The 55,737-nt window shown below is 70.5% G+C and carries 48 protein-coding genes, 7 pseudogenes and 1 riboswitch (1 of these 56 running past the window's edge); of the genes and pseudogenes, 26 read left to right on the top strand and 29 right to left on the bottom strand.

The features are described from left to right. From AQJ91_RS01025 to AQJ91_RS01015, 5 genes and pseudogenes are all read left to right on the top strand, one after another. Positions 1 to 395: pseudogene (locus AQJ91_RS01025) on the top strand (rhomboid family intramembrane serine protease) (it extends 392 nt beyond the left edge of the window). After that, entirely contained in the window at positions 392 to 673 is a 282-nt protein-coding gene (locus tag AQJ91_RS01020; RefSeq protein WP_067014752.1) for an Lrp/AsnC family transcriptional regulator, read from the top strand. Before AQJ91_RS01025 ends, AQJ91_RS01020 begins: the two are co-directional and overlap by 4 nt. A gap of 101 nt (positions 674 to 774) precedes the next feature. Continuing rightward, positions 775 to 1,047 (top strand): hypothetical protein, encoded by a 273-nt coding sequence (locus AQJ91_RS55075; protein WP_234381772.1) that lies wholly within the window; start codon positions 775 to 777, stop codon positions 1,045 to 1,047. Beyond that, positions 1,023 to 1,523, top strand: a pseudogene (locus AQJ91_RS48560) (two-component sensor histidine kinase); the annotation flags it as partial. The gene AQJ91_RS55075 and the pseudogene AQJ91_RS48560, both read left to right, overlap by 25 nt. After that, positions 1,522 to 2,394, top strand: a pseudogene (locus AQJ91_RS01015) (glycerate kinase family protein); the annotation flags it as partial. The pseudogenes AQJ91_RS48560 and AQJ91_RS01015, both read left to right, overlap by 2 nt. Here the strand turns inward: AQJ91_RS01015 and AQJ91_RS01010 are convergent. The 6 genes from AQJ91_RS01010 to ctaE all read right to left on the bottom strand — a co-directional run bounded on the left by AQJ91_RS01010 (position 2,349) and on the right by ctaE (position 9,455). Next, positions 2,349 to 3,716, bottom strand: coding sequence for an aminotransferase class V-fold PLP-dependent enzyme (locus tag AQJ91_RS01010; RefSeq protein ID WP_067014748.1), 1,368 nt, complete (start codon positions 3,714 to 3,716; stop codon positions 2,349 to 2,351). The pseudogene AQJ91_RS01015 and the gene AQJ91_RS01010 overlap by 46 nt on opposite strands. Positions 3,717 to 3,879: 163 nt before the next feature. Beyond that, positions 3,880 to 3,996, bottom strand: a riboswitch (SAM riboswitch). Positions 3,997 to 4,072: 76 nt separating this feature from the next. Next, positions 4,073 to 5,137, bottom strand: a complete 1,065-nt coding sequence (trpD, locus tag AQJ91_RS01005) for an anthranilate phosphoribosyltransferase (protein WP_067014744.1) — start codon at positions 5,135 to 5,137, stop codon at positions 4,073 to 4,075. A 139-nt stretch (positions 5,138 to 5,276) separates the two neighbouring features. Then, positions 5,277 to 6,914 carry a cytochrome bc1 complex cytochrome b subunit gene (gene qcrB / locus AQJ91_RS01000; protein ID WP_067014740.1) on the bottom strand — a complete coding sequence of 546 codons (1,638 nt, stop codon included), beginning with the start codon at positions 6,912 to 6,914 and terminating at the stop codon, positions 5,277 to 5,279. Further along, positions 6,911 to 7,963 (bottom strand): cytochrome bc1 complex Rieske iron-sulfur subunit, encoded by a 1,053-nt coding sequence (gene qcrA / locus AQJ91_RS00995; RefSeq protein WP_067014737.1) that lies wholly within the window; start codon positions 7,961 to 7,963, stop codon positions 6,911 to 6,913. The genes qcrB and qcrA overlap by 4 nt, the downstream gene beginning before the upstream one ends. Continuing rightward, positions 7,960 to 8,772 (bottom strand): cytochrome bc1 complex diheme cytochrome c subunit, encoded by an 813-nt coding sequence (qcrC, locus tag AQJ91_RS00990; protein WP_067014734.1) that lies wholly within the window; start codon positions 8,770 to 8,772, stop codon positions 7,960 to 7,962. The genes qcrA and qcrC overlap by 4 nt, the downstream gene beginning before the upstream one ends. A 62-nt stretch (positions 8,773 to 8,834) precedes the next feature. Then, on the bottom strand, positions 8,835 to 9,455 hold the full coding sequence (gene ctaE / locus AQJ91_RS00985; RefSeq protein ID WP_067014731.1) for an aa3-type cytochrome oxidase subunit III: 621 nt from the start codon (positions 9,453 to 9,455) through the stop codon (positions 8,835 to 8,837). A gap of 189 nt (positions 9,456 to 9,644) precedes the next feature. Here ctaE and AQJ91_RS00980 point away from each other — a divergent pair, with 189 nt between their 5' ends. Next, the gene (locus AQJ91_RS00980; RefSeq protein WP_067014728.1) at positions 9,645 to 10,046 is read left to right on the top strand and encodes a response regulator; all 402 of its coding nucleotides are present in this window, start codon (positions 9,645 to 9,647) and stop codon (positions 10,044 to 10,046) included. An 82-nt stretch (positions 10,047 to 10,128) separates the two neighbouring features. Here the strand turns inward: AQJ91_RS00980 and AQJ91_RS00975 are convergent, their stop codons facing one another. From AQJ91_RS00975 to ctaC, 4 genes are all read right to left on the bottom strand, one after another. Further along, entirely contained in the window at positions 10,129 to 11,391 is a 1,263-nt protein-coding gene (locus AQJ91_RS00975; protein WP_067014725.1) for a L,D-transpeptidase, read from the bottom strand. 131 nt (positions 11,392 to 11,522) lie between these two features. Further along, positions 11,523 to 11,921: a cytochrome c oxidase subunit 4 gene (locus AQJ91_RS00970; protein WP_067014722.1), complete on the bottom strand. Its 399-nt coding sequence runs from the start codon at positions 11,919 to 11,921 to the stop codon at positions 11,523 to 11,525. Further along, entirely contained in the window at positions 11,918 to 13,654 is a 1,737-nt protein-coding gene (gene ctaD / locus AQJ91_RS00965; RefSeq protein ID WP_067014719.1) for an aa3-type cytochrome oxidase subunit I, read from the bottom strand. The genes AQJ91_RS00970 and ctaD overlap by 4 nt, the downstream gene beginning before the upstream one ends. Continuing rightward, the gene (gene ctaC / locus AQJ91_RS00960; RefSeq protein WP_067014716.1) at positions 13,651 to 14,610 is read right to left on the bottom strand and encodes an aa3-type cytochrome oxidase subunit II; all 960 of its coding nucleotides are present in this window, start codon (positions 14,608 to 14,610) and stop codon (positions 13,651 to 13,653) included. The genes ctaD and ctaC overlap by 4 nt, the downstream gene beginning before the upstream one ends. A 327-nt stretch (positions 14,611 to 14,937) precedes the next feature. Here ctaC and AQJ91_RS00955 point away from each other — a divergent pair, with 327 nt between their 5' ends. Further along, the gene (locus tag AQJ91_RS00955) at positions 14,938 to 16,314 is read left to right on the top strand and encodes a cysteine desulfurase/sulfurtransferase TusA family protein (protein WP_079084608.1); all 1,377 of its coding nucleotides are present in this window, start codon (positions 14,938 to 14,940) and stop codon (positions 16,312 to 16,314) included. 36 nt (positions 16,315 to 16,350) lie between these two features. Here the strand turns inward: AQJ91_RS00955 and AQJ91_RS00950 are convergent, their stop codons facing one another. Further along, on the bottom strand, positions 16,351 to 17,325 hold the full coding sequence (locus tag AQJ91_RS00950) for a carbohydrate kinase family protein (protein ID WP_067014710.1): 975 nt from the start codon (positions 17,323 to 17,325) through the stop codon (positions 16,351 to 16,353). Between the two features lie 131 nt (positions 17,326 to 17,456). Here AQJ91_RS00950 and AQJ91_RS00945 point away from each other — a divergent pair, with 131 nt between their 5' ends. Then, complete coding sequence (locus tag AQJ91_RS00945) at positions 17,457 to 17,666, top strand: hypothetical protein (RefSeq protein ID WP_067014707.1); 210 nt, start codon at positions 17,457 to 17,459, stop codon at positions 17,664 to 17,666. Positions 17,667 to 17,834: 168 nt separating this feature from the next. Continuing rightward, positions 17,835 to 20,393, top strand: a complete 2,559-nt coding sequence (locus AQJ91_RS00940; protein ID WP_407696802.1) for a hypothetical protein — start codon at positions 17,835 to 17,837, stop codon at positions 20,391 to 20,393. Between the two features lie 102 nt (positions 20,394 to 20,495). On the opposite strand, the gene AQJ91_RS00935 is transcribed toward AQJ91_RS00940, so the two are convergent. Then, complete coding sequence (locus AQJ91_RS00935; RefSeq protein WP_030582488.1) at positions 20,496 to 20,852, bottom strand: iron-sulfur cluster assembly accessory protein; 357 nt, start codon at positions 20,850 to 20,852, stop codon at positions 20,496 to 20,498. Positions 20,853 to 21,166: 314 nt separating this feature from the next. On the opposite strand from AQJ91_RS00935, the gene nadA reads away from it, so the two are divergent. Further along, the gene (gene nadA, locus AQJ91_RS00930; protein ID WP_067014704.1) at positions 21,167 to 22,363 is read left to right on the top strand and encodes a quinolinate synthase NadA; all 1,197 of its coding nucleotides are present in this window, start codon (positions 21,167 to 21,169) and stop codon (positions 22,361 to 22,363) included. A 73-nt stretch (positions 22,364 to 22,436) separates the two neighbouring features. On the opposite strand, the pseudogene AQJ91_RS48550 reads toward nadA, so the two are convergent. The 6 genes and pseudogenes from AQJ91_RS48550 to AQJ91_RS00900 all read right to left on the bottom strand — a co-directional run. Beyond that, positions 22,437 to 24,068: pseudogene (locus AQJ91_RS48550) on the bottom strand (efflux RND transporter permease subunit); the annotation flags it as partial. After that, positions 24,045 to 24,484, bottom strand: a pseudogene (locus AQJ91_RS58055) (efflux RND transporter permease subunit); the annotation flags it as partial. The pseudogenes AQJ91_RS48550 and AQJ91_RS58055, both read right to left, overlap by 24 nt. Before the next feature lie 78 nt (positions 24,485 to 24,562). Then, positions 24,563 to 25,246 (bottom strand): response regulator, encoded by a 684-nt coding sequence (locus AQJ91_RS00915; RefSeq protein WP_067014696.1) that lies wholly within the window; start codon positions 25,244 to 25,246, stop codon positions 24,563 to 24,565. A 145-nt stretch (positions 25,247 to 25,391) separates the two neighbouring features. Beyond that, on the bottom strand, positions 25,392 to 26,612 hold the full coding sequence (locus tag AQJ91_RS00910) for a sensor histidine kinase (protein ID WP_067014693.1): 1,221 nt from the start codon (positions 26,610 to 26,612) through the stop codon (positions 25,392 to 25,394). 178 nt (positions 26,613 to 26,790) lie between these two features. Then, the gene (pspAA, locus tag AQJ91_RS00905) at positions 26,791 to 27,069 is read right to left on the bottom strand and encodes a PspA-associated protein PspAA (protein WP_067016036.1); all 279 of its coding nucleotides are present in this window, start codon (positions 27,067 to 27,069) and stop codon (positions 26,791 to 26,793) included. Between the two features lie 44 nt (positions 27,070 to 27,113). Further along, positions 27,114 to 27,914 carry a PspA/IM30 family protein gene (locus AQJ91_RS00900; protein WP_267891152.1) on the bottom strand — a complete coding sequence of 267 codons (801 nt, stop codon included), beginning with the start codon at positions 27,912 to 27,914 and terminating at the stop codon, positions 27,114 to 27,116. A gap of 255 nt (positions 27,915 to 28,169) precedes the next feature. Here AQJ91_RS00900 and AQJ91_RS00895 point away from each other — a divergent pair, with 255 nt between their 5' ends. After that, the gene (locus AQJ91_RS00895) at positions 28,170 to 28,769 is read left to right on the top strand and encodes a DUF3043 domain-containing protein (RefSeq protein WP_067014690.1); all 600 of its coding nucleotides are present in this window, start codon (positions 28,170 to 28,172) and stop codon (positions 28,767 to 28,769) included. Between the two features lie 83 nt (positions 28,770 to 28,852). Further along, a complete protein-coding gene (locus tag AQJ91_RS00890; protein ID WP_067014687.1) occupies positions 28,853 to 29,554 on the top strand; it encodes a class I SAM-dependent methyltransferase in 702 nt (233 codons plus the stop codon). A gap of 151 nt (positions 29,555 to 29,705) precedes the next feature. On the opposite strand, the gene AQJ91_RS00885 is transcribed toward AQJ91_RS00890, so the two are convergent. Beyond that, the gene (locus tag AQJ91_RS00885) at positions 29,706 to 29,918 is read right to left on the bottom strand and encodes a hypothetical protein (protein WP_067014684.1); all 213 of its coding nucleotides are present in this window, start codon (positions 29,916 to 29,918) and stop codon (positions 29,706 to 29,708) included. Between the two features lie 162 nt (positions 29,919 to 30,080). Between AQJ91_RS00885 and AQJ91_RS00880 the strand changes: the two genes are divergently transcribed. Next, positions 30,081 to 31,283, top strand: a complete 1,203-nt coding sequence (locus AQJ91_RS00880; RefSeq protein WP_067014681.1) for a bifunctional adenosylcobinamide kinase/adenosylcobinamide-phosphate guanylyltransferase — start codon at positions 30,081 to 30,083, stop codon at positions 31,281 to 31,283. On the opposite strand, the gene AQJ91_RS00875 is transcribed toward AQJ91_RS00880, so the two are convergent. Beyond that, on the bottom strand, positions 31,272 to 32,339 hold the full coding sequence (locus AQJ91_RS00875) for a class I SAM-dependent methyltransferase (protein ID WP_067014678.1): 1,068 nt from the start codon (positions 32,337 to 32,339) through the stop codon (positions 31,272 to 31,274). The genes AQJ91_RS00880 and AQJ91_RS00875 overlap by 12 nt on opposite strands. A 168-nt stretch (positions 32,340 to 32,507) precedes the next feature. Here AQJ91_RS00875 and cobT point away from each other — a divergent pair, with 168 nt between their 5' ends. The 3 genes and pseudogenes from cobT to AQJ91_RS53320 all read left to right on the top strand — a co-directional run bounded on the left by cobT (position 32,508) and on the right by AQJ91_RS53320 (position 34,900). Beyond that, positions 32,508 to 33,623 carry a nicotinate-nucleotide--dimethylbenzimidazole phosphoribosyltransferase gene (gene cobT / locus AQJ91_RS00870; RefSeq protein ID WP_067014675.1) on the top strand — a complete coding sequence of 372 codons (1,116 nt, stop codon included), beginning with the start codon at positions 32,508 to 32,510 and terminating at the stop codon, positions 33,621 to 33,623. Positions 33,624 to 33,724: 101 nt separating this feature from the next. Beyond that, positions 33,725 to 34,165 (top strand): annotated as a pseudogene (locus AQJ91_RS48545) (phosphatidylglycerol lysyltransferase domain-containing protein); the annotation flags it as partial. Positions 34,166 to 34,189: 24 nt separating this feature from the next. Further along, complete coding sequence (locus AQJ91_RS53320) at positions 34,190 to 34,900, top strand: hypothetical protein (RefSeq protein WP_067014672.1); 711 nt, start codon at positions 34,190 to 34,192, stop codon at positions 34,898 to 34,900. Here AQJ91_RS53320 and AQJ91_RS00860 read toward each other — a convergent pair. After that, a complete protein-coding gene (locus AQJ91_RS00860; RefSeq protein WP_067014670.1) occupies positions 34,861 to 35,643 on the bottom strand; it encodes a hypothetical protein in 783 nt (260 codons plus the stop codon). The genes AQJ91_RS53320 and AQJ91_RS00860 overlap by 40 nt on opposite strands. Before the next feature lie 160 nt (positions 35,644 to 35,803). On the opposite strand from AQJ91_RS00860, the gene AQJ91_RS00855 reads away from it, so the two are divergent. Further along, positions 35,804 to 36,583, top strand: a complete 780-nt coding sequence (locus tag AQJ91_RS00855; protein ID WP_067014668.1) for an adenosylcobinamide-GDP ribazoletransferase — start codon at positions 35,804 to 35,806, stop codon at positions 36,581 to 36,583. On the opposite strand, the gene AQJ91_RS00850 is transcribed toward AQJ91_RS00855, so the two are convergent. Continuing rightward, positions 36,580 to 37,368 carry an endo alpha-1,4 polygalactosaminidase gene (locus AQJ91_RS00850; RefSeq protein ID WP_067014665.1) on the bottom strand — a complete coding sequence of 263 codons (789 nt, stop codon included), beginning with the start codon at positions 37,366 to 37,368 and terminating at the stop codon, positions 36,580 to 36,582. The genes AQJ91_RS00855 and AQJ91_RS00850 overlap by 4 nt on opposite strands. Positions 37,369 to 37,555: 187 nt before the next feature. Continuing rightward, a complete protein-coding gene (locus AQJ91_RS00845) occupies positions 37,556 to 38,545 on the bottom strand; it encodes a helix-turn-helix domain-containing protein (protein WP_079084606.1) in 990 nt (329 codons plus the stop codon). A 75-nt stretch (positions 38,546 to 38,620) separates the two neighbouring features. On the opposite strand from AQJ91_RS00845, the gene AQJ91_RS00840 reads away from it, so the two are divergent. After that, complete coding sequence (locus AQJ91_RS00840) at positions 38,621 to 38,830, top strand: hypothetical protein (RefSeq protein WP_067016027.1); 210 nt, start codon at positions 38,621 to 38,623, stop codon at positions 38,828 to 38,830. A 301-nt stretch (positions 38,831 to 39,131) separates the two neighbouring features. Here AQJ91_RS00840 and AQJ91_RS48535 read toward each other — a convergent pair whose 3' ends face one another. Continuing rightward, on the bottom strand, positions 39,132 to 40,931 hold the full coding sequence (locus tag AQJ91_RS48535) for an endo alpha-1,4 polygalactosaminidase (protein WP_079084605.1): 1,800 nt from the start codon (positions 40,929 to 40,931) through the stop codon (positions 39,132 to 39,134). A gap of 482 nt (positions 40,932 to 41,413) precedes the next feature. Between AQJ91_RS48535 and AQJ91_RS00830 the strand changes: the two genes are divergently transcribed. The 3 genes from AQJ91_RS00830 (at position 41,414) to sucB (ending at position 46,418) form a co-directional block, all read left to right on the top strand. Next, positions 41,414 to 42,949: a leucyl aminopeptidase gene (locus AQJ91_RS00830; protein WP_067014661.1), complete on the top strand. Its 1,536-nt coding sequence runs from the start codon at positions 41,414 to 41,416 to the stop codon at positions 42,947 to 42,949. Between the two features lie 240 nt (positions 42,950 to 43,189). Then, a complete protein-coding gene (lpdA, locus tag AQJ91_RS00825) occupies positions 43,190 to 44,578 on the top strand; it encodes a dihydrolipoyl dehydrogenase (RefSeq protein ID WP_067014658.1) in 1,389 nt (462 codons plus the stop codon). Between the two features lie 58 nt (positions 44,579 to 44,636). Beyond that, positions 44,637 to 46,418 (top strand): 2-oxoglutarate dehydrogenase, E2 component, dihydrolipoamide succinyltransferase, encoded by a 1,782-nt coding sequence (gene sucB / locus AQJ91_RS00820; protein ID WP_067014655.1) that lies wholly within the window; start codon positions 44,637 to 44,639, stop codon positions 46,416 to 46,418. 73 nt (positions 46,419 to 46,491) lie between these two features. Here sucB and AQJ91_RS00815 read toward each other — a convergent pair whose 3' ends face one another. Next, on the bottom strand, positions 46,492 to 47,166 hold the full coding sequence (locus AQJ91_RS00815; RefSeq protein ID WP_067014652.1) for a hypothetical protein: 675 nt from the start codon (positions 47,164 to 47,166) through the stop codon (positions 46,492 to 46,494). A gap of 242 nt (positions 47,167 to 47,408) precedes the next feature. Between AQJ91_RS00815 and AQJ91_RS00810 the strand changes: the two genes are divergently transcribed. After that, complete coding sequence (locus tag AQJ91_RS00810; protein ID WP_067014649.1) at positions 47,409 to 48,038, top strand: GntR family transcriptional regulator; 630 nt, start codon at positions 47,409 to 47,411, stop codon at positions 48,036 to 48,038. Positions 48,039 to 48,299: 261 nt separating this feature from the next. Then, positions 48,300 to 51,011, top strand: a complete 2,712-nt coding sequence (gene aceE, locus AQJ91_RS00805) for a pyruvate dehydrogenase (acetyl-transferring), homodimeric type (protein WP_067014645.1) — start codon at positions 48,300 to 48,302, stop codon at positions 51,009 to 51,011. 92 nt (positions 51,012 to 51,103) lie between these two features. On the opposite strand, the gene AQJ91_RS48530 is transcribed toward aceE, so the two are convergent. Together AQJ91_RS48530 and AQJ91_RS00800 are read right to left on the bottom strand one after the other, a co-directional pair. Then, positions 51,104 to 51,241, bottom strand: coding sequence for a methionine/alanine import family NSS transporter small subunit (locus tag AQJ91_RS48530; RefSeq protein ID WP_199847818.1), 138 nt, complete (start codon positions 51,239 to 51,241; stop codon positions 51,104 to 51,106). A 197-nt stretch (positions 51,242 to 51,438) separates the two neighbouring features. Continuing rightward, positions 51,439 to 51,585: pseudogene (locus tag AQJ91_RS00800) on the bottom strand (hypothetical protein); the annotation flags it as partial. Between the two features lie 65 nt (positions 51,586 to 51,650). Between AQJ91_RS00800 and AQJ91_RS00795 the strand changes: the two are divergent. Then, complete coding sequence (locus tag AQJ91_RS00795) at positions 51,651 to 52,637, top strand: helix-turn-helix transcriptional regulator (protein ID WP_067016024.1); 987 nt, start codon at positions 51,651 to 51,653, stop codon at positions 52,635 to 52,637. A 56-nt stretch (positions 52,638 to 52,693) separates the two neighbouring features. After that, positions 52,694 to 53,212 carry a DUF4240 domain-containing protein gene (locus AQJ91_RS00790; RefSeq protein WP_067014639.1) on the top strand — a complete coding sequence of 173 codons (519 nt, stop codon included), beginning with the start codon at positions 52,694 to 52,696 and terminating at the stop codon, positions 53,210 to 53,212. Positions 53,213 to 53,215: 3 nt separating this feature from the next. Here the strand turns inward: AQJ91_RS00790 and AQJ91_RS00785 are convergent, their stop codons facing one another. Beyond that, the gene (locus AQJ91_RS00785; RefSeq protein ID WP_067014636.1) at positions 53,216 to 53,458 is read right to left on the bottom strand and encodes a hypothetical protein; all 243 of its coding nucleotides are present in this window, start codon (positions 53,456 to 53,458) and stop codon (positions 53,216 to 53,218) included. 188 nt (positions 53,459 to 53,646) lie between these two features. Here AQJ91_RS00785 and AQJ91_RS00780 point away from each other — a divergent pair, with 188 nt between their 5' ends. Continuing rightward, positions 53,647 to 54,789, top strand: a complete 1,143-nt coding sequence (locus tag AQJ91_RS00780; protein WP_067014633.1) for a lipid II:glycine glycyltransferase FemX — start codon at positions 53,647 to 53,649, stop codon at positions 54,787 to 54,789. 16 nt (positions 54,790 to 54,805) lie between these two features. On the opposite strand, the gene AQJ91_RS00775 is transcribed toward AQJ91_RS00780, so the two are convergent. Further along, positions 54,806 to 55,543, bottom strand: coding sequence for a peptidoglycan recognition protein family protein (locus tag AQJ91_RS00775; protein WP_407696815.1), 738 nt, complete (start codon positions 55,541 to 55,543; stop codon positions 54,806 to 54,808). Between the last annotated feature and the right edge of the window lie 194 nt (positions 55,544 to 55,737).

The raw sequence follows: 55,737 nt of genomic DNA, 5'->3' as shown, positions 1-55,737 counted from the left end.
GGCCGCCAACGCGGACTCCACGCAGTCCCTGGTCGGCGCGTCCGGGGCGATCTCGGCCGTCCTGGGCGCGTTCCTGTACCTGTTCCCCCGGGCACGGGTGACAAGTCTGCTGCCGTTCCTCTTCTTCCTTCCGCTGCGCTTCCCGGCGTGGGTGGTGCTGCCGTTCTGGGTGGCCCTGCAGTGGGTGGCGGCGGGGCGGGCGAGCCAGGGGCCGGGGGTGGCGTATCTGGCCCATCTGGTGGGCTTCGGGCTCGGTCTCGGCTACGCCTGGGTGCGGTTCGGAGAAAAGGAAAGGCGCGTAGCGCGGCCCTGGAAGGGCGGTGGTGGGAGACGGGCGGGCGACTAGAGTGAAGGCCGCCCCAGCTCCGGCCTCCGAGGGAGAGAACCAGCCGTGATCACCGCGATCGTCCTGATCAAGACCAGCGTGGACCGGATTCCCGAGATCGCGGAACGGATCGCCGCGCTGGACAGCGTCAGCGAGGTCTTCTCCGTCACCGGCACCTACGACCTGATCGCCATCGTGCGGGTGAAGGAGCACGAGGACCTCGCCGAGGTCATCCCGGGCAGCATCAGCAAGATCCCCGGCGTGGAGGGGACGGACACGCACGTGGCGTTCCGGACGTACTCGCAGCACGACCTGGAGGCGGCGTTCGCGATCGGTCTTGACAGCTGAGCGCCCGGGTCCCTCCCCTGACGTCTTCGACGGCCTTTGATGAAGAGTTCTTCATCTCGGCCTCATCCTGACCGCCGGCTTCCGTTCGCAGGATGAGCCCCATGGTCTTCTCTCGCCGGATGGCGGCCCCGGCCGCCGTCGTGGTGATCCCGCGCGGAATCGCCGCGACCAGTTTCGCCCTCACCGACAGTCCGGGGCCGCCGACGGTTCCGCCGCGGGTGGAGCTGGACAACGGCTCGCCCACACCGGCACGGACGCCCACACCCACGCCCCCGTCCACCCGGCCCGGGGCCGACGCCCGGCGACGACAACTGACCCACCGCGGTGGCGGCTCTCCGCCCGGGGCCGCATCCTGCTCTGGCTGGTGTTCGTGATGGCGGTCGCGCTCGCCGCCCTCCTGGTCCGGCAGTACGCCGACCCGGACGAGGAGCTGATCGGCCTGGTGGGCCGGGCGGGGCAGGACCCGACGCACCTCCACCAGCGCCGCGACCTGCCCGCACCGCTGTTCCGGGACACCGACGCCCAGCGCCGCATCTTCGACTCGCCCGACTCCTCCGGCGTCCTGATGCGGGCGTCCGGCGAGATCCGCTGGGCCAAGGTCCCCGTCGCCCGGCCCGGCGCCGAGCCGGAGGCCGCGTTCGTGGTCGCCGTCCACCCCGCCCGCGAGCTGGAGCGGGTGGAGGTCGTCTTCCGCATCCTGCTCGCCATCTCCGGGGTCGCCCTGCTGCTGACCACCGGCATCGGCTGGGCGGTCGCCGGCCGGATCCTGATGACCGTACGGCTCACCGCGGCGGAGCTCACCGAGCACGACCTGACCCGGCGTATCCCGGTGCACGGCCACAACGACATCCCTCGTCCCGCCCACCCTGCACGATCCGGGCGCCACCACGACGTACGGCGTCGGCGAGCTGATCCGCGCCGCCCTCGACACCGGCGTACGGCGGATCCTGGCCGGCTGCGGCGACTCCGGTACGTCCGACGTGGGCGCCGGCGCGCTCCAGGCGCTCGGGATGCGGCTGCTGGACGCGGACAGCCGTGAACTCCCCTGGGGCGACCGCGAGTTGAGGCGCGTCAGCCGGATCGACGCGCGGGGCCTGGACCCGCGCCTGCGTGAGGTGGAGCTGCTCGTCTCCTGCATCCCGATCAACGTGCTGTGCGGGGTGCGCGGCGTGGCCCGCGCCTACGGACCGCAGAAGGGCGCGACGCCCGCGCAGGTCGAGGAGCTGTCGGCGGGCCTGGACAACTGGGCGCAGGTCCTCACCCGCGACCTGGCCGTCACCCGCACCGACCTGCGGTACGGCGACGGCACCGGCGCGTCCGGCGGTCTGGGCGCGGGCCTCGCCGCCCTCGGCGCCCGTTTCCTGCCCCGCTTCGACGCGCTGCTGGACTACCTCGACCTGGCCGTCACCGCCGAGGGCGCCCTGGACCACCAGACGCCCCGCGGGAAGGCGCCGGCCGAGGTGGCCCGCCGGGCCAAGCCGCACGGGCGCCCGGTGCTCGTGCTGGCGGGCACGCTCGGCGAGGGCGCGCACAAGGTGCCCGGCGTGGATGCCTTCAGCGGCATCCTGCCGGCCTCGATGGCGCTGGCCGAGGCGCTGGTGCGGGCGGGCGAACTGCTCACCGACGCCACCGGACGCGCCCTGCGGATGATCCAGCTGGGCGCCCGGCTACCGGCTCACGCGGAGGTGTCCGGCACGCAACGCCCGTCCTCCGTACGGTAGTTCCACCGGGCGCCGTCCGTGACGAGCTCCTTCACGGCGCTGACGAACCGCTCGACGTGCTCGTCCGGCGTACCCGCCCCGAAGCTCACCCGGATCGCGTTGAGGGACTTCTCGCCGGGCGCGGCCTCGGGGGCACCGCACTCGCCCTGCGTCTGCGGGTCGCTGCCCAGCAGGGTCCGCACCAGCGGGTGGGCGCAGAACAGACCGTCCCGCACCCCGATGCCGTACTCGGCGGAGAGCGCGGCGGCGAAGTGCGAGCTGTTCCAGCCGTCGACGACGAAGGAGATCACGCCGACGCGCGGGGCGTCGTCCCCGAAGAGCGACAGGACGCGCACCTCGGGCACCTCGGCGAGCCCGGCGCGCACGGTGTCGATGAGGTACCGCTCCCGGGCGACCAGGGTGTCGAAGCCGGCCTCGGTGAGCGCCTTGCAGGCGGAGGCGATGGAGTAGGCGCCGATGACGTTGGGCGACCCGGCCTCGTGCCGGGCGGCGCTGTCGTGCCACTCCACGTCCACTCCCCCGTCGGCACGCCGGCTGACCTTGCGGCTGGCGCCGCCGCCCGCGAGGTACGGCTCGGCCTCGGTCAGCCAGTCGGCACGGCCGGCCAGCACACCGGAGCCGAACGGGGCGTACAGCTTGTGCCCGGAGAAGGCGACCCAGTCGACGTCCAGGTCCTGGACGGACACCGGGTGGTGCGGGGCCAGCTGGGCGGCGTCCAGGACGATCCGGGCGCCGTGCGCGTGGGCGGCGGCGGCCAGCTCCCGTACGGGCCACAGCTCGCCGGTGACGTTCGAGGCGCCGGTGACGCACACCAGGGCCGGTCCGTGGGGGGCGCGGTCGGCGAGGGCGCGCTCCAGGGTCTCGACGGCCTGGCGCGGGGTGCGGGGGGCGTTGAGGTAGGTGACCTGGGCGTCGCGCCAGGGCAGCAGGGAGGCGTGGTGCTCGGTCTCGAAGACGAAAACCTGGCAGTCGGCGGGCAGTGCGGCGGCGAGCAGGTTGAGCGAGTCGGTGGTGGACCGCGTGAAGACCACCTGGTCGCCGTCCCGGCAGCCGAGGAACTCGGCGACCGTCCTGCGGGCGTTCTCGAACAGGTCGGTGGAGAGCTGCGAGAGGTACCCGGCACCGCGGTGGACGCTGCCGTAGTACGGCGCGTAGGCGGCGACGTCGTCCCACACGCGCTGCAGCGCCGGGGCGCTGGCGGCGTAGTCGAGCGCGGCGTAGGTGACCTCGCCGCCGGTGACGAGCGGGACGGTGACATCACGGCCGAGAACCGGCAGCGGGGCGCAGACGGACCGGTCGGCGGCAACGGTGGAGACAGACATGGCGAACTCCCGTGAGAGGCAGCTGAATCGACCACGCGAGCGGACATGGCTCAAGCGCGGAAGGAAAGTGAAAGGGGGATGCGGAGGCGGGGCTCTGCGGCCCTATCGCATTCGCTTGCTCACGGAAGGCTCCTCGACGACCAGGACCCCTGGCTTCTCGAGGGGTCCGCGCTTGCCGCAGACCTCGCTGCCCACGGCCTGGTCCTCACCCGGGGCACCCCGCCACGGACGGAGGGTTGCCGGACAGTCGGCCGGGGCCTCATGACTGTCACTCATGACCTGGTACAGGAACGTACGTGAAGTGATCGGAGTCCCGCAACCCGAGTCCGGATTGCGGGACATCCAGCCGCGGAAGGCTACGCGTTGCTGGCCGCCACCCAGCGGTCCAGCGTCCGCTTGGCCGCCCCCGAGTCGATCGACTCCGCGGCCTTCGCCATACCGGCGCCGATCCGGTCCACCAGCGGCCCGTCACCGGGTTCCAGGGCCACCAGGGCGGCCGCCGAGTTCAGCAGTACGGCGTCCCGTACGGGGCCCGTCTCACCGTTCAGCAGGCGCAGCGCCACGTCGGCGTTGTACGAGGCATCCGCGCCCCGCAGCGCCTCCACCGGCACCAGCTCGAGGCCGACGTCCCGCGGGTCGAAGGCCTCCTCGGTGACCTTGCCGTCGCGGACGATCCACACCCGTGAGGTGGCCGTGGTCGTCAGCTCGTCGAGACCGTCGTCGCCGCGGAACACCAGGGCGGACGAGCCGCGTTCGGCCAGGACGCCAGCCATGAGCCCGGCCATCCGGGTGTCGAAGCAGCCGATCGCCGAGGCGGTGACCCGGGCGGGGTTGGTCAGCGGGCCGAGGAGGTTGAACGAGGTCGGGATCCCCAGGTCCCGCCGGACCGCGCCGACGAATCGCATCGAGGGATGGAACTTGGCCGCGAAGCAGAAGGTGATCCCGGCCTGTTCCACCACGTGAGCCACCCGCTCGGGCGACAGGTCCAGGTTGATGCCGAGCTTCTCCAGGACGTCGGAGGATCCGCTCGCCGAGGACGCCGCCCGGTTGCCGTGCTTGACGACCTTCGCGCCGGTGCCCGCGATCACGATCGCGGACATCGTCGAGATGTTGACCGTCCGGGCCCGGTCGCCGCCGGTGCCGACGATGTCGACGGCCGGACCGGGGATGTGCAGGGGCTGCGCGTGCGCGTACATCGCCTCGACGAGGCCGTTGATCTCCTCGACGGTCTCGCCCTTGGCCCGCAGCGCCACCATGAAGCCCGCGATCTGGGCGTCCGTGGCCTCGCCGCTCATGAAGCGGTTCATGGCCCACGCCGTGTCGGCGGCGTTCAGGTCCTGTCCGCGGAGCAGGGTGCTCAGTACGTCGGGCCAGGTGCGGCCCGCCGCGGTGTCGCCTCCAGCGGGGGTCACAGCGCTCATAAGCCGCTCCTGGGTGCAGTCCCGTAGACCGGGACGTGAGTCTCAACGGGTCCACCCTATCCAGCCCCGGGCACGGCGAGGGGCCCCCGTCCGAAGACCGGACGGGGGCCCTTCAACCGTGGCGTGGCTGGCGCAGCGATCAGTGGTGGCCGTGGCCGCTCGTGATCTCCTTGTACTCCTCGACGGTCGGCTTCGGGATCTGGGCGTCCTCGTCGAAGTACGCCTTGCTGACCTTGGCGCGCAGCTTCTCGGAGCCCTTCACCTTGCGCTCGACACCGTTCTCGTCGACCGCCGGGCCGATCTCGACCGGCTTGTACTGCTCGTGCGCGGTGAGGGTGTGCAGCGCGTCCTGGCTGAGCGGCTCGTGCACCTCGATGAACTCACCGTGCGGCAGGCGCTTGATGATGCCGGTCTCACGACCGTGCAGCACCTTGTCCTTGTCGCGGCGCTGGAGGCCGAGGCAGATCCGCTTGGTGAGGATGAACGCGATGACCGGTCCGACGAAGAAGAAGATCCGGACGAACCAGGTGATGGCGTTGATCGACAGGTGCAGGTGGGTGGCCCACAGGTCGTTGCCACCGCCCACCAGCGTGATCATGTACATCGTGACCCAGGCGACACCCAGAGCCGTACGGGTCGGGGCGTTGCGGGGACGGTCCAGGATGTGGTGCTCACGCTTGTCACCGGTGACCCAGGACTCGATGAACGGGTACAAGGCCAGCGCGGCGAGCACCACGCCGAAGAGGACCAGCGGGATGAACACGCCCAGGACGAGCGTGTGACCCCAGATGTTGACCTCCCAGCCCGGGAAGAAGCGGATCAGGCCCTCGGCGAAGCCCATGTACCAGTCGGGCTGGGCGCCGGTGGACACCTGGTCCGGACGGTAGGGGCCGATGGCCCAGACCGGGTTGATCTGGGCGACCGCCGAGATCACCGCGATCACACCGAAGACCAGGAAGAAGAAGCCGCCGGCCTTGGCCATGTACACCGGCAGCAGCGGCATGCCGACGACGTTCTTGTTCGTCTTGCCGGGACCAGCGAACTGCGTGTGCTTGTGGAAGAACACCAGGATCAGGTGCGCCACCACGAGCCCGAGCATGATGCCCGGCAGCAGCAGGATGTGGATCGAGTAGAACCGGGCCACGAAGTCGTCGCCGGGGAACTCGCCGCCGAACAGGAACATCGAGATGTACGTGCCGACGATCGGCGTGGCCAGGATCGCGCCCTGGGTGAAGCGGACACCGGTGCCGGAGAGCAGGTCGTCCGGGAGCGAGTAACCGGTGAAGCCGGTGAACATGCCCAGGACGAACAGCAGGAAGCCGAACAGCCAGTTGATCTCACGCGGCTTGCGGAAGGCGCCCGTGAAGAAGACGCGCATCATGTGCACGAACATCGCCGCGAGGAAGATCAGCGCCGCCCAGTGGTGGATCTGCCGGATCAGCAGACCGCCGCGCACCTCGAAGCTGATGTCCAGCGTCGACTTGAAGGCCTCGCTCATCAGCTGGCCCTGCATGGGGACGTAACTGCCGTGGTACTCCACCTCGTTCATCGACGGGTGGAAGAACAGCGTCAGGTACACACCCGTGAGGATGATGATGATGAAGCTGTAGAGCGCGACCTCACCCAGCATGAACGACCAGTGGTCGGGGAAGATCTTGCGCATGTTGGCCTTGGCCAGGGTGTAGATCCCGAGCCGGCCGTCGGCCCAGTCGGCGATCTTCTCGCCGGCCGGTGCCTTCTCGCGCGAGCGCGAGGCGGAGTTGGTCGTAGTGCTCATCCGCGCTCCCAGAATGCAGGACCGACGGGCTCTTCGAAGTCGCCGAGCGCCTCGAGGTAGCCCTCGTCGTTCACGCCGATGCGCAGCTGCGGCAGGGCGTGGCCGGCCGGGCCGAAGATCACTCGGGCACCGTCGGAGAGGTCGAAGGTGGACTGGTGGCAGGGGCACAGCACATGGTGCGTCTGCTGCTCGTACAGCGAGATCGGGCAACCGACGTGGGTGCAGATCTTCGAGTACGCCACGATGCCCTCGTGCGACCACTCGAGCTCGCGCTTGTCCTTGATGTTGTCCGGCTGGATCCGGACGATCATCAGGGCGGCCTTGGCGATCTCGGTCTGGAACTCGTGGTCGTGCTCCTCCAGGCCCTCGGGCTTGGCGAAGGTGAGGGAGCCGACCGCGACGTCCGCCGGACGCAGCGGCTCGTTGGTGTTCATGTTGACGAGCAGCTTGCCCTTGGACCACAGGGTGTGGCGCAGCTTGGTGCCGGGCAGCGGGCCCAGGTCGCGCAGCAGCACGACGCCGGAGAGCGGGAACAGGGCCAGCGCGCCGAACATCGTGTTGCGGATCAGCTTGCGGCGGCCGAGCGCGGACTCCTTGGCGCCCTGCTTGAAGTCCGCGTGGACCTTCGCACGGACCTCGGGCTCCGCCTCGATCGGGTGCCGCTCGTCGGCGATCTCCTCGTCCGACATCAGGGTGCGGGCCCAGTGGACCGCGCCCGCGCCGATGCAGAACAGCGCCAGACCGAGGGTCAGCCCCAGCGCGAAGTTCAGCGCGTTGAGGTGCCCGATCGGGAAGACGAAGACCGACTTGTCGTGCGGGATCGTCACATACGAGGCGATGAAGCCGACGGTCGCCAGCATGGACACCGTGAACAGCAGGGCGACCGCGCGCTCGGACCGCTTGGCGGCCCGCTCGTCGATGTCCTGGATCCGGTGCTCGTGGGGCGGCAGACCCGGGTCGGCGAACGGGTGCTTCTCGTCCGCGACCGCTACCTGGGTGGTGTCCTGCGCAACGGGCAGGTTCTCTTCTGGAATGTCTTGGCTACTCATGACTTCTTGGCCTTTGCGGTCCGAGCGGCGACCCAGACGGCGACCGCGATCAGCGCGCCGAGTCCGAAGATCCAGGCGAACAGACCCTCACTGACCGGACCGAGTCCGCCCAGCTCGAGGCCGCCGGGGTTCACCGTCTCGTCCCCGTTGACCGCGTTCAGGTACGCGATGATGTCCTTCTTGTTCTGCTCCGACAGCGTGGTGTCGGGGAACGAGGGCATGTTCTGCGGGCCGGTCTGCATGGCCTCGTAGATGTGCTTCGGGTCGACGCTCTCGAGGTCCGGCGCGTACTTGCCGTGCGTCAGCGCGCCGCCCTTGCCGGTGAAGTTGTGGCACTGGGCGCAGTTGTTGCGGAACAGGTCGCCGCCCTTGGCGATGTCGGCGCCCTCGGGGCCGTACTGCGCCTCGGTCGGCACGGACGGACCGGCACCCAGCGAGGCGATGAAGGCCGCCAGCTGGTCGATCTCGGCCTGCGTGTAGACCTTCTTCTTCTTCGGCACCTGGGCGCCCTGGGAGGTCGCGGCCGGCATCCGGCCGGTGCCGACCTGGAAGTCGACGGCCGCGGCGCCCACGCCCACCAGGCTGGGACCGTCGGAGCTGCCCTGACCGCCGGTTCCGTGGCAGCTGGCGCAGCCGACGGCGTAGAGCTTCTTGCCCTCCTCGATGGTCAGGGACTGGGCGGTCTCATCGGCCTTGGCGTCGCGCGTGGGCACGAACGCGGCGTACACCATCCCCGTCGTCGCCAGCGCGAGGAGTAGGACGACGACCGCCGCCAGCGGATGGCGTCGTCGTGCGGAGAGCTTTTTCACGGATTACCCCGGTGTCAGGATCTTCTGCGTCGATGCTTCTGGATGCGTGTTGCGGGAACGCGCTACTTGATCATGTAGATCGTGGCGAAGAGGCCGATCCAGACGACATCGACGAAGTGCCAGTAGTAGGACACGACGATGGCGGCGGTCGCCTGCTCGTGCGTGAACCTCTTGGCCGCGTAGGTGCGGCCGAGGACCAGCAGGAAGGCGATGAGACCGCCCGTCACGTGCAGGCCGTGGAAACCGGTGGTCAGGTAGAAGGCCGAGCCGTACGGGTCGGAGGAGAGCGAGAGCCCGTCCTTCTTGACCAGCTCGGTGTACTCGTACACCTGACCGCCGATGAAGACCGCACCCATCACGAAGGTGACGATGAACCAGCCCCGGAGCTTCTTCACGTCACCGCGCTCGGCGGCGAAGACGCCGAGCTGGCAGGTGAGGGAGGAGAGCACCAGGATCGTGGTGTTGGTCGCCGAGAACGGGAAGTTCAGGGCATGCGCCATTTCCTTCCAGTGATCGGGTCCCGTCACTGATCGCAGGGTGAAGTACATCGCGAAGAGGGCCGCGAAGAACATCAGCTCGGAACTCAGCCAGATGATGGTTCCGACGCTGGTGAGGTTCGGCCGATTGACCGATGGGTGCGCGTGCCCGGTTTCTACTGTCGTTGCTGTCGCCACGACCGACATTATGTCGGTCGCTTATCCCGCCCTCACTCCGGGGGGTGCCGTTCGGAGTGTTCGCAGCTCGGGTACGGCCCGTATGGCCCATCGAAGTGGTGTCCGAACCGCTGTTGACGGGCTGTTCAAGGGAGTAGCATCCGCGGCATCGGGCTCTGCCCGTCTTGGGCCGTACGACGCTGACGTCACGGAGGAAGCATGCAGCCGACCGCCACGGTGCTGGTCTACAGCGACGACTCCAACACCCGCGAGCAGGTGCGGCTGGCCTCCGGCCGACGGCCGGCTCCCGATGCCCCGTTGGTCGAGTTCCTGGAGTGCGCCACTCCGGCCGCCGTTGTGAAGGAGCTGGACAAGGGCGGCATCGACGTCTGCGTGCTGGACGGGGAGGCCGCGCCCATGGGGGGCATGGGGATGTGCCGGCAGATCAAGGACGAGGTCTTCGCCTGTCCGCCGGTGCTGTTGCTGATCGGCCGGCCTCAGGACGCGTGGCTGGCTACGTGGAGCCGCGCTGATGCGGCTGTGACGCTGCCTGTGGAGCCTGTGGAGTTCGCGGCGGCGCTTGCTTCGCTGTTGCGGCAGAAGAGGGCTCTGAACGCCTAGGAGCTCGGTTCTGAGCGGTTGTGCGGCGGCTGCGGGCCCGTGGGGGGTGCTCGCGCAGTTCCCCGCGCCCCTTATGGGGCGCTCACACCGCCGTCGGGCGCAGTCTTGCCGCCTCCTCCGGGCGAGGGCCGTCCGGGGTTCCGCCGACCAGTGCGCTGCCCTTGCGCCACTTCTTCCAGGCGAGGTTCCAGTCGCCGAAGCCGTTGCCGAAGGGTTCCATGGTGTTGCCGTAGCTGTTGACGACCTCGACGATGTCGCCCTCGCGGACGTTGTCGAAGAACCACTCGGCGTTGCCGGTGCTCATGCCGGTGCAGCCGTGGCTGACGTTGGCGGAGCCCTGGGAGCCCACGGACCAGGGGGCGGCGTGGACGTACTCGCCGCTCCACGTGACGCGGGTGGCGTAGTAGACGGGCAGGTCGTAGGACTCCGGTGAGCCCTCGGCGATGCCTATGCTGGTGCCGCGCATGCGTACGAAGTACTCCTTGCCCAGGACCACCTTGACGCCGTTGCGGGTCTCGAAGCCGGGCTTGCCGGTGGTCACGGGGAAGGTCTTGATCTTCTCGTCGTTCTTGTACACCGTCATCGAGTGCGACGAGGCGTCCGTGACGGCGATGACGCGGTCGCCCGTGGTGATCTTCAGGGGGTTGACCTTGCCGCCCCAGAGCCGGTCGCTGATCCTGACGCCCTCCAGGTTGCTGCGGACCTGGATGGTGGCGTGGGCGGGCCAGTACTCCCTGGGGCGGTAGTGGAGTTCCTTGTCGTCGACCCAGTGCCAGGTGCCCTGGGCGGCGGGCGTGGAGTCGACCCTGAGGGCCCGCTCGACGATGGCCCGCTGTGCCTTGTTCTTGATGGGCTTGCTCAGCTCGGCGGTGATGGGCTGGCCGACGCCGTACTTGCCCGCCTTGGGGCCGAACTTCACGGTCAGGTGCTTCTTGCTGGTGGGCCTGCTGGTGTCGAAGGTGAGGACCTTGCGGCCGGGCGCCCCGTCCTCGTCCTCCGTGCTCACCCGCACCGTGTAGCGGGCGTCGGCGGCCAGCGGGGAGGTGCTGTGCCAGCGGCTGCCGTCGGCGGAGAGTTCACCCGTCACGTACCGTCCGGTGGCGTCCATGGCGGTGACGTCCGTGATACGTCCGTCGGAGCCCTCGGCTGTGACCTCCAGGGGCTTGTCGGGGTCGGCCTTCTTCCCGTCACCGGTGGGACCGTTGAAGGCTATCTGGTCCGCCGCGTCGTACGGCTCGGCGGACAACGGATGGCCGTCACTGCTGCAGGCGGTGACGCCCGCGCCGAGGGCGATCACCAGCAGCGTGCAGCTGACGACGGTGCTGGGGGGGCGTGAGTGGTTCATGACCTCACGCTAGGAAGGTCCGTCAACGGTGGCGCGCCGGGTGACTCGTACGAGGGACACAGATTGCGGCAAACGCAGGAGCCCGGACCCTCCTTACGGAGTGTCCGGGCTCCTGTGCGGCTCAGCTCGTGCTACTGGGTGCGGTTCTCACCGCGGTAGTACTCGAAGACCCAGCCCCAGACGCCGACCAGGAGCAGCGGCGCCGAGAAGTACATCAGCCACCAGCCGATCGCGATCGACAGGAAGGCCAGCGCGCCTCCGACGGCGAGCGACAGCGGCTGCCAGCTGTGCGGGCTGAAGAACCCGACCTCGCCGGCGTCGTCCGCCACGTCCGCGTTCTTGTTGTCCTGCGCACCCGCGTCGACCCGCCGGGCGGTGAAGCCCAGGTAGAAGCCGATCATGATGCTCAGGGCGAAGGAGAGGAAGAGAGCCGTGGTGCCGGCCGGCTCCTTCGACCACACGCCATAGACGATCGCCATACCGAGGAGGAAGACGCTCAGCCAGACGAACATGGTGCCCTGGGTCTTCACTTGCCGGCCTCCTTGCCACCAGCCAGAGCCTTCTCACCGTGAGGGGCGTTCTCGAGCTGGTCGAGCGCGGCGATCTCAGGGTGGTGCAGGTCGAACGCCGGGGATTCGCTGCGGATACGGGGCAGGGTGAGGAAGTTGTGCCGCGGCGGCGGGCACGATGTGGCCCACTCCAGCGAGCGGCCGTAGCCCCACGGGTCGTCGACCTCGATCTTCTTGCCGTACTTGGCCGTCTTCCAGACGTTGTACATGAACGGCAGGACCGACAGGCCGAGGACGAACGAGCTGATGGTCGAGATCGTGTTCAGGGCGGTGAAGCCGTCGGCCGCGAGGTAGTCCGCGTAACGGCGCGGCATGCCCTCGGCACCCAGCCAGTGCTGGACCAGGAAGGTGCCGTGGAAGCCGATGAACAGCGTCCAGAAGGTGATCTTGCCGAGGCGCTCGTCGAGCATCTTGCCGGTCATCTTCGGCCACCAGAAGTGGAACCCGGCGAACATCGCGAAGACGACGGTGCCGAACACGACGTAGTGGAAGTGCGCCACCACGAAGTACGAGTCCGAGACGTGGAAGTCCATCGGCGGCGAGGCCAGGATGACACCGGTCAGACCACCGAAGGTGAAGGTGATCAGGAAGCCGGTCACCCAGAGCATCGGCGTTTCGAAGGACAGACTGCCCTTCCACATCGTTCCGATCCAGTTGAAGAACTTCACGCCCGTTGGCACGGCGATGAGGAACGTCATGAAGGAGAAGAACGGCAACAGCACACCGCCGGTGACGTACATGTGGTGAGCCCACACCGTCACGGACAGACCCGCGATCGCGATGGTGGCCGCGATCAGACCCATGTAGCCGAACATCGGCTTACGGGCGAAGACCGGGATGATCTCACTGACGATGCCGAAGAACGGCAGCGCGATGATGTACACCTCTGGATGGCCGAAGAACCAGAACAGGTGCTGCCACAGCAACGCTCCGCCGTTGGCCGAGTCGAAGATGTGCGCCCCGAACTTGCGGTCCGCCTCCAGCGCGAACAGCGCGGCGGCCAGCACCGGGAAGGCGAGCAGGACCAGCACACCGGTCAGCAGCACGTTCCACACGAAGATCGGCATGCGGAACATGGTCATGCCCGGCGCGCGCATGCAGATGATCGTGGTGATGAAGTTGACCGAGCCGAGGATGGTGCCGAAGCCGGAGAAGGCCAGGCCCATGATCCACAGGTCGGCGCCGATGCCCGGCGAACGGACCGCGTCCGAGAGCGGGCTGTAGGCGAACCAGCCGAAGTCGGCGGCGCCGTCGGGGGTGAGGAAGCCGCCCACCGCGATCAGCGAGCCGAACAGGTACAGCCAGTAGGCGAACATGTTCAGCCGCGGGAACGCCACGTCGGGCGCGCCGATCTGCAGCGGCATGATCCAGTTCGCGAAACCGGCGAACAGCGGCGTCGCGAACATCAGCAGCATGATCGTGCCGTGCATCGTGAACGCCTGGTTGAACTGCTCGTTCGACATGAACTGCAGACCCGGCCGGGCCAGCTCGGCGCGCATGAACAGCGCCATCACGCCACCGATGCAGAAGAACGCGAACGACGTGACGAGGTACAGCGTCCCGATCGTCTTGTGGTCAGTGGTGGTGAGCCACTTGATCACGACGTTGCCGGGCTGCTTGCGCCTGACCGGCAGCTCGTTCTCGTACGAGTCCTCGGCTGCCGCGGCACCCTGGGGTTCGTTGAGGATGCTCACAGGTTGTTCGTCTCCCGGTTCTTCTCGTGGCTCGTCTGCGCGATGCCGGCGGGAACGTAACCGGTCTGCCCCTTCTTCACGAGTTCCTGGAGGTGCTCCTCGTAAAGCTCGGGGGAGACCACCTTCACGTTGAACAGCATCCGGGAGTGGTCGACGCCGCAGAGCTCGGCGCACTTGCCCAGGAAGGTGCCCTCCTGGTTCGGGGTCACCTCGAAGGCGTTGGTGTGGCCCGGAATGACGTCCTGCTTCATCAGGAACGGCACCACCCAGAAGGAGTGGATGACGTCACGAGAGGTCAGGACGAAGCGGACCGTCTTGCCCTTGGGCAGCCACAGGGTGGGGCCCGGGTTGCCCGTCTGCGGGTTCTCGCTGGCGGGCGTACCGGCGTCGTAGACACCGCCGGCGTTCGCCGGGAAGTCCTCCTTGAACCGGTCCGGAATCGCGGCCAGGTTCTTGTCGGTCTTCGCGTCACCGGTGGAACCGTCGACGTTCTCGACGTAGTTGAAGGCCCAGCTCCACTGGTAGCCCACCACGTTGACGGTGAGGTCGGGCTTCTCCTTGAGTTCGAGAAGCTTCGACTCGTCGCGGGCCGTGAAGTAGAAGAGCACCGAGACGATGATCAGCGGGACCACCGTGTACAGCGCCTCGATGGGCATGTTGTACCGGGTCTGCGGAGGGACCTCGACCTTGGTGCGGCTACGCCGGTGGAAGATCACACTCCACATGATCAGGCCCCACACCAGCACGCCGGTGGCCAGTGCGGCAGCCCAGGAGCCCTGCCAAAGGGAGAGGATCCGCGGAGCCTCTTCTGTGACCGGAGTGGGCATACCAAGGCGGGGAAAGTCCTTGTATGTGCAACCGGTCGCGGTCGCCAGGACCAGGCCCGCGGTCAGTGCCTGCAGCAGCTTCCGCCGCATCGGGCGCCGCGGCGAGCGGTCGGAGCCGTTGGGACTCACGTAGCGCCTTCCCGAGAGTCTCGCCCGCGCGGTCGGCTGCGGCCTTCTCGCTGGTCGGTCGCCGCCCTGCGTCGGGCAGGGGTTTGGATGTTTATGCGGACCAAACCCTAGCCGACGCCATTTGGGGTCGCGCGGGGAGGGTCCCCAACGCGCCGGGGGCTACTTCTGACGGTGGGTTTGGGGGTGCCCGGTAGCTCGGGGGTTCTGTATGTGGCGCGGGTGCGGGTGTGTTGTGGCTGATCGCGCCCACGCGGCGGAGCGGTATATCGGCACAGCCCCGCACCCCTGGTGGGGCGCTTCCCTTGCCGGACGTCTTAGCGTTGCTGTGTGTCCTACTTCGATGCTGCCTCCTCTGCTCCTCTCCATCCCGTTGCGCGGCAGGCTCTTGTCGCCTCCCTGGACGAGGGGTGGGCCGATCCCGCACGTCTGTACAGGGAGGGACGGCGGGCTCGGATGTTGCTGGATGCGGCGCGGGAGGCGGCCGCCGAGGCGGTGGGGTGCCGGGCGGACGAGCTTGTCTTCACCTCGTCGGGGACGCGGGCCGTGCACTCCGGGATCGCGGGGACGCTGGCGGGGCGGCGGCGAGTTGGGCGTCACCTGATCGTGTCCGCCGTCGAACATTCGTCGGTACTCCATTCCGCCGACGCACACGAGGCCGAGGGCGGGACGGTCACACAGGTAGCGGTGGACCGGGCGGGAGCGGTGGCTGTGGCGTCGTACGCCGATGCTCTCCGGCCTGACACCGCGTTGGCGTGTCTCCAGTCGGCCAACCACGAGGTGGGGACCGAGCAGCCGGTGGCCGCCGTGGCCGAGGTGTGCCGGGAGGCGGGGGTGCCGTTGCTGGTGGACGCGGCTCAGTCACTGGGGTGGGGGCCGGTTGGGGGTGACTGGTCACTGTTGACGGCGAGTGCCCATAAATGGGGTGGTCCGTCGGGGGTCGGGCTGCTTGTCGTGCGTAAAGGGGTGCGGTTTGCCGCTCAAGGGCCCGTGGACGAGCGGGAGTCGGGGCGGGCGGCCGGGTTCGAGAACATCCCGGCGATCGTCGCGGCGGCGGCCTCACTGCGGGCGGTGCGGGCGGAGGCGGCCCAAGAGGCGGTACGGCTGCGGGAGCTGACGGACCGGATCAGGGCGCGGGTGCCGCGGCTGGTGCCGGACGTGGAGGTGGTGGGCGATCCGGTGCGGCGGCTGCCCGGTGTCGTCACCTTCTCCTGTCTCTATGTCGATGGAGAGGCATTGCTGCACGAGATGGACCGTGCGGGCTTCTCGGTCTCCTCCGGCTCGTCCTGCACGAGCAGCACGCTGACGCCCAGCCATGTGCTGAAGGCGATGGGTGTGCTGAGTGAGGGGAACGTGCGGGTGTCGCTGCCGGCCGGGACGCCGGCGGAGGACGTCGAGCGGTTCCTGGACGTGCTGCCGGGGGCGGTGGCGGCGGTGCGGGAGAAGCTGGGGGCGCCGACGCCGTCGACGGCCGTCGAGGAGGAGGCGCTCGTCGTGGACGCCCTGGGCAAGCGGTGCCCGGTCCCGGTGATCGAGCTGGCCAAGGTCATCGGCGAGGTGCCGGTGGGCGGCACGGTGCGGGTGCTCTCCGACGACGAGGCGGCTCGGCTGGACATCCCGGCATGGTGCGCGATGCGGGAGCAGGAGTACGTGGGTGAGGAGCCGGCGGAACGCGGTTCGGCGTACGTCGTCCGCCGGCTCTCCTAGTAGCTGTGGCGCTGCCGGTCGCTGTGTCGCCGTCGCTCAGGCGAGGTGCGCCTGGACCTCGGTGGCCGCGTCGTCGCCGTAGGCCTTGGTGAAGCGCTCCATGAAGTGGGCGCGCTGCAGCTGGTACTCCTGTGTGCCGACCGTCTCGATGACGAGCGTGGCCAGCATGCAGCCGACCTGGGCGGCGCGTTCCAGGGAGACGCCCCAGGCGAGGCCGGAGAGGAAGCCGGCGCGGAATGCGTCGCCGACGCCGGTCGGGTCGGCTTTGCGGTCCTCCTCCGGGCAGCCGACCTCGATCGGGTCCTGGCCGACGCGCTCGATACGGACGCCGCGCGAGCCGAGGGTGGTGACGCGGTGGCCGACCTTGGCGAGGATCTCCGCGTCGGACCAGCCGGTCTTGGACTCGATGAGGCCCTTCTCGTACGCGTTGGAGAAGAGGTACGTCGCCCCGTCCAGCAGTATCCGGATCTCCTCGCCGTCCATGCGGGCGATCTGCTGGGAGAAGTCGGCGGCGAACGGGATGGACCGGGAGCGGCACTCCTCGGTGTGCCGGAGCATCGCCTCCGGGTCGTCCGCGCCGATGAGGACCAGGTCGAGGCCGCCGACGCGGTCCCCGACGGTCTTCAGCTCGATCTGGCGGGCCTCGCTCATCGCGCCCGTGTAGAAGGAGCCGATCTGGTTGTGGTCGGCGTCGGTGGTGCAGACGAAGCGGGCGGTGTGCAGCGTCTCCGAGATGCGGACCGAGTCGGTGTCGACGCCGTGCCGGTCCAGCCAGGCGCGGTACTCGTCGAAGTCGAAGCCCGCGGCGCCGACCAGGATCGGCTTCGTGCCCAGCTGGCCCATGCCGAAGGCGATGTTCGCGCCGACGCCGCCCCGGCGGACGTCCAGGTTGTCGACCAGGAAGGAGAGCGAGACCGTGTGCAGCTGGTCCGCGACGAACTGGTCGGCGAAGCGGCCGGGAAAGGTCATGAGGTGGTCGGTGGCGATGGAGCCGGTGACTGCGATGCGCACGGCGTGGGTTCTCCTGGAGGGAGGGGGATTGACAGTTCACGCTACCCGGTCTGCGGGGTGACTCTGAAGCAGGCAGAACTACCCGATAGTAGATCTTTCTTCGCGGGCGCCGCCGTGCATACGGTTCAGTCATGACGAACCTTGAGGTCCATGCTCCCGCTTCGGCCGACCTGGACGGCGACCTGGCGTCGCTGCGCGGTGACTGCGCCCGGATGGCCCCGCACTGGACCGTTCCCGACCGCATCACTGCCCTTCCGGTGCCGCCGTCACTCATTCACGGGGTGAGCGTGCCGTCGAAGTCGGCGCGGCTGCTCGACGCGATGTCGGACTACGGGGACTGATCGAACTTCGGCGGCGGATTCGGCGCGTTCCCGGGGAACCGCGCGCTCCCCCGGTGCGTCCCATCGGCGTCCCCCGTAAAGGGGATGCAGGATACGACCAGGCAGCGGCCTCTTTGACAGGGTCGGGTCAGGGTCGAGGGACAGTTGCGCAGCCGAAGGAGCGATGCGGTGAACACCGAGCGACCGGACAACGACGACGCCACCGAGCCCGGCACCGCCGAGCCCGCCGGCACCACCCGGGACGCTGATGCCGCCGCCCAGGCCGAGGAGGGGGTCGTTGCCTCGGAAGGGGCCTCGGAGGCGGTTGCGGAGACAGGGAGCGGATCGACCGAGGGTGCGGGGGCGGTATCGGAGGGCGACGCCGGTTCGGGGACCGAGGGCGGCTCCGAGAAGGCGGAGGCCCGAGAGGACCCGGGCGCGCCGGACGTGGTGACGTCCAGCTCCCTCGTGGCGGATGCCGACGAGCCCGGGGTGCCGGATGCCGGGGCAACGGACGTCGAAGGGTTTGAGGCGGCGGATGCCGAGCGGGCCGCGGGGCTTGTCCCAGAGACGCTGGACACCGGTAAGGCGGGTGCCCGACAGGGCGCGGGCGCACCGGACGCCGAGGCGTCCGCCTCCCGCGTGGCAGATGCCGACAAGCCCGGGGTGCCGGATGCCGGCGAGCCTGCGGCGCTTGTCTCCACGGCAGCGGACGTCGAAGGGGCCGGTGCCCCTGCCTCCGAGGCGCGGGACACCGGAGAGCCGAAGGTCCCCGCCTCCGAGACGTTGGGCGCCGGAGAGGCTGAAGCGCCGAATGCCCCGGCAGCCGAGGCGGCCGACGTCGAGGAGCCGGAGCCGGCTCATGCCGAACGGGCCGCGGGGCCTGCTCCCGAGGCGGCTGTTTCCGAGGGGCCGCACGCTGAAGAGCCCGAGGCGGCGGAGCCCGAGGCGGCCGTTCCCTTGGCGGCGGACGTCGAAGAGCCCGCGACGCCGGCTTCCCGGCGAGCCGCGGCCTCTGTATCCGAGGCGCTTGATGACGACGCGCCCAAGACTCCGGCTACCGAGCAGACCGCCACCCCCGCCCCCGGGACACCCGATGGTGACGTACTCCGGCGTCCGGCTGCCGAGCAGGCCGCCACCCCCGCCCCCGGGACACCCGGTGGTGACGTACTCCGGCGTCCGGCTGCCGAGCAGGCCGCCACCCCCACCCCTGGGGCACCGGCCGGCGACGTACCCGGAGCGCCCGGCACCAAGGCCCCCGGCGCAGAACACCGCTCCCCCGACGAGCCCCACGCCCGCCGTCGTTCCCCGGCGATCATCGCCTCCGTCGCGGCCGCCGTGCTGGTTGTCGGCGGGGGTGGGGCGTACCTCGCCGCTACGGCCTCCGGTGGGGCGGGCGGGGGTGCGGGCTCCGGGGCGTCTGCCGGGGACACTCCCCCGCCGCTTGCCCTTGACGGGTACCCCCAGGGTGGTAGCAGCGGTATCGCGCCCGGTGAGCCGAATCCGTACGGCGTGATCTACCAGGCCGAGGGTGCACTCGCGGACGGGCCCGGGGAGGCCCCGGTGTACCGGGCGCGGGGTGAGGTCACTCAGGGCGAGGTCGTGCACCTGGCGAAGGCGCTCGGGGTCGAGGGGACGCCCGTGGCGCAGGGGCAGGCCTGGAGGGTGGGCGCGAAGGACGGGTCGGGGCCGAGTCTGCAGGTGAACCAGCAGGCACCGGGGACGTGGACGTTCCAGCGGTACGCGCCCGGCACCGACAACTGCGAGAGCCCCACCGTGTGCGTGAAGCCCCACGCCGACGCGGCCGTCGACCCCGTCAGCGAGGAGGCCGCGAAGAAGGCGGCCGCGCCGGTGCTGAAGGCGGTCGGGCAGGACGACGCCAAACTCGACGCGAGCCAGATCATGGGTGCTCAGCGGGTCGTGAACGCCGATCCTGTGGTCGGCGGGCTGCCCACGTACGGCTGGACGACGGGCGTGACCGTGAGCGCGCAGGGTGAGGTCGTCGGCGGGAGCGGCCAGTTGAAGGCGCCGGTCAAGGGGGACACGTACCCCGTGCTGGACGCGGAGAAGACGCTGGACCTGATGAACGCGGCGCCCAGGGCCGACAGCCGGGCGGGTATCGGCGGTTGCGCCAGCCCCGTACCGCTGGAGGACCGCATGGAGGCACCCTGCGAGGAGACGGCCGCGACGGGCGCGCCGAAGCGGGACACCATCACCGTCGAGAACGCGGCGTTCGGGCTGGCCTCGCACTTCGTGGACGCGAAGCAGGCGCTGGTGCCGTCCTGGCTGTTCGAGGTGCGGACGCCGGGCGCGCAGGACAGCTTCACGGTGACGTATCCGGCGATCGACCCGAAGTACCTGGCCTCGGCCACGCCGTCCGGGGGGCCGAGCGGGCAGCCCAGCCCCCGCCCGACCGGCCCGGGTGGTGATCCGACCTCGGCGCCGAACACACGCGATGTGCGGGTCGACGGCTACTCGGCCGAGGGCACGGAGCTGACCGTGGTCTTCACCGGCGGAGTGTGCGCCGACTACAAGACGACGGCGAGTGAGAGCGGGGACGAGGTGACGGTCAAGGTGACCGAGACCTCGTGGCCGGACAAGGTCTGCATCTTGATCGCCAAGGAGTACCACCAGACCGTGCAGCTGGACGAGCCGCTCGGCGACCGGAAGGTCGTGGGCTCGGACGGCGAGCAGATCCCGCTGGAGAAGCCGGGCGCACGGCTGCCGGAGACGTCCGGGACCCGGTAGGGCTCACGGACAGCGGAAGGCGGCGGCCCCGTCGGAGGGGGTCGCCGCCTTTCCATACTTCAAGAACTCCTTGGCTCGGAAGCTCAGCCTCCGCCCAGCGCCTCAGCTGAAGGAGTCGCCGCAGGCGCAGGAGCCCGTCGCGTTCGGGTTGTCGATGGTGAAGCCCTGCTTCTCGATGGTGTCGACGAAGTCGATCGACGCGCCGCCCAGGTACGGGGCGCTCATGCGGTCGGTGACGACCTTCACACCGCCGAAGTCCTTCACCACATCGCCGTCGAGCGAACGCTCGTCGAAGAAGAGCTGGTAACGCAGACCGGAGCAGCCGCCGGGCTGAACGGCGACGCGCAGCGCCAGATCGTCGCGGCCTTCCTGGTCGAGCAGGGCCTTGACCTTCGCCGCGGCGGCGTCGGACAGGATGATGCCGTCGGTGACGGTGCTGGTCTCGTCCGATACGGACATCTACATCTCTCCCGGGTTGTACGGAGACTGCTTGCCGACGGTTGCAACCGACGGGGCCGCGGATTCATTCCGGGCCGGGCACGTGTCTTTTCGCCTGTTCCTTCATGCTCGCACATGCGCGACGAAGCGAACAGCGGCCCATGGGGCACCTCGCCGGAGCGGCACCGGGATTCATGTCACATCGACACTATGGCCGTCGTCAAACTGACGTGAACCGGTTATGATAGATAGCGTCAATTCGACGAAAAGGCTTTGTTCCGCCGGGCCCGGCTCCTCCGGGCCCGGCGAGCCGCAGAACAGAAAGGGTGCGTGTCGTGACCACCGCCCAGACCCAGGAGCTCGACGTACAGCCGACGCCCCTCGCCCTGCTGCTCCTCGGCCGGGAGGCCGACCCGAAGAGCGAGCGCGGCGTCGAGTGTCCCGGCGACCTGCCCTCGCCGTCCGACCCGGACCTGGTCGAGCGCGCCCGCGCGGCCAAGGAGAAGCTCGGGAACAAGGTCTTCGTGCTGGGCCACCACTACCAGCGCGACGAGGTCATCCAGTTCGCCGACGTCACGGGCGACTCCTTCAAGCTGGCCCGGGACGCGGCCGCGCGCCCGGAGGCCGAGTACATCGTGTTCTGCGGTGTGCACTTCATGGCGGAGTCCGCGGACATCCTGACGTCCGACGACCAGAAGGTCGTGCTGCCGGACCTCGCCGCCGGCTGCTCGATGGCCGACATGGCGACGGCCGAGCAGGTCGCCGAGTGCTGGGACGTGCTGACCGAGGCCGGGATAGCCGAGCAGGTCGTGCCCGTCTCGTACATGAACTCGTCCGCGGACATCAAGGCGTTCACGGGCAGGCACGGCGGCACGATCTGCACGTCGTCCAATGCCGAGCGGGCCCTGGAGTGGGCCTTCCAGCAGGGGGAGCCCTCAACAACGAAGGTCCTGTTCCTGCCCGACCAGCACCTGGGGCGCAACACCGCGGTCCGGGACATGGGGATGACGCTGGAGGACTGCGTCGTCTACAACCCGCACAAGCCGAACGGCGGGCTGACGGCCGAGCAGCTGCGGGACGCGAAGATGATCCTGTGGCGGGGGCACTGCTCGGTGCACGGCCGCTTCTCGCTGGACTCGGTGAACGACGTCCGGGAGCGCATCCCGGGCGTGAACGTCCTGGTCCACCCCGAGTGCAAGCACGAGGTCGTGGCGGCGGCGGACTACGTCGGCTCGACCGAGTACATCATCAAGGCCCTGGAGGCCGCCCCCGCCGGCTCCAAGTGGGCCATCGGGACCGAGCTGAACCTGGTCCGCCGGCTGGCGAACCGTTTCGCACCCGAGGGCAAGGAGATCGTCTTCCTCGACAAGACGGTGTGCTTCTGCTCGACGATGAACCGCATCGACCTCCCCCACCTGGTCTGGACCCTTGAGTCCCTCGCCGAAGGCAACCTGGTCAACCGCATCGAGGTCGACAAGGAGACAGAGGCGTTCGCGAAGCTGGCACTGGAGCGGATGCTGGCGCTGCCGTAACCCCTGCTTCATGGCGGAGGCCCGCCCCGGCACCCACTTCGGTGTCGGGGCGGGCCTCCGCAGTTCCGTACGGTCAGACCTGTGCCGGTTCCGGCTCGTCAGCGACCGGCGTCGGCCGGGCAGGCGGCCCCGCCTTCTTCTCCCGCTTCAGTGCCCGCTTCTTCGCCCGGCGATCCTTGCGGAGCTCCAGCATCGTGTAGAGCGTCGGTACGAGCAGCAGGGTCAGCAGCGTCGACGTGATCAGGCCGCCGATCACCACGACGGCCAGTGGCTGGGCGATGAAGCCGCCCTCGCCGGTGACGCCGAGGGCCATCGGGAGCAGGGCGAAGATCGTCGCCAGGGCCGTCATCAGGATCGGGCGGAGGCGGTGGCGGCCGCCCTCGATGACGGCGTCCACCGTGCTGTAACCCTGCTTGCGGTACTGGTTGATCAGGTCGATCAGCACGATCGCGTTCGTCACCACGATGCCGATCAGCATCAACATGCCGATCATCGCGGGGACGCCCATCGGGGTGCCGGTCGCCACCAGGAGGCCGATCGCGCCCGTCGCCGCGAACGGGAGCGAGACGAGCAGGATCAGGGGCTGGGCCAGGGAGCGGAAGGTCGCCACCAGGAGCATGAAGACGATCGCTATCGCCGCCAGCATCGCCAGGCCCAGGTTGGCGAACGCGTCGTCCTGGTCCTGGGAGACGCCGCCGATGTCGGCCGTGGCGCCCGCCGGGAGCTTCAGCGCGTCCAGCTTCGACGTCAGGTCCGCGCTCACCGCGCCCGTGTTGTCGCCCGTCGGCCTCGCGGTGATCGTGGCGGCGCGCTGACCGTCGATACGGGTCATCGAGACCGGGCCGTCCACCAGTTGCACCGTCGCGATGTCGCCGAGCTTCACCGGGCCGAGCGGAAGCGCCTTCAGCTCATCCATCGTTTCCGCCGGCTTCGCCGACCTGATGACGACGTCCCGCTCGGTGTCGTCCAGGATCGCCTTGGCCGCCGGGGTGCCGCGTACCGCCTGGGCGACGGCCGCGCCGAGGGTCTGGTCGTTGAAGCCGGCCGCGGCCGCCTTGTCGTTGGCCTTGACCGAGATACGGGGCACGCTCTGCGCCAGGTCGCTCGTCACGTCCGTGACGCCGTCCAGGCCGGCCACCGCGGTGCGGACCTGCTCCGCGGCCGTGCGCAGCACCTCCGCGTCGGCCGCCTTCACGACGACGCTGAGCCGAACAGCTCACCCGCCCTGCCGCCCCCTCGGTCATCAGGCCATCGATAGGGCGGGCCTTCGAGACCGCCGGGCCCTGGTCGCTGACGACGGTGATCGTCGCGCCCGTGCCGAGGTCCTCGCGCATCTCCGTGAGCTTGTCCTCGACCGCGTTCGAGATGGCGACCGCGCTGCCGTCCTGGTCCATGGTGACCGACACCGCGAGGCTGGGCCTGCCGTCGGTGCGGGTGATGGAGTCGGCCGTGGCCTCCTGCTGTTCGACGGTGGCGACGTCACCGAGGCGTACGGGCTTCTTGACTCCCTCCCCCGTGACCATCAGGTCCTCGATCTGCTGCAGCGAGGTGAAGCCGCCGCCGACCTGGACGGTGCGGTTGGCGCCGTCCTCGGCGAAGGACCCGGCCGGGACGGTGGCGCCGCCGCCTGCAGGGCCTGGGAGAGGGCCATCGAGGTCAGGCCGGCCTTCGCCAGCTTCGCGTCGTCCGGTGTGACGGCGACCTGGAGGTCGCGTACGCCGTCGACGGTGACCTGGCCGACGCCGTCGATGTCCTTCAGGTCCGGGACGACGGTCCGGTCGAGCTGGTCGGCCAGGGCCTGCTGGTCCCGGTCGGAGTGACGGCGAGGACGACGGTCGGGATGTCGTCCGTGGAGCCGGCGACGACCTGCGGGTCGACGTCTTCCGGGAGCTGGGCGCGGGCCCGGTTGACGGCCTGCTGGACGTCGGCGACGAGCTGCTTGGTGTCGGGGCCGTAGTCGAAGGACGCCATGACCAGGGCGTTGCCCTCGCTGGCTGTGGAGGTGACGCCGGTGATGCCGTCGACGGCCTCGAGGCTGTCCTCGATGGGCTGGACGACCTGCTTCTCGACCATGTCCGGGGAGGCGCCCTGGTAGGGCGCCAGCACGGAGACCATGGGCAGTTCTATGGAGGGCAGCAGCTGCTGCTTGAGCTGGGGTATCGCGATCGCCCCGAAGGCGAGCGAGTACGGGGGTTGAACTCACTCCACCCTCGGACGTACCAGCCCGGACTCGTACGCGATCACCACGAGCTGGGCACGGTCGCGGGCGCCGAGCTTGGACATGGCCCGGTTGACGTGCGTCTTCACGGTCAGCGGGCTGACCGCCAGGCGCTCGGCGATCTCGTCGTTGGAGTGCCCGCCGGCGACCTGGACCAGGACCTCGCGCTCGCGGACGGTGAGCGCGGCGAGGTGTTCGGCGCGGGCGGGGTCGCGGCTGTCGTCGTCCGCGTCGCCCTGGGCGAGGAAGCGGGCGATCAGCCCCTTGGTGGCAGCCGGGGACAGAAGGGCCTCGCCGCCGGCCGCGACGCGGATCGCGGCGAGGAGTTCGTCGGGTTCGCTGCCCTTGCCGAGGAAGCCGGAGGCGCCGGCGCGCAGTGACTGCACGACGTAGTCGTCGACCTCGAAGGTGGTCAGGATGACCACGCGGACCTGGGCGAGGGCCGGGTCGGCGCTGATCATGCGAGTGGCGGCGAGGCCGTCGGTGCCGGGCATCCGGATGTCCATGAGTACGACGTCGGCCCGCTCCTCCTTGGCCAGCCGCACCGCCTCCGCCCCGTCGGACGCCTCGCCGACGACCTCCATGTCGGGCTCGGAGTCGACCAGCACACGGAAGGCGCTGCGGAGCAGGGCCTGGTCGTCGGCGAGCAGGACGCGGATGGTCATACGGGGTCCTCTGCGGGGTGCGAGGCCGGTGGCTTCGTCAGTGGCCTGGTCGGCCTGGTCCTACGACAACTTCCGCGGGGACCGGATGAGTTCCGCGGCTCGCCGTGCGAGGTCATGTCGCCGTACGAAGTCATGACGGGGTGGGTCATACGGCGTCTTCCGCGGCGCGGCTGCGGGTCTTGACCGGCAGGATCGCATGGACGCGGAAGCCGCCTCCGTAGCGGGGACCGGTGGTGAGGGTGCCGCGCAGGGCGTTGACGCGCTCGCGCATGCCGAGGAGGCCGTGGCCGCCGCCGTCGGTGGGAGGTTCGTCGTCGCCGCTGCCGTTGTCGAGGACGGTGATCTCGATGTTCGGGCCGACGCGTACGACGCTGACCTCCGCCTTCGCCTCCGTACCGGCGTGTTTCTGCACGTTGGTGAGGGCTTCCTGGATGACGCGGTAGGCGGCCAGGTCGACGGCGGCGGGGAGGGCGGTGCCGTGGTCGGCGCGGGCGACCTCGACATGCAGGCCGGCGCTGCGGAAGGTGCCGACGAGTTCGTCGAGGCGGTTCAGGCCGGGGGCGGGTTCGGTGGGGGCCTCGGGGTCGCCGGACTGTCTGAGCAGGCCGACGGTGGCGCGGAGTTCGTTGAGGGCGGATCGGCTGGCCTCGCGTACGTGGGCGAGGGCCTCCTTGGCCTGGTCGGGGCGCTTGTCCATGACGTGCGCGGCGACTCCGGCCTGGACGTTGACCAAGGCGATGTGATGGGCGACGACGTCGTGCAGGTCGCGGGCGATGCGCAGGCGTTCCTCGGCGACGCGGCGGCGGGCCTCCTCCTCGCGGGTACGTTCGGCTCGTTCGGCGCGTTCTCTGATGGCGTGGACGAAGGCGCGGCGGCTGCGGACCGCGTCGCCCGCGGTGGCGCCGATGCCGGTCCAGGCGAAGATCGCGAGGTTCTCCTGGGCGTACCACGGGAGGGGGCCGGCGAGCATCGCGGAGCCGCCCAGCACGGCCATGGTGAGCAGGCCGACGCGCCAGGTGGTGGGGCGGTCGGTGGTGGCGGCGACGGTGTACAGGGCGATGACCGCGGACATGGCGACGGGGGCGCGGGGGTCGCCGGTGACGGACTCGACGAGGGAGACGGTGCCGGTGAGGGCGAGGACCGTCATGGGTGCGCGGCGGCGGAACACCAGGGCGACGGCGCCGAGCGCGATGAGGACGAGGCTGAGGGCGTCCGGGGTGCGTACGCCCCAGGTGACGCCGTTCTCGCCATGCGGTTCCACGAACGAACCGGCGACCATGCTGGCCAGTACGCCGACCGCCAGTGCCGCGTCCAGGGCCATGGGGTGCGCCTTGAGGTGACGCCGGACGCGTTCGAGGGTGCTCACGCCTGATTACGGTACGGCGTCCCTGGCGGGGGCGGAACGGGGGCCACCTGGAGGTTCCACCGCCGGGTGACCGGCGTGTGTGCTGGACTCGCCAGGGGGCTCCGCCTCCAGGCCCCCCGGCCTATGCCCACCCGCCGCCCGTTTGCCGTCGGTCAAGAGGCTGGGCTTGCCCTTCCCCTCAGCCCGGGATCAAGCCGTCGTCGCTCAGCAGATCCCGGACCTCCTCCAGCGTCGCGTCCGGGGACGGGAGGATCAGTTCCGACGGTTCCAGGGAGTCGTCCGGCAGGGGCGTGCCCAGTTCGCGGACCTTGGTGAGGAGGGCGGCAAGGGTGTGGCGGAAGCCGGGGCCGTCGCCGTTCTCCATTTCTGCCAGGAGCTCGTCGTCCAGCTTGTTCAGTTCGGCCAGATGAGTGTTGGACAGTCTCAGCTGCCCCTCACCCATGATCCGTACGACCATGTCGCCCATGTGTCGGCCTCCTCGGCGTGCGCCCCGGCCGGCGGCTACTGCTTGTCGAAGCGCGGGGTGTCCTGCGGCTGCTGCTGGGACTGCGACTGCTGCTGCGACTCGCCGCCCGTGCCACCTTCGATGGCCTGCTGCCCACCGGTCGGGCCGCCGGCCAGCTCCGCCTTCATGCGCTGCAGTTCCAGCTCTACATCCGTACCACCGGAGAGCCGGTCCAGCTCGGCCTGGATGTCGTCCTTGTGCATGCCGGACTGGTCGTCGAGGGCTCCTGAGGCGAGGAGTTCGTCGATCGCGCCCGCCCTCGCCTGGAGCTGGGCCGTCTTGTCCTCCGCCCGCTGGATGGCCAGGCCGACGTCGCCCATCTCCTCCGAGATGCCGGAGAACGCCTCGCCGATCCGGGTCTGCGCCTGCGCCGCCGTGTACGTCGCCTTGATCGTCTCCTTCTTCGTGCGGAAGGCGTCGACCTTGGCCTGGAGGCGCTGGGCCGCGAGGGTGAGCTTCTCCTCCTCGCCCTGCAGCGTGGAGTGCTGCGTCTCCAGGTCCGTCACCTGCTGCTGGAGCGCGGCGCGGCGCGAGAGCGCCTCGCGGGCCAGGTCCTCGCGGCCCAGCGCGAGCGCCTTGCGGCCCTGGTCCTCCAGCTTCGAGGACTGCGACTGCAGCTGGTTCAGCTGGAGCTCCAGGCGCTTGCGCGACGTGGCCACGTCCGCGACGCCGCGGCGGACCTTCTGGAGCAGCTCCAGCTGTTTCTGGTACGAGTAATCGAGGGTCTCGCGCGGGTCCTCGGCCCGGTCAAGGGCCTTGTTCGCCTTCGCGCGGAAGATCATCCCCATACGCTTCATGACACCGCTCATGGGCTTCGCGCGCCCCCTTCTGACGGACTTCCAGCTCCAGCTCTGCCTCAGAACCCACAGTACGGGCCCTGCATCCATTACCGCACTGTTCGGGGACGGATGCGCTCATCCCCAAGGACGACTGTGGTCGCTCACGCTCCGGCGTAGGGAGTAGGTGACTCCCCAGTACAGACGACCGGTGTTGCCGGATCGTTCCCCACCTGACTGGGGTCCATGCCCCCGCACCCCGTACCCTTGGGTTTTGTGTTCCGTAGCCGTGCCAAGGAAGAGAAGGCCACCCCCGCCGACAAGGCGCCCGTGACCGACTCCAAGCAGCCCCGAGACCCGCAGGCCCCCAAGGGCCGCCCGACGCCCAAGCGCAGTGAGGCCCAGTCCACGCGCCGCAGCGTCGCCAATACGTCGATGTCGCGCAAGGACGCCGCCAAGCGTCAGCGCGAGGAGCGGCGTGCCCAGCTGGAGAAGCAGCGCCAGGCGCTGGCCACCGGTGACGAGCGGTATCTGCCCGCCCGTGACAAGGGGCCGGTCCGCAAGTTCGCGCGCGACTTCATCGACTCGCGTTTCAACGTCGCGGAGTTCTTCCTCCCGATGGCCGTGGTCATCCTCGTGCTGAGCATGGTGCGGGTGGCCTCGCTGCAGAACATCGCGCTGCTGCTGTGGCTGGTCGTGATCATCCTGATCGTGGTCGACTCGTTCGTCACCGCTTTCCGCATCAAGAAGCAGCTGAACGAGCGCTTCCCCGATGAGCGCAAGCGCGGCGCCGTCGCCTACGCCCTGATGCGTTCCCTCCAGATGCGCCGGCTCCGGCTGCCGAAGCCGCAGGTCAAGCGCGGAGAGCGGCCCTGAGCGCGACGCCGTTCACCGGGAGCGCGGCGGATGCCTGGCTGAGCAAGCTGGGCGGACTGCGTGATGTCGTACGACAGGAGCTGGTGGCCCGGCAGCTCGACGAGCAGATAGCCGGGCGGTTCCCCGTCGGGCAGCGGCTGCGGGTGCTCGACGTGGGGATGGGCCAGGGCACGCAGGCGCTGCGCCTGGCCAGGGCCGGGCATCAGGTGACCGGCGTCGAGCAGGACCCGAAGATGATCTCCGCGGCCCGTGAGGCCGTCTCCGCCGAGCCGGAGGGCATCCGGGAGCGGATGCGGATCGTCCAGGGCGACGGCCGGGACACCGGTGTGCACTTCCTGCCGGGCAGCTTCGACGTGGTGCTGTGCCATGGCGTGCTCATGTACGTCGAGGAGCCCGATCCCCTGCTGGCCGGGCTGGCCCGGATGCTCGCCCCGGGCGGGTTGCTGTCGCTGCTCGTACGGAACGCGGATGCGCTGGCGATGCGGCCGGGGCTGTCCGGTGACTGGGCCGGGGCGCTGGGCGCCTTCGACACGACCGCCTATCGCAACCGACTCGGTCTCGACGTACGTGCGGACCGGCTGAGCGCCCTGACGGCGACGCTCGCGGGCATCGGGGCGCCCCTGCAGGCCTGGTACGGCGTGCGGGTCTTCACGGACATGGCGGTGGACGGGGCGGAGATTCCGGCCGACGTCGAGGCGCTGCTGACGGCGGAGGAGCGGGCCGGACGGACGGATCCGTACCGTTCGGTCGCGGCGTTGCTGCACCTTTGCGGAGTGCGGGGCTGAGGGTGTGCTCGTTCGGGTGAGCAGGACAGGCCGGGCATTCACCCCGTAGAGAGACTCGGGGCATGAATGCTTCCGTGCCCGTGTCCCGCGGCTGGTGGCTCCGGTCTGCAGTGACGGAGGGGCGAGGGCCGTCCGACCCTCGCCCCTCCGATTACGCCTCTTCGGCGTGCAGGCTCATCGGGCCGTAGATCTTCGTCCCGTCCTCGTACAGATGGACCTGGTCGACGCCGCCCTCCAGCAGGGCCTTCCAGTGCTCCCCGATCCAGGACTCGGCGTCCCCCTGCGTGGTGAACTCCTCCGGCTCGACCGAGGGCTGGACCTCTGTCCCGTCGGCCTTCTCGAAACGCCACGTCCATGCCGCCATTCACGCCTCCAAGGTGTCAACACGTGCATGCGGCAGCCTATATCTGCGGGCCGGTGGGGGCTGGTCGCGCCCAAGCGGCGGAGCCGCACATGCCACAGCCCCACGCCCCTGGGTGGGTGACCCGGGCGCGCGATACAAGCGGTGAACGGCGAAAATCTGTCCGTGGAACTGACTCTGCTTGGCACCGGTGCTCCTGCGGGACTCCCCCGGCCCGACTGTCCCTGCGCCGCCTGCGCGAACGCGCTCGGTGCTGACGCTCGGGCCGCTACCGCTCTCCTCGTCGACGGGGCGCTGTTGCTTGATCTGACGCCGGGGGTGGCGTTCGCGGCGGCTCGGGCCGGGCATTCGTTGGGGGGTGTGCGGCAGGTTCTGTTGTCGCATCCGCATGATGGGCCGGCCGTCGAGGTGCCAGACGGGTTGCCGCAGCCGGGGCGGGTGCCGGACGGGCGGGAGTTGGCGTTGCTGACGGGGCATCGGGTGCGGGCGGTGGCGATGGACGCGCCGGGGACGGGGTACGCGGTGACCGCACCGGACGGGCAGCGGCTGCTGTATCTGCCGCCCGGGGGTGCGCCGGCGGGGCTGGAGGAGGGGGCCGTCGAGCGGTACGACATGGTGGTCGCCGATGTCGTGGGGCGGCCGGACGCGCTGGCCAAGCTGCGGGCCGTGGGGGCGGCGGGGGCGACGACGGATGTCATCGCCGTACATCTGGATCATGACGTGCCGCCGGGGGCCGAACTGCGACGTCGGCTGGCCGCGGTGGGGGCGCGGGCCGTGCCGGACGGAGCGACGCTGGCCGTCGGCGCCTACGAGGACGTACCGGATGTGCCGCGGCGGACGCTGGTGCTGGGCGGGGCCCGGTCCGGGAAGTCGGTGGAGGCTGAGCGGCGGCTGGAAGCCTTCCCCGATGTGCTGTACGTCGCGACGGGCGGGACGCGGAACGGCGACAGCGAGTGGGCGGCCCGCGTCGCCGTGCATCGGGAGCGGCGGCCGGGGTCGTGGCGTACGGCGGAGACGTGTGACCTGGTGCCGTTGCTGGCCCAGGACGGGCCGCCGCTGCTCATCGACTGTCTGTCGCTGTGGCTGACGGACGCGATGGACGCCGTCGGGGCGTGGGACGACGCGGTGTGGGCCGACGGGGGCGAGCGGGCGCTGAGGAAGCGGGTGCGGGAGCTGGCGGCAGCGGTGCGGGCGGCCCGGCGGACCGTGGTCGCCGTGTCGAACGAGGTGGGGTCGGGGATCGTGCCGGCCACGGCGTCCGGCCGACGGTACCGGGACGAGCTGGGGCGGCTCAACGCGGTGTTCGCGGGTGAGTGCGAGCAGGTGGTGCTGGTGGTGGCGGGGCAGGCGCTGGTGCTACGGGGCTGAGTGCTCCTTTCTGGCGATGACCCGGTACGCGTTCGAGAAGCGGGTGCGGCTCAGGGCGGGGGCCAGGGCGTGGTCGACGGTCGTGGTCGTGGCCAGGAGGGGGGCCGCGGCGCGTAGCAGCGTCTTGCGGAGTCTGCGTTGGGTGTTGGTCGGGGGGATCGCGCGCCAAGGGGCGTCCGGGGCGGGCAGCGCCTCCGACAGGGCCAGGGTCAGGGCCACGGTCAGGTCGTACGGCGTGTGGGCTGCGCGGCGGTCGGTGGTGAGGACCGTGCAGCCCTGGGACTGGAGTTCCGTGCGGAGGTTGTCCAGGGGGATGAGGTGCGGGTGGTGGGGCTGGGTGTGCGGGAGCCAGTGCCGGCCGAGGAGTCTGGCGAACGCGCTCTGTGGGTCGGGGAGTTCGAGGAGGAGGTGGCCGCCGGGGCGGAGCGCGGTGAGGGCGGCGCGGAGTTCCGCGCGGGGGTCCGGGGTGCGGGCCAGGTGGTGGAGCATGCTGACCACGTCGTAGCGGGCGCGGAGGCGGGCCGTGAGATGCGGGTTCGTCAGGTTGCCGGTGTACGCCTCCTCGAGGTGGCCGGCCTCGCGGGCCTTCTCGATGCGGGTGGTGGGGTCGACGCCGTCGAAGGCCGTGTACGGGAAGAGTTCCTTCGCCGCCGCCGGGAAGCGGGCCTCGCCCGTGCCCACGTCCAGCCAGCTCTCCGGCTCGGGGAAGGGCAGCATCGCGCGGGCCGTCGCCAGGTGGCGGCGGTGGCCGTTCGGGGGCGGGAGGGGCTCCTGGTGGTCCTGGGTGTAGAAGGCCAGGCCCGCGGGTGTGAGGCGCGGGTTCTGGAAGGCGTGGGCGCAGTCGCGGCACTCGTCGACGGTGAAGGTGCCCGGCTTGTGCTGGAGGAGGTCGGGGGCGGCGCGCAGCCGGGTGCGCAGGCGTGTCGAGCCGCACCAGGGGCAGTCGTCGCGGCGGGGTGCGTGGAAACGGTCGGTGCCCTCGGCGAGTTCGGCGAGATACGCGGCACGGCGGCGGGCGGCCGCCTGGGACGCGGAGGGTGCGGGGGATGCGAACATGGGCGGCTCCCGGCGGTGCGGCGTGGGTCGGAGCGTGCGGGGCGGGGGTACGACAATCCGCTGCAAAACGGAACGTATGGGATCGCGATCTTGGGTGCAACGACGTCGCCGGGTCGTCGTGGCGATCTGACGCTGTTCCGTTCGACCGGTGCCGGTACTGTTCGGCGAATGAGCTCGCTTAATCTCGACGACTTCACCGATCTGATCGAGCGCCCGGACGGCGGGGTACGCCGTGACGCCGAGGCGCGCAGGGAGCGCCAGATCGTGCCGCCCGGGTCGCTGGGCCGCCTGGACGACCTGGGTGAGTGGCTGGCGGCGGCGCAGTCGGCCGTGCCGGTGCGGCCGGTCGAACGGCCGCGGGTGGTTCTCTTCGCCGGTGACCACGGGGTCGCCGAGCTGGACGTGTCGGCCCGGCCGGCGGGCAGCGCCGGGGAACTGGTGCGGGAGGTCCTCGAAGGCGGCCGGCCGGTGTCCGTGCTCGCGCGGCGGCTCGGGGTTCCGGTGCGGGTCGTCGACATGGCGCTGGACTGCGCGCCGGAGTCGCTGCCCGACGAGGTCGTACGGCATCGGGTGCGGCGCGGCAGCGGACGGATCGACATCGAGGACGCGCTGACCCTGGAGGAGGCCGAGGCCGCGTTCCGGGCCGGGGTCGCGGTGGCCGACGAAGAGGCCGACTCCGGTACGGATCTGGTCGTGCTCGGCGATGTGAGCGTGGGCGGGACCACGGCGGCGGGTGTCCTGGTCGCCGCGCTGTGCGGGACCGACGCGTCCGTGGTGACCGGGCGGGGCGGGCTGGCGATCGACGACCTGGCCTGGATGCGCAAGTGCGCGGCGATCCGGGACGCGTTGCGCCGGGCTCGGCCGGTGCTCGGGGATCAGCTGCAGCTGCTCGCGACCGTGGGCGGGGCCGATCTCGCCGCGATCACCGGGTTCCTGCTGCAGAGCGCGGTGCGGAAGATGCCGGTGATCCTGGACGGGGTGGTCGTGGCCGCCTGCGCGCTGGTGGCGCAGCGGATCGCGTTCCGGGCGCCGGACTGGTGGCTGGCCGCGCACAGCAGCGGGGAGCCGGGGCAGGCGAAGGCGCTGGACCGGATGGCTCTGGAGCCGCTGCTCGACCAGGGTGTGAAGGTCGGGGAGGGGGCGGGGGCGCTGCTGGCGCTGCCGCTGGTGCAGGCCGCGGCGGCGCTGGCCGCCGAGCTGCCCGACAAGCCGGAGCCGGAGGAGATCCAGAAGGCCGAGGAGTCCGAGACGGGCGACGGCTTCGAGGAGTCGGACATCACGTAGGACCGGATCGGCGCCGTCCGCACGCAGCGTCGTGGCTGAGCGCCGTCCGGGGCCGCCGGCTTGCGCGCCCCACGTTCGAAGACCGAGCGGAACATCGCGAAGTGGTCGAACGGACCGACGACTGGCGGGACGGGGCCTCCGAGCGCTCGGGCGGCTCGGGGATCCTGGTGACGGGCGGTGCGTGATGCTCGAGTGCACCTATGCCGAGGGCGGCTGCGGGCGCTGCTGTCCTTCGCGCCCTGGGGGCCGAACGGGCTCTCCCCGGACCTCATGCGGCGGGACCGGGACTCCGACAACAGGCTGATGGAGGTCGTGGTCATCGAGCTGCTGCGGCGCGCCGGGGAGATCGGGATCACGCAGGTCTCGCTCAACCGATACGCCATCTCCCCGGCCGGGATGGCTGGAATGTCTTCGTGGCGCCGGATCCGCACCTCGTACCCGGCCCGCCGCACCCGGCCGTCAGCAGGGCAGAGAAGAGCGCGGACCTGCCGCGCATCGGCCTCGCGGCGGCGCGCGCGGAGGTGTTTCTGGAGGCGCGATGAGGGACGCCGGGTGAGGAGCGCCGGATGAGCACGGTGGGCCGCTGGGTGCGCCGCGAGTGGGGGCCGTTGTATGCCGCCGTGCGCGGGCCGCTGGTGGGGCGGCGGCTGCGGGCGGTGCCGGTGACGGTCGGGGCCGTGTGTCTGACGGCGCTGCTGCACTTCGTGCACGGCCAGTCGTGGGGCGAGGCGTTCGTGGACGACGTCGGCGGTGTGCGGGCCGAGGATCCGCTGTGGCTGTCGCTGCTGCGCACTCCCCTGTCGTTGTTCGTGCCGGCGCTGCATCTGCCGGTGTGGGGTGCTCTGGTGCAGATCCTGCTGGTGTTCGGGATCGCGGAGACCTGCCTGGGGTGGCGGCGGATGCTCGTCCTGGCGTACGTCGCCACGCTCGCCGGGACGCTGTACGCGCGCGTCGGTGTCTGGCTGGGGCCGGACGTTGCGCTGGGGCTGCCCGGGTCGGACGCGCAGGTCGTGGACACCGGGCCGTCGGCGGCCGTGGTGGGGCTCGCCGTGTTCGTGGGGTGGCGGTACCGGGCGTATGTCACCGCCGGTGCGGTGGTCGTGGCGATGGTCGTCGAGGTGGTGCTGAAGAACAACCTCGCCGGGAAGGAGCATCTCGCGGCGATCGCGGTGGTACTGGTGCTGTGCGGGGTTTCGGCGGTACGGGGTCGGGGTCGGGGTCGGGGTCGGCCTGAGGGTCAGCGGTCGGTGGGGAGGCGGGCCGAGTCGGGGTCGTGATCGGGATCGGGATCGGGTTTGCCGCCGATCCAGTCCTGAAGCTTGCTGTTGGGGCCTGCCCAGCGGCGGTCGTGGTGGTAGGCGCGGAGGCCGGCGCGGGCGCGGGCCCTTGGGCGGTGACGGTAGAAGCGCTTGGCCCAGGGGGAGCCGGGGCGGGCCAGGCGGATGGCGCCGACCAGGGCGATGACCGGGATGATCACGCCGAAGAGCGCGGTGCGGACCTTGCCCTTGGCGAGGGCGAGGAGGGCGAAGAGGAAGTTCGTCCCGATGCTCGTCATGGCCGCGCCGCGGTCCTGGAGCTCGTCCTCGGAGAGGTCGTTGACGCCGAACGGTACGAAGCCGGCGAGGACCAGGCCGACGAGGGCGGCGGTCAGGACGACGACCTCCACGCTCTTGCGGCCCGCCTCGGTCCAGTAGACGTCGTCCAGGTGGAGGATCAGGGCGAACTCGTCCAGGACCAGGCCCGCGCCGATGCCGAAGAGCACGGCGCAGATCGCCGAGCCGACGCCGTGCCGGGCGCTGGCGACCGCGCCGAAGCCGCCGATGACGGTGAGGACGACGCCGGGGACCACGTGGTGGATGTGGAGGGCGCCGGCCTTGACGTTGCCGAAGGGGCCCTTGCCTGAGCGGATGAGGCGGGTGATGGCGCGGGTGACGAGGAAGGTGACCACGAAGGCGGTCAGGGCCAGGAGGAGGGGGAGTTTGCCGGGTTCGATGATGTTGCGGTGCAGCCAGTGACCCATGAGGTTCAGTGTGCGGGGGGGTGCTGGTGGGCTGCCTGTCTGAGTGGTGCAGGAGGGTGGTGCTGAGGTCGGGGCGTCGGGCAGCCCGGCTGCCCGCAGGCTGGGCGGGTCGGCTGCCCGCAGGCTCAGCGGGTGCGCGCGTTAGTCTGCCGACGTGTCCATGACCCCGCCCCCCTTCCACGGCCTCCGCTTCGCGTTCGGCACCCTCAGCGTGTTTCCCGTCAAGGTGAGCCGGTGGGATCGGGAGGCAGCCCGGGGCGGGATGCTCTGTGCCCCGCTGGTCGGAGTGGTCGTCGGGGTGGTTGCCGCCCTCGTCGGGCTCGTGGTCCTGTTTCTCGGCGGCTCCGCCCTGCTCGCCGCCGTTGCCGCCGTTGCCGTTCCCGCCGTGCTCACCCGGGGGCTTCATCTCGACGGGCTTGCCGATACCGCCGATGGGCTCGGGAGTGGGAAGCCCGCCGAGGATGCCCTACGGATCATGAAGCAGTCGGACATCGGGCCGTTCGGGGTGGTCACCCTCGTGTTCGTGCTGTTGGCCCAGGTGGCCGCCCTTGCCGAGGCGTTCGGTGATTCCTGGGGGCGGGGAGCCCTCGCCGCCGTCGTGTCCGGCGTCGCCGCGCGGCTCGCGCTCACCCTGGCCGCGCGGGACGGCGTGCCCGCCGCCCGGCCCGAGGGGCTGGGGGCCGTCGTCGCCGGTGTCGTGCCCGTGCGGGGGGCCGTGCTCGTCGCCGTCGGGGTCACCCTCGGGGCCGCCGGGGCGGGGGCGGTAGGCGGGGCGTACGGCATGGTCCGTACCGCCGGTGCCGTGCTCGTCGCCCTCGCGCTCGCCGAGTTTCTGCTCCAGCACTGCGTCCGTCGCTTCGGCGGCGTCACCGGTGACGTCTTCGGCGGGCTCGCGGAGACGGCCGCCGCCGCCTCCCTCGTCGTCCTGTCACTCGGTTAGCAGGCCCGGCGCCACACCCCCAGCTCGTACTTCTTCAGCATCGAGCTCAGCTTCAGGCGCCGGGCCTCCGTGCAGAAGCGGGCCGTCGGCAGTTCGTACTCGACGTGGAAGACCGCCTTTCCCGCCTTCACGAAGGGTTTCAGGGCCCCGCATTCGCCGTACTGCGCGCACTGTTCGTTGACCGCGAAGTCGAAGTCCCGCACCAGCTCCGGGATCTGGTCCAGGTCGTTCTTCAGGCCCACTGCCAGGCCCCGGTCATGGGCCAGCTTCGCGATCAGACGGTTGTAGCGGAGCTGGTCGCGGGCGGTGAGCGGGAAGCCCGTGCGGTTCTGGTAGCCGTCCATGTTGTCGGGCTCCACCGCGTCGAAGCCCTCCTTGCGGCACATGTCGAGGCGGGCCGCCATGAGCGGTTCGAGGACGTCCGTGCGGCGGATGTCGAGCCAGCGCTCGCCCTGCCAGCCGTTGCCCCGGCCCAGCACCGACTTGGGGAACTTCTTCGCGTCCGGGCGGAAGTCCTCCCACGCGCCCGTGGAGAGGTAGCAGATGACCTTGCGGCCCTGGCGGTGCAGTTCGGCCACCGTGGACCTGTCGTGGTCGAAGCCGTCGATGTCGTACACCGGCACGTCGACGGACGTGTCCAGGCGGCCGCTGAGCTGCCACTGCCAGGCCGTGCCGGGGCGTGGCTGCCAGCGGCGCCCGGTGTCGTCCGACTTGTCGTCGGGGACGGTCGTGCAGGCCGTGGCGAGCAGCAGGAACAGGGTGTACAGGACGAGCGATCGTTTCACCGGACGGGCTCCAGGAAGTGCGGAAGGGTTCCCCAAGGATGATCTCCCATGCCCGGCACCGCGCAGGGCACGGTCGCGCGCCTCGCCCGGGCGAGGTCAAAGAGCATCAGCTCGCCGTCGATGCCGCCCGCGCCGAGGCCGGGGTCCGCGACAAGGCGTACCGGTTCTGCGCCGTGAGTGACGCGCCTTACCGCGCCTCCTGCGCCCTGGCCAGCGCGTCCCGGTGCTCCCCTGTCCAAGGGGCATCCTTCAGCCCTTCGGGCAGTCCTGCCAGCCCCGCGGTGATGTGGTCGACGGCGTCTGCGTACCGGCCGAGGCCGAGGTTGGCGAGCCCCATGTTGAGCCGGTTGAACTCCGGGGTGAGCCAGTACGCGGTCTCCGGGGGCGGCACGGCGGCGGCAACGTCGGTCAGCCGCTCCGCGTTCTCTACCATGCGCAGGGCATCGTCCGTGGCTCCCAGCTCAGCCAGTCCAGCTGCTGCCTGAAGCATGTCTCCGAGTCGCTGGGCGGGGTGCGCCCCCGGTGTGTACGCGGCAGCCGAGTACCAGCGGGCTACCCCCTCGGAGCGGCCTTGCTGCCGTGCCAGGTAGCCCTTGAAGTTCAGCGCCTGGGCGGCCAGCGTGCCGTTGCCGATCTCGTCGGCCACCTCCACGGCCTCGTTCAGGAGCCGTACGGCCTCGGCGTCCTGTCGGTCCTGGGCGAGGATCCATCCGCTGAACTGGATGAATTCGGACGCTACTTCGGCCAGCCGGTCACGGTGCGGTCCTCGGGCGTCCTTGAGGAGACCGGTGACTTCCCTCATCTGGGCCAGGGTTGCCGGGATGACGGTCTTGGGCTGCGCGGTATCGTCCAGTCGCCTGTACGCGGCCAGGACACCGGCAAGAGCGTCCACGGTGCCCGCGTCCGACGTGGACGGATTGGCGGTGCTGCGAGCGACCCTGGACACGTCGTCTTCGTCGAGTAACGTCCCAGCCAGGGCACCACCGGTGCCGAGGAGATCGTCCAGAGCCTTCGTGAGCTTCGTTGACGGCCGCTGCTTCCCGTTCAGCACACGGGACAGGTACGAGAGGTCGTAGTGGATCGCGTGCGCGGCTGCCCGCATCGAACAGCCGTTGTCGTGCAGGGCTCGGCGGACAAGGTCGGCGAAGTCGTCGCGCCTCGGTGAACCTCGGGGCATTGACCAGCGGGATTCCAGAGTAGTCAATGCTGGTCAACTCCCGTGTGAGCCTTCGCTCTTCCCATGGTTGGCTTCATGACCACGAAGCACAAGACCACCCAGGAACCGCCGGTAGTCCTCCCTATGGGGTTCGAGGCTTGGCTGCTCGACTGCGCCCCCGTTGCGGGCTGCAAGGTGTGCGCCGCGAACTGGAAGCAGCCCAACGCAGCGAGGAGCAAGGGCAACATCACGCAGGCAGCGAGGCATGCGACCGAGATCCGCGACCACGCATCGGGAGTGCACTGATGGGGGCTGATGGGGGACACATCGAGCAGCGGTGCTCGACACCGGGTCCAGGTCAGGCCGAATGGTGACGGTGGGGGTGTACGAGCCCGCCGACCGGGGACCCGTGGCGGACCCGGTTGAGGGCACCGACCAGCGGACGACGGAGCACGGACATCGGGGCGACCCTACGTTCCCGGCGGCCGGGATGTACGCGAGGACACCCGGTAGACATCGGGCCGACGTGCGGACCCTGTCCCGTGCCCGGCGGGCCGCGGGGCGGGCTGGTTCCATGAACCTGTCCCGCCGTTCAGCAGGTTTGGCGTCAGCAGGTCTGGCGGAAGTAGCCGCTCGTGCCCTTGGACACGAGCAACTGGTCGCGGCGGACAATGCTCAGTGTGCTGGCCCAGCCGGAGCACACTTCCGACAGGCCCTTCGCTGTGTACTCGACCACGAGCACGTTGTTGTCGAACGCCTCGGCGAACTCGCCGCACTCATTCCACTCGCCGCACTCCTCCACCACGGCGAAGTCCAGGCCCACGGACGCACGGTAGGCCGCGAGCTCAAGGGTGTTCTTCTGAGCGATGGCCAAGCCCTTCTCGTGGGCGTGCACCGACAGCAGCTTCATGAGCGCCTTGGCCTGGTCGGCAGTGAGGTCTTTCGGGAAGCGGGTGAAGGTGTCGTAGTTGTCGGGCTCGACGGCCTTGTACCCCTTGGCCGCGCACTCGTCGATCCAGGTGTTCACCTTGGCAGCGATGCGCTGTCGCTTGGCGTCCGTGCGGATGTCCAGGGCCGCCTCGCCCCAGTCCTCGTCGTAGACGACATCCCCGTTGGCGTCGCGCAGCAGCAGGTCGGAGTCCCAGTCACCCTCCGCGTCCTCCTGTGCCTGGAAGGCGTTGATATTGCAGATGTTGTAGACACCCGGCGCGGGCGCGCTCTCGTGGCTGCGACTGACCACCTGCACACCGGTCGCCGGGGCATACGCACCGCCGATCTGGTAGTCCCACCGCACGTGCTTCGGCGGTGGCGTCACGGTGGCGACGGACGCGGGCGCGGTGGACGCCGGCGCGGTGGACGACTGGGAAGTGTTGTTCTGGTGCGACCCGGTTTTCACTGCCGCGATGCTCAGCCCAGTGACGGCCACGGCTGCAGCGAGGCCGACGAGGATGCGCCGCCCTCGAGGTCCGTGACCGGTTCGAGTCCTGTCCGTTCCCCCCTTCCCTCCGTCGGTGGCCGGGTCTCGTGGAACGGGGCGCGTATGGGAAACCTGGCGGCTGGTTTCCGCTGAGTCGGCCCGTCCCGGCGCGACCGGCACGGCGGAATCCGGCAGCGTCCGGAGCATACGGTGCAGTTCGGCGAGTTCGGGCCGGGCGGCTGGGTGCTTGTCCAGGCAGCGTTCGGCAATGCTCCGGAGCGGTTCGGCGACTCCATCCAGGACCGGTGCCTCGTACATCACCTGATAGCCCGTCAAATAGGGGCTGCTTCCGTCGAACGGACGGTTGCCGGTGGCCGCGTAAACCAGAAGTGACCCCAGCGAGAAAATGTCCGAGGCCGCGGTGACATCCCGCGGCGCGGTGAACTGCTCCGGGGACATGAAGGGCGGGGTGCCGATCAACCGCCCGGTCACGGTGAGGGCCTCGTTGTCGACGGCGTGCGAGATGCCGAAGTCGATGACGCGGGGTCCGTCCTCGGCCATCAGGACGTTGCTCGGCTTCAGATCACGGTGTACCACACCCGCCCGGTGGATGTCCCGCAGCGCCTCGGCAAGGCCCAGCGCGAGCATGCGCAACTCGCGTCCGCGCAGCGGGCCGTCCTTGGCCACGATGTCCGACAGCGTACGGCCCGGGACGTACAGCGTCGCCATCCACGGCTGTTCGGCGTCCGGATCGGCGTCCACCACCGGGGCCGTGAATGCCCCGCTCACCCGGCGGACCGCCGCGACCTCCTGCCTGAAGCGCGTCCGGAACTCCTCGTCCTGCGCGTACTGCGCGTGCACGACCTTGACCGCGACCCGCCGTCCCGAGTCCGAGCGCCCCAGATAGACGACGCCCATGCCGCCACTACCGAGCCGGTCGACCAGCGCATAGCCGCCTATGGACTCCATATCGCCGGAGCTCAGCGACATCACCGGTCACCTTTCCCATGTGCCGTGCTTCGAAAAGCCGTTCAGGGCATCAGACTAGTACCGAGGTTTCTCAGCTTGTTATGCAGTTCTACGACTGCTCTGCACCCGGGCGGATGCGCTCTTCGAGCTCACCGACGCGGTGCTGTGCGCCGGCGCTCCGGTGACGTCGCTGGTCGAGCTGACACTTACAGCCAGGCCCCGGACGTCCATGCATGTGGCGCGACCGGCCGGTCGACGGGCGGCCACGAGGTCCGGCTGCGCGGCGTCCGGCCCGTGGGGAGGAACCGCGTCGCAGGTCCGATCGGCCGAACAGGGCCTAGGCTCGTCCTTGGCACTCCTGGAACGGGTCGGAGCCGCACACCACGGATCACCGGCCCTGCGGGGGATGCCGCGTACCCGCGGATCTAAGGTCTTCCCCCAGGGCCGGTCGACCCCATCCGATTCGGCCACTGAAACTCAACTGGAAGCGAGATTTCACCACAGTGACTGCTCTCACTCTCAGCACCGCCGCGGCGCCCGGCCTGCGGGCCGACGCGATCGTGATCGGTGTCGCCAAGGGCGCCAAGGGACCGGTGGTAGCACCGGGCGCCGAGGCCGTGGACAAGGGTTACGACGGCCGGCTCGCCGGCGTCCTGGAGACCCTCGGTGCCTCCGGTGCCGAGGGCGAGGTGACGAAGCTGCCCGCGCCGTCCGGCTTCAAGGCACCGCTCGTCGTGGCGGTCGGCCTGGGCGCCGAGCCCGAGAAGGACGCCGGCTATGACGGGGAGGCGCTGCGCAAGGCCGCCGGCGTCGCAGCCCGTGCCCTCGCCGGCTCCAAGAAGGCCGCGTTCGCGCTGCCGCTCACGGACGCCGCGGACGTCGGTGCGATCGCCGAGGGCGCGCTGCTGGGCGCGTACTCCTTCGACGCGTACAAGGAGAACGGCAAGGCCGACGGGGCTGCAAAGGGCAAGAACGGCAAGGGCCCGCTCGCCGAGGCCGCCCTGCTCGGCGGCAAGCCCCGCGACAAGGAGCACAAGGCGGCGATCGAGCGCGCCACCGCCGTCGCCGAGGAGCTGAACCGCGCCCGCGACCTGGTCAACACCCCGCCGAACGACCTCTACCCGGAGGCCTTCGCCGCCGTCGCGCAGACCGCGGCCAAGGAGCACGGCATCAAGGTGCAGGTGCTCGACGAGAAGGCGCTGGCCAAGGGCGGCTACGGCGGCATCGTCGGCGTCGGGGTCGGCTCGGCGTCGGCGCCGCGGCTGGTGAAGCTGACGTACACGCACGCCAAGGCGGCCAAGCACCTCGCCTTCGTCGGCAAGGGCATCACCTACGACTCGGGCGGCATCTCGCTGAAGCCGGCCGGCCACAACGAGACGATGAAGTGCGACATGAGCGGTGCGGCAGCGGTCTTCGCCGCGGTCGTCGCCGCCGCGCGGCTGGGGCTCGAGGTCAACATCACCGGGTGGCTGGCGCTGGCCGAGAACATGCCGTCGGGCACCGCGGTGCGGCCGGGTGACGTGCTGCGGATGTACAGCGGCAAGACGGTCGAGGTGCTCAACACCGACGCCGAGGGGCGGCTGGTTCTCGCCGACGCGCTGTGGGCGGCGTCCGAGGAGAAGCCGGACGCGATCGTGGACGTCGCGACGCTGACCGGCGCGATGATGCTGGCGCTGGGGAACCGGACGTTCGGGGTCATGGCCAACGACGACGCGTTCCGCTCCGCGGTGCACGAGGCCGCCGAGGAGGTGGGTGAGCCGGCGTGGCCGATGCCGCTGCCGGAGCATCTGCGCAAGGGCATGGACTCCCCCACCGCCGATCTCGCCAACATGGGTGACCGGATGGGCGGCGGGCTGGTCGCCGGTCTGTTCCTGCGCGAGTTCGTGGGCGAGGGCATCACCTGGGCGCACCTGGACATCGCCGGTCCGGCCTTCAACGAGGGCGGGCCCTTCGGGTACACGCCCAAGGGCGGTACGGGTACGGCGGTGCGGACGCTGGTACGGCTGGCCGAGCTGACCGCCGCGGGTGACCTGGGCTGAGGTCCTTTTCGGTGACGGGGCTCCGCGCGCGGGTAGGGCGGGGCCCCGTCACCTTGCCGTAAGCCAACAGGAGTGCGACGTCTCACACACCGGCCCGGCGTCTCCTTCCGTGCTGACAAGTGCGAAGATGGGGCTCGGCAGGACAGGGCCCCACCGAAGGGCCGAAGAACGAGCGGCCGGACACCAGCCGCCGACCGGTCACTGGAGACCGGCGTGGCGCACATGCATGGAGGACGTGACGTGGCGAACGACGCCAGCACCGTTTTCGACCTAGTGATCCTCGGCGGTGGTAGCGGTGGTTACGCCGCGGCCCTGCGCGGGGCGCAGCTGGGCCTGGACGTCGCCCTGATCGAGAAGGACAAGGTCGGCGGCACCTGCCTGCACCGGGGTTGCATCCCCACCAAGGCCCTGCTGCACGCGGGCGAGATCGCCGACCAGGCCCGCGAGAGCGAGCAGTTCGGTGTGAAGGCCACTTTCGAGGGCATCGACGTACCGGCCGTCCACAAGTACAAGGACGGTGTCATCGCGGGCCTCTACAAGGGTCTGCAGGGGCTCATCGCCTCCCGCAAGGTGACGTACATCGAGGGTGAGGGGCGTCTGTCGTCCCCGACCTCCGTCGATGTCAACGGCCAGCGCGTCCAGGGCCGCCACGTGCTCCTCGCGACCGGCTCCGTGCCGAAGTCGCTGCCGGGCCTGGAGATCGACGGCAACCGGATCATCTCCTCGGACCACGCCCTCGTCCTGGACCGTGTGCCGAAGTCGGCGATCGTCCTCGGTGGCGGTGTCATCGGCGTCGAGTTCGCCTCCGCCTGGAAGTCCTTCGGGACCGACGTCACCGTCATCGAGGGCCTGAAGCACCTCGTCCCGGTCGAGGACGAGAACAGCTCGAAGCTTCTCGAGCGCGCGTTCCGCAAGCGCGGCATCAAGTTCAACCTGGGCACCTTCTTCCAGAAGGCCGAGTACACCGCCGAGGGCGTCAAGGTCACCCTCGTCGACGGCAAGGAGTTCGAGGCCGAGGTGCTGCTGGTGGCCGTCGGCCGCGGCCCCGTCTCCGCCGGTCTCGGCTACGAGGAGCAGGGCGTCGCCATGGACCGCGGCTACGTCCTGGTCGACGAGTACATGCGGACGAACGTCCCGACCATCTCCGCCGTCGGCGACCTGGTCCCGACCCTCCAGCTCGCGCACGTCGGCTTCGCCGAGGGCATCCTGGTGGCGGAGCGGCTGGCCGGTCTCAAGACCGTCCCGATCGACTACGACGGCGTACCCCGGGTGACGTACTGCCACCCCGAGGTCGCCTCCGTGGGCATCACCGAGGCCAAGGCCAAGGAGATCTACGGCGCGGACAAGGTCGTCGCTCTGAAGTACAACCTCGCCGGCAACGGCAAGAGCAAGATCCTCAACACCGCGGGCGAGATCAAGCTCGTCCAGGTGAAGGACGGTGCCGTGGTCGGCGTCCACATGGTCGGCGACCGCATGGGCGAGCAGGTCGGCGAAGCCCAGCTGATCTACAACTGGGAGGCGCTGCCCGCCGAGGTCGCGCAGCTCATCCACGCCCACCCGACCCAGAACGAGGCGATGGGCGAGGCCCACCTGGCCCTGGCCGGCAAGCCCCTCCACTCGCACGACTGATCCCTCGGTCGAGAAGCGACGACACAGACTTCCGCACTTGTAAGGAGCAACCGAAACCATGGCGGTTTCCGTAACCCTTCCGGCGCTCGGTGAGAGCGTCACCGAGGGCACTGTCACCCGCTGGCTGAAGGCCGAGGGCGAGCGCGTCGAGGCCGACGAGCCGCTGCTCGAGGTGTCGACCGACAAGGTCGACACCGAGATCCCGGCCCCCGCTGCGGGCATTCTGGCCTCCATCAAGGTCGCCGAGGACGAGACCGTAGAGGTCGGCGCCGAGCTGGCGATCATCGACGACGGCACCACCGCGGCTACCGCCGCTCCGGCGCCCGTCGCCGCCGTTCAAACTCCGGCCGCCGAGCCCGCCCCGGCGCCGGCCGCCGAGGCCGCGGCCGCCCCGGCCCCCGCTACCGCAACTGCCGCAGGCCCTGCCGCTCCGGCCGGTGGCGCTGCCGAGGGTACGGACGTGGTCCTGCCCGCGCTCGGTGAGTCCGTCACCGAAGGCACCGTCACCCGCTGGCTGAAGTCGGTCGGCGACACCGTCGAGGCCGACGAGCCGCTGCTCGAGGTCTCCACGGACAAGGTCGACACCGAGATCCCGGCGCCCGCCTCGGGCACGCTGCTGGAGATCGTGGTCGGCGAGGACGAGACGGCCGAGGTCGGCGCCAAGCTGGCCGTCATCGGCGTCGCGGGTGCCGCTCCGGCCCCGGCGGCTCCGGCTCCGGCTCCGGCCGCCGCTGCCCCGGCCGCGCCCGCGGCTCCGGCTCCCGCGCCGCCCGCCGCCCCGGCCGCGCCCGCCGCTGCCGCCCCGGCTCCGGTGGCGCCCGCGGCTCCGGCTCCCGCGCCGGCTGCTCCGGCTCCGGTCATCCCGGCTCCGGCCGCTCCGGCCGCCGCCCAGGCGACCGACGAGGGCGCCTACGTCACCCCGCTGGTGCGCAAGCTCGCCGCCGAGAACGGCGTCGACCTGGCCGCCGTCAAGGGCACCGGCGTCGGCGGCCGTATCCGCAAGCAGGACGTCATCGCCGCCGCCGAGGCCGCGAAGGCCGCCGCCGCTGCTCCGGCTCCGGCCGCCGCAGCCCCTGCCGCCGCCGCTGCGAAGAAGGCTCCGGTGCTGGAGGTCTCGCCCCTCCGTGGCCAGACCGTCAAGATGCCCCGCATCCGCAAGGTCATCGGCGACAACATGGTGAAGGCCCTGCACGAGCAGGCCCAGCTGTCCTCGGTCGTCGAGGTCGACATCACCAAGCTGATGAAGCTCCGCGCGCAGGCGAAGGACTCCTTCGCGGCCCGTGAGGGCGTCAAGCTCTCCCCGATGCCGTTCTTCGTGAAGGCGGCGGCCCAGGCACTGAAGGCCCACCCGGTCATCAACGCCCGGATCAACGTCGACGAGGGCACGATCACCTACTTCGACGCCGAGAACATCGGTATCGCGGTGGACTCGGAGAAGGGCCTGATGACCCCGGTCATCAAGGGCGCGGGCGACCTGAACATCGCCGGCATCGCCAAGGCCACCGCCGACCTGGCGGGCAAGGTCCGGGCCAACAAGATCACCCCGGACGAGCTGTCCGGCGCGTCCTTCACCATCTCCAACACCGGCTCGCGCGGCGCGCTGTTCGACACGATCATCGTGCCGCCGAACCAGGTCGCGATCCTCGGCATCGGTGCCACGGTCAGGCGCCCCGCCGTCATCGAGACGGCGGAGGGCACGGTCATCGGCGTCCGTGACATGACGTACCTGACCCTGTCCTACGACCACCGTCTGGTGGACGGCGCCGACGCGGCCCGTTACCTGACGGCCGTCAAGGCGATCCTGGAGGCGGGCGAGTTCGAGGTCGAGCTCGGCCTGTAACCAGCCTCAGCAGTACCTGTACGGTGCCCCGCCCGGAGCCTTCCGGGCGGGGCACCGTCGCTTTCCGCCTGTTCTACCTGGGCGTCAGCCGCTTGTCCGACCAGCCCACCAGCGACTCCACCCACACGTTGGGGACCGCCAGCTCGGCCGCGGGCGTCAGCCGCCGTGTCTTGTACGCCTTCAGCACGTCGTACGTGGCGTCCAGGCAGTTCCGCGAGGTGAGCTTGCCGGTCTTCGGGTCGACGCCGACCAGGAAGCCGCGTGCCTCGACCGTACGGATCATGGCCCGGGCGGACGCGACATCACTCGTGGACGAGGGGGTACAGCGGTAGCGGCTGTACGGGTACTCCGACCGGCCCGGACAGTACGCGTCCCGCGACATGTCGCTCATCATGCTCGTGTACGTCCCCTCCGCGTGCCAGGCGCCGATGTCACCGCCGGGCGGGGTGTACAGCTTGCCGCTGGGGTTCTCGATCGCGCCGTAGACCCACTTGTCGGTGCCCGTGACCCGGAAACCCCAGCCGATGTGGCCGAACCTCTGCGCGCCGTCGGGCTTGACGAAGACGCACGCGGCGCCGGCCTGCCCGGCGGCCGGACCGGCCAGGCTGGTGATCCCCGCCGAGGCGCCGGCCCACGCCTTCGCCTTGCCGGACGGGGTCTCCTGGCACCCCGTCAGCGCCACAGCCGTACCGATCGCGGCCACCACGACCGCTCCGCGCAGCCTTGCGCGCCGTCCCCCGATGTTCATGCCGTCCCCCAGTGCCCCAAGGGGCGCCCCCCCCCGGTGGGTACCCCTCTGCCGATCGCGACACTGATCGGCCCCCGAAGGTTCCAGGACTTGACAGAAGACGTGCGGCTGGGAGCGTGTAAGCCTCGTCTCACCTGCGCGTAAGCACCCCCGTGCGCCCCTCCTGGACGGGTCCGCGGCCGTATTGTCTAAGCGTCAAACGCCTCCGGGGCCGATGGGCGGCCCCTCCTTAAGGAGCTCTCATGACCGCGCCCGTCGTCCACTCGCTGCGCGAGCAGATCCGCGAGCACATCCTGGAAGGGATCATCAGCGGACGCTGGCAGCCGGGCGAGCGGATCGTGGAGCGACGTATCGCGACCGAGCTGGAGGTCTCCCAGACCCCGGTGCGGGAGGCGTTGCGTGAGCTGGAGTCGCTGCGGCTGATCGAGTCGGCGCCGAACAAGGGCGTGCGAGTGCGGAACCTGACGGCGGCGGACCTGGAGGAGAGCTATCCGGTCCGGGCCGGTCTGGAGGCGATCGCCGCGGAGCTGGCGGCGGAGCGGCTGGCGGCGGACTGCTCGGCGCTCGAGCCGCATGTGGCGGCGCTGTACGAGGCCGACCGGCTGGCGGACGGCACGGGCCAGGTGCGGCACACGGTCGCCTTCCACCGCGAGCTGGTGCGGGCCGCCGGGAATTCGGTGCTGCTGCACACCTGGGAGGGGCTGGGCATCGAGGTGTTCACGGCCCTGTCGATCCGGTGGCTGGGGACGGTGCAGCAGTCGTATGCGGAGGAGCACGAGGAGCTGGTGGAGGCGTTCCGGCGGCGGGACCCCCGGATCGCCGAGTTGGTGAAGGCCCACGTCCTCGGTTGCGCACCTCGCCACGAAGCCTGAGCGGGCCCTCGCTCAAACGTATCCTCACCTGCGAAAACCCTTCACAAAACGCGGCACCCGGTGCCTGTCCGAAAGGCACCGGGTGCCTACTTTCTCGCGATCGAGAGGTTTTGCCTCTCAACCCTTTGATCGATCATCGATCAGGGGGTTAGAGTCGCCGCGGGCTTCCACCGAGGCCCCAGCCCTGTCCTGCCAAAGACCAAGGGCACCCCCGAACCCTTACAGATGAGGGAACCCCCTTCGACTGAGGAAGGCGGCGACATGACCGACCCCAACGCCATCCAGCCGAGCGCGCTCGACCAGCTCCCGGACCGTGATCCGGAGGAGACCGCCGAATGGCAGGCCTCACTGGACGCGGTCGCCAAGGCGGCCGGCCCGCATCGTGCCGCGTACCTGATGCGACGCACGCTGGAGCGCGCCGAGGGCAACGGCATCGCGCTGCCCAAGCTCCTCGAGACGGACTACGTCAACACCATCCCGACCGCCGCCGAGCCGGCCGCGCCGGGTGACGCGGCGATGGAGGCCCGGATCACCGCGTGGAACCGCTGGAACGCGGCCGCGATGGTGTCGCGGGGCTCCAAACACGGCGTCGGCGGTCACATCGCCACCTTCGCCTCCGCGGCCTGGCTCTACGAGACCGGCTTCAACCACTTCTTCAAGGGCAAGGACTCCGGAGAAGCTGTCGGCTCCGGCGACCAGCTCTACATCCAGGGCCACGCCTCCCCCGGCATCTACGCCCGCGCCTTCCTCGACGGCCGGCTGAACGAGCAGCACCTCGACAACTTCCGCCAGGAGTCGGGCGGCAACGGCCTCCCGTCGTATCCGCACCCGCGGCGGCTGCCCTGGCTGTGGGAGTTCCCGACGGTGTCGATGGGCCTCGGCCCGCTGTCGGCCATCTACCAGGCCCGCTTCAACCGTTACCTCACCAACCGCGGCATCAAGGACGTCTCCGCGTCCCACGTGTGGGCGTTCCTCGGCGACGGCGAGATGGACGAGCCCGAGTCGACGGCGGCACTCGCGCTGGCGTCCCGCGAGGGTCTGGACAACCTGACCTTCGTCATCAACTGCAACCTGCAGCGCCTCGACGGCCCGGTCCGCGCCAACTTCAAGATCGTGCAGGAGCTGGAGGCCCAGTTCCGCGGCGCCGGCTGGAATGTCGTCAAGACGCTGTGGGGTTCGGCCTGGGACGAGCTGTTCCGGCTCGACACCACGGGCGCGCTCGTACGCCGCCTGCGCGAGGTACCCGACGCGCAGGTGCAGACGTACCAGACCCGCGACGCCGCCTACATCCGCCAGGACTTCTTCGGCAAGGACCCGGCGCTCGTCGAGATGGCGAAGCTGCTGAGCGACGACAAGATCCTCGAGTGCTTCCACCTCTCCCGCGGTGGCCACGAGGCGCGCAAGGTGTACGCCGCGTACAAGGCCGCCGTCGAGCACAAGGGCGCGCCGACCGTGATCCTGGCCCAGACGGTCAAGGGCCACACCCTGGGCGAGGGCTTCGCGTCGAAGAACGCCAACCACCAGATGAAGAAGCTGACGGTGGACGAGTTCAAGACGATGCGTGACCTGCTCGAACTGCCTATCTCTGATGCGCAGTTCGTGGACGGTGTCGTGCCTTACGGCCACCCGGGCGCCGACTCCCCCGAGGTCCGCTACCTCCAGGAGCGGCGTGCCGCCCTCGGCGGTCCGGCCCCGGCCCGCCGCGTCCACCCGGTTGCGCCTCTCCCTGCCCCCGCCGAGAAGGCGTTCGCCTCCTTCGACAAGGGCTCGGGTTCGCAGAACGTGGCGACCACGATGGCCTTCGTCCGGCTCGTCAAGGACCTGGTCCGCGACAAGGAGTCCGGCAAGCGCTGGGTGCCGATCGTCCCCGACGAGGCGCGCACCTTCGGTATGGAGAGCCTCTTCCCCTCCCTCGGTATCTACTCGCCCAAAGGCCAGACGTACGAGCCGGTCGACCGCGACCAGCTGATGTACTACAAGGAGGCCAAGAACGGCCAGATCCTCAACGAGGGGATCACCGAGGCCGGTTCGATGGCCGACTTCATCGCCGCGTCGACCGCGTACTCCACGCACGGCGAAGCGATGATCCCGTTCTACATCTTCTACTCGATGTTCGGCTGGCAACGGACCGCCGACCAGATGTGGCAGCTCGGCGACCAGCTCGGCCGCGGCTTCCTCATCGGCGCGACGGCCGGCCGTACGACGCTGACGGGCGAGGGTCTCCAGCACGCGGACGGTCACTCGCCGGTGATCGCGGCGACGAACCCCGCCGCGCTGACGTACGACCCCGCCTTCGCGTACGAGGTCGCGGCGATCGTCAAGGACGGTCTGCGCCGCATGTACGGCGAGGCGGCGCCGGGTGAGGACCCGAACGTCTTCTACTACCTCACCGTCTACAACGAGCCGATCCCGCAGCCCGCGAAGCCGGCCGGCCTCGGTATCGACGAGGGCATCGTCAAGGGCCTGTACCGCTTCAACACGGCGGAGTCGGCCGGCCTCTCGCCGGTGGCGAACGCGCCGCGCATCCAGCTCCTCGGCTCCGGTACGGCGATCCACTGGACGCTGGAGGCGCAGAAGCTGCTCGCCGAGGAGTGGGGCGTGGCCGCCGACGTCTGGTCGGCCACCTCCTGGACGGAGCTCCGCCGTGACGCGCTGGATGCCGACGCGGCCCTGCTGCGCGGCGAGGAGCGGGTGCCGTACGTCCGGCAGGCGCTCCAGGGGGCCGAGGGCCCGGTGCTGGCCGTCTCCGACTACATGCGCCAGGTCCCGGACCAGATCGCGCAGTGGGTCGAGCAGGACTACTCCTCGCTGGGCGCCGACGGCTTCGGCCTCTCGGACACCCGCGCGGCCGCCCGCCGCCACTTCGGCATCGACGCCCAGTCGATCGTCGTCGCGGCACTGGCCCAGCTGGCCCGCCGCGGCGAGGTCAAGGCGACGGCCGTGAAGGAGGCGCGCGAGCGCTACGGCCTGTAAGGCCGGAAAACGCCGACGAGCTCCGCGGAGAGAGCGACCGGCACATGGAATGGAAGGTGCCGGCAGCCCTGGGCTGCCGGCACCTTCTCGGTTCAGCCCTCCACGGGAGGGATGCGTACCTCGTCGGGCTCGGGGCCCGGGTCGGGGTGGCGGCGGAGTTGGACGATGGCCGGTACCAGGCCGCCCCACACGATGAGAATCGCGATGATCATCATCACGACGGCGCTCACATCATCCAGCCCAGCACGACCGGGGTGACCACGCCGAGGCAGATCCGCTGGCACCGCCGACGCCGAAGACGGCGGGGATGCGGTGCATGCCGGTGCGGATGAAGCGCAGCGCGGCGAACACCCCGATGCCGGCGAGGATCTCAACAGAGTTGTTGGCGAACCCGGCGACCCAGACGCTGCCGTTGCCGAGTTCGGACCACCAGCAGTGGGATGAAGGCGCCCCCGCCGTTCTCGTAGGCGACGGCCGGAGAGCGCCAGATGTTGCCGAGGCCGATGGCGGAGCCGATCGCCGTCAGCAGGAAGCCTGTTCGTGTGGCCCATTGTTCGCGGGGCTGTTGCGCCATGTGTCCGTCCTCGTCGACGGACGTGTGTACGCCCAGGCAGGTGACGACCCGGCAGAATGGCGGCCATGCGTGCCGCCCGGCTGATCAAGATGGTGCTGTTGCTCCAGTCCCGACCGTCCATGACGGCCGCCGAACTGGCCCGGGAGCTGGAGGTGTCCGAGCGGACCGTCACCCGGGACGCGCAGGCGCTGTCGGAGGCGGGTGTGCCGGTGTACGCGGACCGGGGGCGGGCCGGCGGATACCGGCTGATCGGCGGGTACCGGACGCGGCTGACGGGGCTTCATCGCAGCGAGGCCGAGGCGCTGTTCCTGAGCGGGGTCCCGGGCGCGCTCAGGGAGATGGGTCTTGAGGACGCGGCCTCGGCGGCCCGGCTGAAGGTGTCGGCGGCCCTGCTGCCGTCCCTGCGCGACGCCTCCCGTACGGCGGCCCAGCGCTTCCATCTGGACGCGCCGAACTGGTTCAGGGAGCCGAAGGCGCCCCCGCTGCTGCCGACGGTGGCGGACGCGGTGTGGGACGACCGGCGGATCACCGCGCGCTACCGGCGCGGGGAGAGCGAGTCGCGGCGGGAGGTGACGCGGGAGCTGGAGCCGTACGGGCTCGTGCTGAAGGCGGGCGTCTGGTACCTGTGCGCGCGGGTCGTGGGGCACGACTCCTTCCGGGTCTACCGGATCGACCGGTTCACGGCGGTGGACACCGGGCCGGAGCGCTTCGCACGGGACGAGGAGTTCGATCTGCCCGCCTTCTGGGAGGAGCGGGCGGAGCAGTTCGCGCGGTCCATCCTGCGGGCCGAGGTCGTGGTGCGGCTGTCTCCGGGCGGGGTGCGCGGACTGCCGCACGCCGTCGATCCGCAGTCCGCGCGGGAGGCGCTGGCAGCGGCCGGTGCCCCGGACGGTGCGGGGTGGGTGACGCTGACCCTGCCCGTGGAGTCCGAGGAGGTCGCCCATGCGCAGCTCGCGTCGCTCGGCCCGGAGGTCGAGGTGCTGGCACCGGACGGCCTCAGGGAGAGGTTCGCCCAGGACGCGCGGCGGCTGGCCGCGCTGTACGGGACATAACAATCCGCCGCACTCCACGTGCGCCCCACCTCGCGAGGGCCGATGCTGGACCCGTGATGGACGAGACGGAGTTCTGGGAGCTGGTGGACGCCACCCGCGAGGCCGCCGAGGGCGACCCCGAGGAGCAGGCCGATCTGCTGGTGGACAGGCTCCTCCAGCTGGACCCGGACATGGTCCTCGACTTCGCCCGTCACTTCGAGGCCCGCTACAACCGCGGCTACACCTGGGACTTGTGGGGCGCCGCGTGGGTCCTGCTCGACGGGGCCAGCGACGACGCCTTCGACTTCTTCCGGTGCTGGCTGATCGGCCAGGGCCGTGAGGTGTACGAGGGTGCCGTGCACGACCCGGACTCGCTCGCCGACCTGCTCGGCGACTTCGACGAGGAGATCGACGGGGACGGGGAGGAGCTGGGGTACGCGGCGGACGAGGCGTACGAGCAGCTCACCGGTGTCGTCGCTCCCGACCTGGGTATTCCGCCGGCGTTGTCCGAGCCGGAGGGCACGCCGGTCGACTTCGAGAACGAGCGGGTGCTCGCGGATCGGTATCCCAAGCTGTGGGAGCGGTTCAGGGGCTGAACGTCAGGCCGCGGTGGCCCGGCGGCGGGTCGTGTCCGTCGGGATGTACGCCTGCGTCTGGTCGGCCTTCACCGCGTGGTACATCGGCGCCGCGTTGGCCTGGTCGAGCGCGGAGGCCGTGACGGCGGCCGGGCCGAGGACGACCGCCGCGACCGCGCAGACCACCGCCCAGGGGCCGCGTGTGGTCCTGGTCCAGCCGCCGGTCTTCTGCGTGGCGTTCGTGGTGTTGGTGTGACTGCTGTTCATCTTCCCCACCTCCAGTCAGTGCGTGTGCATGACGATAGGGAGGCTGCCTCGGGAAACTCGGTGAGCCGTCTACGAGAAACCTGTGAGCGGCGCGGGCCGGGTGCGCACGGAAGGTTTACCCCTGAGCTCTTGACCGGTTCCGTGATCCCCGGCTTAGGGTGGCCGCCCCGAACAGGAGTGCCCTGCCCATGACCAGCCCGTACGTGCGGGAGATCACGCGCGAGGAACATCTGGCCCATCTGCGGCTGCATCCCGACGCGAGCCATCTCCAGATCCCCGAGTGGGCCGACGTGAAGCCCGACTGGCGGGCGGAGAGCGTCGGCTGGTTCGAGGACGGGGCGATGGGGCCCGTCATGGTCGCGGCGGCGCTCGTGCTGTACCGGCCGCTGCCAGGGACCCGGCGCTGCCTCGCCTACCTCCCCGACGGGCCCGCGATCGACTGGCGCGCCCCGCGCCTGGAACGCCGGCTGGACCCGCTCCTCGCCCACCTGGAGAAGCGCGGGGCGTTCTCGGTGCGGATCGGTCCGCCCGTCGTCGTACGGCACTGGGAGGCGGACACGGTCGCGGCGGGCGTCGCCGACCCCGACGTACGGCATCTGCACGATCTGCCCGCTGACGGCCTCGACGGCCACGCGCTGGAGGTCGCGGAGCGGCTGCGGCGGCTGGGGTGGAAGCGGTGCGAGGAGGACGGCGCGGGCGGCGGCTTCGGGCTCGGCCAGCCGCGCTACGGCTGCCACATCCCGTTGGCGGGGCGTTCGATGGACGAGCTGCGCGCCAGCCTGGCACCGCACTGGGAGCAGTCCCTGCGCACGTCCGAGCGGGCAGGCGTCCTCGCATCAAGGGGCTCGGCCGCCGACCTGGCCGACTTCTACCGCCTGTACACGGCGACCGCCGAGCGCGACGGGTTCCGGGCCCGCCCGCCGGACTATTTCGCGCGCATGTGGAAGGCCCTGAACGCCGAGGACTCCGACCGGCTGCGGCTCTACGTCGCCGAGTACGACGGCGAGGTGCTCTCCGCGGCGCTCATGATCGGCGTCGGCTCCCGGGTCTGGCACTCGTACGCCGCGTCCGGCCGCCGGGGGCGTGAACTGCGGCCCAGCAGCGCGCTGTTGTGGCGGATGCTGGGTGACGCACGGCTGGCGGGGGCCGGGACGTACGACCTGCGCGCCATCACCCCCTCCCTCTCCGAGGACCGGCTGCTGGGCCGGCTGCTCTTCAAGACGGGGGCGGGCGGCCGGGCCGTGGAGTACCTCGGGGAGTGGGAGCTGCCGGTGGGCAGCCAGGGCAAGGTGCTGCAGCGGGCGCTGGGGGTCTATCTCGGGCGCCGGTGAGGACGGTCGCGCACGGCTACCTCCTGCTCTGCAGGCGGGCCGCCAGCTGCCGGATCTCCGGGAGGCCGGCGCTGAGGGCGGCGCCCGGGCAGCTGGTGTTGTAGCCGTCGTCGTGGCCCGCGAGGGCGGGCAGTGTGGCGGCGGTACCGGCCGCGTACCGGCTCAGGTCGTGGCTGGAGACGAGGCGGACGTCGGCACGCGGGTCGGTGCCGGAGAGGCCGAGCTTCCAGGCGGCCAGGGCGGCGATCGCGTCGGTCATCGCCTTCGGCACGGGCACGCCCGCGGTGAAGGTGCCGAGGGCGGCGATGCCGGTGGTGCGGTGGTTGAAGCCCTGGGTGTGGGCGCCGGTGACGGGGCGGTCGACGCCGCCGGCCCGGCCCTCGTAGATGGTGCCGCAGCGGTCGACGAGGAAGTTGTAGCCGATGTCGTCCCACTGCTTGGCGCCGGTCTGGCCCGCGTACAGGTAGCGGATGATGCGGGGCGCCTCGGCGCAGTCGTAGGCGTTGGGCGAGTCGGTGTGATGGACGAAGACGGCGATGACCTTGTCGTCGTAGCGCGGGGGCGGCTGAGCATGCCGGGCACCGTCGTCCAGCCAGGCGGACCTCGGCACGATGACGGGCTTGGCCGCGCGGTGCGGGGCGACGGGTCGGGCCCCGACGGGCCGTGCGTTGGCCGCGACCACGCGCTCGACGCCGTTGGCGCACAGCGCCAGCGCGAGGACGGCGGCGAGACCGGGAACACAGCCGAGCAGCACAAGAACGGCACCCGGAATACGCAGGGCCGACGGCCGGCGCACGGCATCCGACACAGGCACGGCTCTCCGGCGTCGCAGGAAGCCCGGTACAGGCATCGCCCGTGGGCGCCGCGCGGCGCGCGGGGCGCGCACGGCCAACGGTCGGCGCACCGCATCCGGTTTACGCACGCCCCACCCGCGCCGCAGGGAACCCG

This window comes from Streptomyces dysideae (assembly GCF_001514305.1).
In the GTDB taxonomy this organism is placed as follows: domain Bacteria; phylum Actinomycetota; class Actinomycetes; order Streptomycetales; family Streptomycetaceae; genus Streptomyces; species Streptomyces dysideae.
This window is presented reverse-complemented; position numbering and strand designations above follow the sequence as displayed.

What these genes read in the sequence shown, in the direction of transcription:
- sucB (WP_067014655.1), top strand. Translation starts at nt 44,637, where the DNA reads ATGGCGGTTTCCGTAACCCTTCCGGCGCTCGGTGAGAGCGTCACCGAG.
- AQJ91_RS00945 (WP_067014707.1), top strand. Translation starts at nt 17,457, where the DNA reads ATGACGAACCTTGAGGTCCATGCTCCCGCTTCGGCCGACCTGGACGGC.
- AQJ91_RS00875 (WP_067014678.1), bottom strand. Translation starts at nt 32,339, where the DNA reads ATGTTCGCATCCCCCGCACCCTCCGCGTCCCAGGCGGCCGCCCGCCGC.
- AQJ91_RS00840 (WP_067016027.1), top strand. Translation starts at nt 38,621, where the DNA reads ATGACCACGAAGCACAAGACCACCCAGGAACCGCCGGTAGTCCTCCCT.
- AQJ91_RS00780 (WP_067014633.1), top strand. Translation starts at nt 53,647, where the DNA reads ATGACCAGCCCGTACGTGCGGGAGATCACGCGCGAGGAACATCTGGCC.
- AQJ91_RS00845 (WP_079084606.1), bottom strand. Translation starts at nt 38,545, where the DNA reads ATGCCCCGAGGTTCACCGAGGCGCGACGACTTCGCCGACCTTGTCCGC.
- qcrA (WP_067014737.1), bottom strand. Translation starts at nt 7,963, where the DNA reads ATGAGTAGCCAAGACATTCCAGAAGAGAACCTGCCCGTTGCGCAGGAC.
- AQJ91_RS00900 (WP_267891152.1), bottom strand. Translation starts at nt 27,914, where the DNA reads ATGAAGCGTATGGGGATGATCTTCCGCGCGAAGGCGAACAAGGCCCTT.
- AQJ91_RS00935 (WP_030582488.1), bottom strand. Translation starts at nt 20,852, where the DNA reads ATGTCCGTATCGGACGAGACCAGCACCGTCACCGACGGCATCATCCTG.
- AQJ91_RS00815 (WP_067014652.1), bottom strand. Translation starts at nt 47,166, where the DNA reads ATGAACATCGGGGGACGGCGCGCAAGGCTGCGCGGAGCGGTCGTGGTG.
- AQJ91_RS53320 (WP_067014672.1), top strand. Translation starts at nt 34,190, where the DNA reads ATGAGCACGGTGGGCCGCTGGGTGCGCCGCGAGTGGGGGCCGTTGTAT.
- cobT (WP_067014675.1), top strand. Translation starts at nt 32,508, where the DNA reads ATGAGCTCGCTTAATCTCGACGACTTCACCGATCTGATCGAGCGCCCG.
- pspAA (WP_067016036.1), bottom strand. Translation starts at nt 27,069, where the DNA reads ATGGTCGTACGGATCATGGGTGAGGGGCAGCTGAGACTGTCCAACACT.
- AQJ91_RS00785 (WP_067014636.1), bottom strand. Translation starts at nt 53,458, where the DNA reads ATGAACAGCAGTCACACCAACACCACGAACGCCACGCAGAAGACCGGC.
- qcrB (WP_067014740.1), bottom strand. Translation starts at nt 6,914, where the DNA reads ATGAGCACTACGACCAACTCCGCCTCGCGCTCGCGCGAGAAGGCACCG.
- AQJ91_RS00855 (WP_067014668.1), top strand. Translation starts at nt 35,804, where the DNA reads ATGACCCCGCCCCCCTTCCACGGCCTCCGCTTCGCGTTCGGCACCCTC.
- AQJ91_RS00860 (WP_067014670.1), bottom strand. Translation starts at nt 35,643, where the DNA reads ATGGGTCACTGGCTGCACCGCAACATCATCGAACCCGGCAAACTCCCC.
- AQJ91_RS00915 (WP_067014696.1), bottom strand. Translation starts at nt 25,246, where the DNA reads ATGACCATCCGCGTCCTGCTCGCCGACGACCAGGCCCTGCTCCGCAGC.
- aceE (WP_067014645.1), top strand. Translation starts at nt 48,300, where the DNA reads ATGACCGACCCCAACGCCATCCAGCCGAGCGCGCTCGACCAGCTCCCG.
- AQJ91_RS01010 (WP_067014748.1), bottom strand. Translation starts at nt 3,716, where the DNA reads ATGTCTGTCTCCACCGTTGCCGCCGACCGGTCCGTCTGCGCCCCGCTG.
- trpD (WP_067014744.1), bottom strand. Translation starts at nt 5,137, where the DNA reads ATGAGCGCTGTGACCCCCGCTGGAGGCGACACCGCGGCGGGCCGCACC.
- AQJ91_RS00810 (WP_067014649.1), top strand. Translation starts at nt 47,409, where the DNA reads ATGACCGCGCCCGTCGTCCACTCGCTGCGCGAGCAGATCCGCGAGCAC.
- ctaE (WP_067014731.1), bottom strand. Translation starts at nt 9,455, where the DNA reads ATGTCGGTCGTGGCGACAGCAACGACAGTAGAAACCGGGCACGCGCAC.
- AQJ91_RS48535 (WP_079084605.1), bottom strand. Translation starts at nt 40,931, where the DNA reads ATGTCGCTGAGCTCCGGCGATATGGAGTCCATAGGCGGCTATGCGCTG.
- AQJ91_RS00795 (WP_067016024.1), top strand. Translation starts at nt 51,651, where the DNA reads ATGCGTGCCGCCCGGCTGATCAAGATGGTGCTGTTGCTCCAGTCCCGA.
- AQJ91_RS55075 (WP_234381772.1), top strand. Translation starts at nt 775, where the DNA reads ATGGTCTTCTCTCGCCGGATGGCGGCCCCGGCCGCCGTCGTGGTGATC.
- AQJ91_RS00885 (WP_067014684.1), bottom strand. Translation starts at nt 29,918, where the DNA reads ATGGCGGCATGGACGTGGCGTTTCGAGAAGGCCGACGGGACAGAGGTC.
- AQJ91_RS00975 (WP_067014725.1), bottom strand. Translation starts at nt 11,391, where the DNA reads ATGAACCACTCACGCCCCCCCAGCACCGTCGTCAGCTGCACGCTGCTG.
- AQJ91_RS00980 (WP_067014728.1), top strand. Translation starts at nt 9,645, where the DNA reads ATGCAGCCGACCGCCACGGTGCTGGTCTACAGCGACGACTCCAACACC.
- AQJ91_RS00790 (WP_067014639.1), top strand. Translation starts at nt 52,694, where the DNA reads ATGGACGAGACGGAGTTCTGGGAGCTGGTGGACGCCACCCGCGAGGCC.